We start from the raw sequence: 56899 nt of genomic DNA, 5'->3' as shown, positions 1-56899 counted from the left end.
CCTGGGAAGTGCCAAATATGTGGAGTTTCTGACGCTGGCCGACAAGGCCACCATGCCCGGTGTGGGTTCGCGCGTGCTGGACTGGCCTTATACCGAGGGCCTGCGGCTGGACGAAGCCATGCACCCGTTGACCCTGCTGACTTTTGGCATGTACGGCGAGGTGCTACCGAAACAAAATGGTGCGCCGGTGCGCATTGTGGTGCCGTGGAAATATGGCTTCAAGAGCGCCAAGAGCATTGTCAAGATTCGCTTCACCGACAAAGAGCCTCCCACTGCCTGGAACAAGGCCGCCATCCAGGAGTACGGGTTTTATTCCAACGTGAATCCCCAGGTGGACCACCCGCGCTGGAGCCAAGCCACTGAGCGCCGTATTGGCGAAGATGGTCTTTTCGCCCGCAGGCGCAAGACTCTGATGTTCAATGGATACGAGGCACAAGTGGGGCAGCTGTATGCCGGCATGGACCTCAAAAAGTTCTATTGACGACCTACCGTTCTGAGCAGACGGTGCTGCTGCGTGCCGCTATTTCCATGAAAAAATTGTTGATGCACCCCGCTGCCAAACCCCTGGTCTTTGGGCTGGCGCTGCTGCCCCTGGCCTGGCTGGTCTTTGCCGCCGCCACGGACGCGCTGGGTGCCAACCCGGCCGAGGCCTTGATTCGCGCGCTGGGCGATTGGACGTTACGCATGCTGTGCCTAGTGCTGGCGGTAACGCCTTTGCGGGTGATGACCGCAACGCCTGCGCTGGCGCGTTTTCGCCGCATGCTGGGTCTATTTGTCTTTTTTTACGCGGCAATGCACCTGTTGGCGTATGCCTGGTTTGACATGGGTCTGGACGGTGCCGAGATTGTGCGCGATGTCATCAAGCGTCCCTTCATCCTCGTCGGCATGTTGGCGGGGGTGTTGTTGACGCTGCTAGCGGCAACCTCGTTCAACCGTGCTATCCGATGGCTCGGCGGCGCCCGTTGGCGGGCGCTGCACCGCGCGGTGTACGCCGTGGCGGGGCTGGCGATTCTGCATTTCTACTGGATGCGGGCCGGCAAGAACAACTTTGCCGAGGTCTGGTTGTACGGCGCCATTCTGGCTGTTCTGCTGGGCTGGCGGCTCTGGCGCCGCGTATGCCAGCGCGAAAAATCCACGCGCATTGGCGGAGCCGTTGCAGCGGATTGATGCTATTTAAAATATAGCTGTTAACGCTTGATGGTAAAGCGTTAGAGCCTTATTTTAGTAGTATTTCATTGTGGAAGGTGTCGGCCGCGGTCTCACGCTGCCGGATCAGTTGGGCCTGGTCGCCGTCCACCAGCACCTCGGCCGCACGCCCCCGGGTGTTGTAGTTGCTGGACATGGACATGCAGTACGCCCCTGCCGACAGCACAGCCAGCCGGTCACCCGCCTGCACGGCCAGGCTGCGGTCGCGGCCGATCCAGTCGCCGCTCTCGCAGACCGGCCCCACTACGTCGTAGATCTGCTCGGCATCGCTGGAAGCTTGTACCGGTACGATGGCGTGGAAAGCCTGGTACATGGCCGGGCGGGGTAGATCGTTCATGGCGGCATCAACGATGCAGAAGTTCTTTTCTTCGCCAGGTTTGAGATACAGCACTTCGGTGACGCATATACCTGCATTGCCGACCAGCGAGCGACCGGGTTCGATCATGAACTGGCGGTCACCAAAGCCGCGCGCGTCGATTCGGGAGAACAACTGCTGCCACAGCGCATCGGCAGCAGGAGGTGTGTCGCCGTTGTAGTTGATCCCCAGTCCGCCGCCAAAATCAATGTGGTGGATGGGAATGCCTGCTGCCTCGATCTGCTCCACCAGATCGAGCATGCGCTCGGTGGCATCGAGGTAAGGTGTGACTTCTGTGATCTGCGAGCCGATATGGAAATCAATGCCCACCACGCGCAGGCCCGGCAGGGCCGCCGCGCGCTGGTACGTAGCGAGGGTGCGTTCATGGGCCACGCCAAATTTGTTGCCCTTGAGGCCGGTGGAAATATAGGGGTGCGTTTTGGGATCGATATTCGGATTCACGCGGATGCTGACCGGTGCCGTCGTGCCCGCCGCCACAGCCACTTCGCTCAGCACTTCCAGCTCGGCTTCGCTCTCCACGTTGAAGCACAGAATACCGGCCTGCAGGGCCTGCCGCATCTCGTGCCGCGTTTTGCCCACGCCAGAGAAAATCACCTTGCCGGGGTCTCCGCCTGCAGCGATGACCCGTTCCAGTTCACCGCCCGAGACGATGTCGAATCCGCAGCCCTGGCGAGCAAAAAACTGCAGCAACGCCAACGAAGAATTGGCCTTCATCGCATAGCAAATATGCAGCTTGCGCCCGGCAAAGCCGCGCTGGTAGGCCGATAGTGCATCACGCATCGAAGCGGTTGAATAGATGAACAGCGGTGTGCCGTACTGCGCAGCAAGCTCGCTGGCGCGCAGCCCCTCGACGCACAGTGCGTTGTCACGGTAGGCAATATGGGGAGCGCCGGGCAGGGCCTTGGAAGTCATGGTGTGGCAGTCGAAGCAGGGGTGGAAGGGTGTGGTGCAGCGGGGTCGGCAGAGCTGGGTACCAGTGTTTGCGGCAGGGTGGCGCGCTGGCGTGCTGCTGCGTCGGTCGGCAGAAACAGCGGACCACGCTGACCACAGGCACTCAGGCTTGCCACGCTGGCAGCAAGGATTAAGGCACTGACTAGAATTTGTATCGCTCTCAACATATTGAAATTGTAATGACCGACCTTGAATTCATGGACTGTGCCGAGCTTTTATTGCAGGCGGTAGAGCAATGCTGCGACCGGATCAACGATGAGACGGACGCCGATATCGACAACCAGCGCTCTGGCGGCATGATCACTCTGATGTTCAGCAACCGCAGCCAAATCATCATCAATCTGCAAAGGCCCTTGCACGAAGTCTGGATGGCCGCGCAGTCCGGGGGCTACCACTACCGTTTTGACGGCAGCGCATGGCGGGACACCAAGGGAGGCAATGAGTTCTTTGCCCAGCTGCGCAGCGATGCTGCGGCGCAATCAGGGTTGCAACTGGACTTCAGAGGGTAATGCGCCAGGCGCATTCAGGCGCACTACGTTCTCCTGATATTGGATTCAATTGCGAAACAGGTCGAGGATGCGACTGCGCTCCTCCGGAGCAGGGCCCTCGGGTCGCGGTGCCGCGCTGGCGCTTTCCATTCCTAGGCTGGACACGCCCGCGTTGCGCGCATATTCCTCATAAAACCACTCTCCACCGACGTTAACGACGCCAGCTGGCACTGTGGGCTCCATCACAGGAACGCCCTTGAGCGCTTTTTCCATGAAGCTGATCCATACCGGTAGACTGAGTCCGCCGCCGGTTTCACGGCTGCCCAGGTTGCGGGGTGTGTCGTAACCAATCCAGGTGACGGCGGCAATCGTGGGCTGGAACCCTGCAAACCAGGCATCCCAGGAATCGTTGGTCGTGCCGGTTTTGCCATACAAATCGGGCCGCTTGAGCGTGGCCTGTGCGCGGGCCGCAGTACCGGAGCGGGCCACTTCCTGTAGCAGGCTGTCCATGATGAAAGCATTGCGCGGTTCAATCGCGCGAACTTGGTCTTGCGTCGCAGGTGGCTCGATCTCCGAGAGAACCCTGCCTTTGTGATCGGTGACGCGTGAGATCAGCCAGGGATTGACGCGATATCCGCCATTGGCAAAAACCGAGTAACCCACGACAAGCTGCATCGGGGTGACCGAGCCCGCTCCCAGTGCCATCGTGAGATAGGCGGGATGCTTTTCGGCATCAAAGCCAAATTTTGTGATCCATTCTTGGGCATTGCGGGCCCCCACGGCCTGGAGCACGCGGATCGAGACCATGTTTTTCGACCGGGCCAGCGCAGACCGCATGGTCATGGGACCTTCAAACTTGCCGTCATAGTTCTTGGGCTCCCAAGGCTTTCCGCCAGTGACCCCGGCATCAAAAAAGAGAGGGCCGTCGTTGATGACGGTGGCCGGCGTAAAGCCCTTTTCCAGCGCAGCCGAATAGATAAAAGGCTTGAAGCTTGAGCCAGGTTGGCGCCATGCCTGGGTGACATGGTTGAATTTGTTTTTGTCAAAATCAAAGCCGCCCACCAACGCCTTGAGTGCGCCTGTGCGGGGATCGATGGCGACAAAAGCGCCTTCGACTTCGGGTAATTGTGTGGCTTCCCAGGTGTCCTTGGGAGTTTTGACCACCCGAATGACAGCGCCACGGCGTATCTTGATGTTGGGTGGTGCTTTGTCGCTCAACCCGGATTGCACGGGTTTGAGGCCCTCCCCCGTGATTTCGATGGTGTCGCCGTTGGGGCGCATGGCAACAATTTTGCGTGCTCCAGCTTCCAGCACCATGGCCGACAGGACGTCGCCGTTGTCTGGATGGTCGGCCAGAATATCGTCAATGGTTTCTTCCAGCTCCTGCGGGGTGTTGGGAAGTGTGACGAATTTTTCGGGGCCGCGATAGTGCTGTCGGCGCTCGTAGTTCATGATGCCTTGGCGCAAGGCACGATAGGCGACCTCCTGTTCACCCGCGTTCAGGGTGGTATAGACGTTGAGGCCGCGCGTGTAGGCCTCATTACCATATTGCGCAAAAATCAGCTGGCGCGCCATTTCAGCCACAAACTCGGCATGGACACGGGTGCTGTCCGAGCCCGTGCGGATCTTGACGTGCTCGGTGCGCGCGGCGGATGCCTCTTCAGGGGTGATGAAGCGGTTTTCCTCCATGCGGTCGATGATGTGGAGCTGTCGTGCCCGGGCCCGCTTCGGATTACTGATGGGGTTGTAGGCTGATGGGGCTTTGGGCAACCCGGCCAGCATGGCTGCTTCTGCAATTGTTACAGCTTTGAGTGGCTTGCCAAAATAGGTTTCTGATGCAGCCGCAAAGCCGTAGGCCCGATTTCCCAGAAAAATCTGATTCATATAAATCTCAAGAATCTGATCCTTGGTCAGGAAATGCTCTAATTTAAAAGTTAGTAATATTTCGTAAATTTTTCGAGTAAATGTTTTTTCCGAAGAAAGATACACGTTGCGCGCCACCTGCATGGTGATGGTGGATGCGCCCTGGCTTTTCATCTTTCCCAGATTGGCCAAGCCTGCGCGCAGCATGCCTTTGTAATCTACGCCGCCATGCTGAAAGAAGCGCGTGTCTTCAATGGCAAGAACGGCGTCCTTCATCACCTTGGGGATTTCGCCGATGGGCGTCAGGTTGCGCCGCTCTTCACCAAACTCACCCAGCAAGGCGCCTTCTGCGGAGTAGACCCTCAAAGGGAGCTTCGGCCGGTAGTCTGCCAGGTCGGAGATGTCGGGTAGATTAGGGTAGGCCATGGCCAGCGCCACGGCAATCACAAAGGCAAGGGACAGTGCGCCAGCGGCTGCCAGGCCCAGCATCCAGAGCGTCAAGCGGATCATCCATCGGAGCCATACCGGTCGCTTTGAGGATGTTGAAGGAGTCGCAGTGTTTGCGGATTTTGTCGTGGCGGGGGGCGGCATATCGCTCCGGATTGAAATGACAGGCCATTATAAAAATGCGCTGTGGCATTTTTCGGGGGATGACAAAAAGCAGTCCCCAAATGGGTGTGCACTGGGCGTGCTGATGGGCCCCGAGGGGTTGTAGTGTGGCGTCAAACGTCTGCTTTTGACAACGGTTCAAATGTGCAACGGCCGGAAAACTCTTTGCTGGAGAAGTATCTTACTGATAGCATTCATGTGAAATGTTAAGTTATGTTGTGTCTGATTGACAATTTTTAGGGGGCCATCTTGATCTCTGCGGGATCTCTGTTCAGTCGCCAGTCCGCGCCACTGCTGGGCATCGACATCAGCTCCTCCAGCGTCAAGCTGGTGGAGTTAGGGCGTGACAAGGCGGGTGGCCTGGTCCTGGAGCGGTGCGCCATCGAGCCACTGGAGCGTGGTTGGATTACGGATGGCAACATCGAGAAGTTCGATGAAGTCGCCGAAGCCCTGCGCAGGGTGGTGAAGAAAAGCGGCACACGCACGAAAAATGTGGCGCTGGCCTTGCCGCCTTCTGCCGTGATTACCAAAAAAATCACATTGCCCGCAGGCATGTCCGACCAAGAGTTGGAGGTGCAGGTGGAATCCGAAGCCAACCAGTACATCCCCTTTTCCCTGGATGAGGTCAGTCTGGATTTCTGTGTGATTGGCCCCAGCAAGAACGCGCCTGGAGACGTTGAGGTCCTGATCGCTGCATCACGCCGCGAAAAAGTGCAGGATCGACAGGGCTTGGCTGAAGCGGCTGGGCTCAAAGCTGCAATCATCGATATTGAATCCCATGCGTCACGTCTGGCGGCGAGCCGACTGATGGAGGCCTTCCCCAACAAGGGTGTGGACACGATGGTGGCCTTGTTCGAAGTCGGGGCGCTGACGACCAGCATGCAGGTCATTCGCAACGACGAAGTCCTGTACGACCGAGACCAGGCTTTTGGTGGTGCGCAGTTGTCCCAGCTCATCGTGCGGCAGTACGGTTTTTCAGCGGAAGAGGCAGAAAGCAAAAAACGCAGTGGAGATTTGCCTGACGATTACTCGTCAGCAGTGTTGCGCCCCTTTGTGGAGAGCCTGTCCCAGGAAATTGGCCGTGCATTGCAGTTTTTCTTCACAAGTACTCCCCACAACCGGGTAGATCACATCATGCTTGCCGGTGGATCGGCTCCCTTGCCAGGGCTGACTGATGCGGTTACGCAACACACGGGGTTCCCGTGCAGCGTCGTCAATCCCTTTGATGGCATGGAAATTGGAAGTTCAGTCCGCATGAAAAAAATGGTACGTGAGGCGCCTTCCTACCTCACCTCATGCGGACTTGCGATGCGGAGGTTCCTGCAGTGATTCTTATCAACCTGCTCCCCCATCGGGAGGCTGCACGCAAGCGCCGTCGGGAAAATTTCCAAGCGACGATGCTGGCATCGGCCTTGATCGGTCTCATGATTGCCGGGGCCATTTATTGGTGGTTCCAGATGCAAATCGAGGAACAACAAGGTAAAAACCAGTTTCTTCAAAGTGAAATCAAGCTTCTGGAAGGCCAGATTAAGGAAATCGCGACCATTGAAGAAGAAATTGCCGCGCTTCGTGCTCGCCAAAAGGCGGTAGAAGATCTGCAATCTGATCGCAACCTGCCTGTGCACTTGCTCAGCGAGTTGGTTCAGCAACTGCCCGATGGCGTGTATATCACTGCACTCAAGCAGACGAACCAGTCGGTGGCGTTGCAAGGGATGGCGCAGTCAAACGAGCGTGTCTCTGAGATGCTGCGCAATCTTTCCAACAATACGCCTTGGCTTTCCAAGCCAGAGCTCGTGGAAATCGTGGCCGCCAATGTGGCATTGACGCCGCGCGACCAGCGCCGCGTATCCGCCTTTAATCTGCGCTTTCAGTTAATGCGTTCCAGTGAGGCGCAAAAGGCCATGGAAGCCGCGAGTGTGGCGGGGAAATAAGCGATGGCAAAGAAACAAGCTTCAAATATCGATATGGCGCAGTTGCAGGAGCAATTGGCGCGCCAGTTCAAAAATCTGGACACCAAAGACCCTTCGCTCTGGCCACCTTTGCCGCGCTATTTGCTGTGCATTTTCTTGGCGGTAGGCGTAGCAGTTGCATTATGGTTTGTCAAACTCACAGACTATGAGATGGAACTGGAAAGTGAGCGCGCGACTGAACAGACATTGCGGCAGGACTACCAGAAGAAGCTGCAGAAAGCAGTCAGTCTTGATCTCTTGAAGAAGCAGCGTGAGCAGGTGCAGCAGTATGTGATCCAACTGGAAAAACAACTGCCCAGCAAAGCTGAAATGGCAGCACTGCTGTCTGATATCAACCAGGCTGGTCTGGGGCGCAGCTTACAGTTTGAGCTGTTTCGGCCCGGGCAGATCGTGGTGCGGGAGTATTACGCTGAGTTGCCGATTGCCGTGCGAGTCACTGGCAAATACCACGATATGGGGGCATTTGCAGCCGATATTGCCAATTTGTCGCGCATTGTGACGTTGAATGACATCTCCATTGGCGTGCCGGCGAAAGACAAAGTAAGTGGAAACCTGACCATGGATGCGACAGCGCGCACTTTCCGCTATCTTGATCCGGAAGAAGTGCAGGCACAACGAGATGGAAAAGCAGGAGCGAAAAAATGAAATTCCTGCCGATTGCATTCATCGCGCTGTGTGTGAGTTCGTTATTGGGTTGTGGTTCATCAGGTGAAGATGAGCTTCGCCAATGGATGTCCGACGAACGGGCGCAGGCGAGGCCGCGCGTCACGCCGATCGCAGAACCCAAGCAATTCAATCCGCAGCCCTATACCGCCGATGCGGGAATGGAGCCGTTCAATTCGCTTAAATTGACCCAGGCTTTGCGGCGCGAATCTTCGCAGGTGGCATCGAATGCAGCGCTGATCGCGCCTGAAATGGCACGCCGAAAAGAACCGCTGGAAGCCTTTCCGCTCGATGTCATGGCCATGGTGGGCAGTTTGAACAAGACGAGCAAGCCGACGGCTTTGTTGAAGGTGGACAATCTTTTGTACCAAGTGCAGGTGGGCAACTATCTTGGACAGAACTATGGGCGGATCACTGCCATTACGGAAACGGCCATCCAGATTCGCGAAATTGTGCAGGACGCTACGGGTGACTGGATAGAGCGCGCCACATCGCTGGAACTGCAGGAGGAGGCGAAGAAATGAAGCAAAAGACCATGAAAATTATCAATCGTGCAGCAGTTGTGGCCGTTGCCACATGTCTGGCGTCATTCGCCTGGGCTGAGGGGGCTATCGAATCTGTTACAGGCAGCATGCAGGCGGGTGCCGAAGTCGTCCGGATTGAGATGTCCGAACCGTTAGGTGCCGTTCCCACCGGTTTCACCACGCAGTCGCCAGCACGGATCGCGCTCGATTTTCCCGGTGCCAGTAACGCCATGGGCCGTTCCATGGTGGAAGTCAATCAGGGTAATTTGAAGTCGGTCAATGTGGTGCAGGCAGGAGGGCGGTCGCGTGTCGTGCTCAACCTCAAGCAGGCGACTTCTTATCGGGCCGAACTCCAGGGCAAAGCGCTGCTGATTCAGCTGGACCCGGTTGCGTCGTCTGCGTCGGGTGCCAGTCAGCCTAAACCGTCCACTGTCTTTGCGGAAGCTGGTACCAACGATATCCTTCCTATCAAGGATGTCGATTTTCGCCGTGGTCCAGATGGTTCTGGCCGAATTGTCATAGGCTTGGCCAGCAGCCAGGTGGGGGTCGATTTGCGACAGGTAGGCAAAGGATTGACGGTTGATTTCACCCGTTCTTCGCTACCAGAAGGTTTGCGCCGCCGCCTGGATGTTGCTGATTTCGGGACTCCAGTGCAGATGGTGACGACCACTGAACAAGGCGACCATGTCCGCATGGTCATTGAGCCTGTTGGTGACTGGGAGCACAGTGCGTACCAGAGCGATAACCAATTTGTGATCGAAGTCCGTCAGAAGAAAGTGGATCTCAACAAGTTGAGCCAAGGGCCTGGCTATAGCAATGAAAAACTTTCATTAAATTTTCAGAGTATCGAGCTTCGCTCTCTTCTGGCTGTTTTTGCAGACTTTACCAATATCAATATCGTCACCTCCGATACCGTGACGGGTGCCATGACGCTGCGTCTGCAGGATGTGCCGTGGGATCAGGCACTGCAAATCATCATGGAAGCCAAGGGGCTGGGGATGCGTAAGACGGGCAATGTGCTCTGGATTGCGCCCAAGGACGAGATTGACGATCGTACAAAGAAGGATTTCGAAGCGGCGGCTGCTATTCAGAAATTGGAGCCTTTGCGTACGCAGGCGTTCCAGATGAACTATGCCAAAGCGGTAGATATGGTTGTTCAGCTAACTACCAGTGCAGGTGGAGCGACCAGTGGTGGCACCTCTAACCGATTCTTGTCCGAACGAGGCAGTGCCATCGCCGAGCCGCGTACCAATCAACTGTTTGTGACCGACACTGCAACCAAGCTTGAAGAGGTGCGCCAACTACTCGCCAAACTGGATGTGGCGGTTCGGCAGGTCATGATTGAGGCGCGCATCGTGGAGGCGTCTGATACCTTCGGCCGGTCCCTCGGGGTTCGGTTAGGCGCAACTGATTTGCGGGCCAACCGTGGTGGTGATGGCGGATACAACCTCGGTGGAGGAAACCGAGTGGCAGTCGGCACGAGTTACAGCAATGCTGTCGCGTCGACCAGCGCAGGTGGGGCGGTGAATACCTTGGGTAATTTTGTCAACCTGCCTGCACAAGCCCAAGGTGGATACGATCCGACGAGTTTTGCTATTTCGATCTTCAACTCGGCTGCGAACCGCTTCCTGAATCTGGAAATTTCTGCCATGGAGGCAGATGGCAAAGGCAAGATTGTGTCCAGCCCCCGGGTTGTCACTGCCGATCAGACCAAGGCATCTATTGAGCAAGGTACTGAGTTTCCATACCCTGTCACTGCACCCAATGGTGGCACGATCATCGCATTCAAGAAGGCCGTTTTGAAACTGGAAGTTTTGCCTCAGATTACCCCAGAGGGAAATATCATCTTGGATCTGGATGTGAATAAAGACAGTCCAGGTGAGGTTTTGAATAACGTTCGTGCAATCAATACGAAAAGAATTAAGACGCAGGTATTGGTTGAAAATGGTGGTACCGTTGTGATTGGTGGAATTTTTGAATTGTTCGAAGATGAAACTGAAGCGAAAGTTCCTTTCTTGGGCGATATTCCAGGCGTAGGAAATCTCTTTAAAACACGCACAAAACAGGCAAACAAGCAAGAAATGCTGATCTTTATCACCCCCAAGGTGATCACGGATAAATCAGCTTCTCGATAAATTGATATAGAAGAGGACAGAAAATGCAAAAGATTTTCAAATTTATAGCGACGGCATCGGTTGCCGTGCTGACGGCCTGCGGGGGCGGTGGCGGTAGCCCAGGGGATAGTAGTTTGCCTTATTCGATTTCAGTGAAGGCAGCCAAAACTCAATTGCCTCTGAATATTGCGAATGAAAGAGCTGGTATTGGAGCGTATTCGCCCTTCACGACCACGCTCTACGTCGAGGCACGTGAAGGCAGTGCTCCAATTCCCGGAGGGAAGGAAATTTTTGGCTGCAATGTCGCTGGTGGCCTGGAGTCTGGTGCTTTGTATTATCTTGATGGTAAAGATGAGCACATGGTTGAAGTCGACGATGGAATGGGCGGAAAAATTAAAGTCCCAGGCGCTTATCGCAACATCGTGCTGGATTCCAACTCGGGCGGAAATTCGTTCCATTTCCATGCAGGGGATAAGGCAGGGACTGCCCGCATTGTCTGCACGGTCACTAACCCAGCAGATAAGCTGGTTTCCAGCGCGAGTGTCGATATTGTGGTGGGTGCGGCAACCGGCAAGCCAGCCAGCGTGACTGGAACAGCCCAGGCTCCTGGCTATCTGGGTACGAGTACCAATACATTTAACCTGCCTAAAAGCGTCGCCATCAGTGCAAAGGTGATGGATGATGCGAATCAACCGGCTCCTGATCCAGTTGCTGCCAATCTGCAGGTCAGCATTCGCCCATTCGGCGCATCTGCGGGATCGCGCCTGTTGCAGGGAGGCCAGTCGGGAAGCACGATTCAGGTCAAGACCATTGGGGGCGAGGGACTGTTCGCGATCTCCAGCGGGCCAAGCGCAGGCGTCATTCTGCTGGAACTGACTTCGGATCGTTTCGACAACGACGTAAGCAACGGTATCCAGGATCCCGTGATGCAACTCATGGCCATCGGTGTGCACAAGGCCATCAGAACGGTTCCGCTGGCGATTACGGACACAGAAATAACGGTCACCAATGGCATGGCGTTCTCGTATGCATTGACCGCACAGGGCGGCGTGCCACCCTACATGTGGACTAGCAGCGGGTTGCCAACGGGCCTCAATTTGAGCGCTGACGGCGTGATTTCCGGTACACCCACAGCATCGAAGGGTACCTACAACGTGGTCGTGACTGTGACCGATTACACCGATGTCCCGTTGACCAAGAACGTGAAGATCAAGGTAGAAGGTGATCTTGCTATTGACGGCTGCGATAGCGACGTCAGCAAGCCCTGCGCGTTGCCTGGAGGAAAGGTGGGCGAACAATATTCACACACCCTCTCGTTCTCGATTGGCGACCCAGCGATTCCGGTAGTATGGACGGTCACGGGGAACTTGCCTCCCGGACTGGCACTGGCTGCCGACGGTACTATCTCAGGCACGCCGACCGCTAAGGGCACCTTCACTTTCATCGTTACCGCCACACGGGGCAGTCTGGTCGTGAGGCGCCAAGTCACCATCGTTGTCGGTTGATTTGGTCTTCACAGATCATAGGCACTCTGTCCGGGCAGCACAGGGTATTGAGAAATACAATTCCTGTCTGTCCTGAGTCTTGAGAAAAAGCCCCTTGGATGCATCCAAGGGGCTTTTTTTTGGTACCGTTGTTTTGTGACCCGCACCCATATTTATCAACCATCGATGCAAGAAACCGAGAATAAATACGAAATGCCTGAATCCCTCTCAGACCGAGGGACGCACAAGCTGGAAATCGATCTGGGGGATCGCAGCTATGAAATCCAGATCGCTGCGTCTTGCCTTTCAACGCTGTACCAGCATTCGGCGCTACCCCGCGCACCGTGTGCACTGGTCGTCACCAACACGACCGTGTGGCCATTGCATGGTGCTGCGCTCGTACAGTCTCTCAAACAGTGTTACCCCGTCGTCCATGTCGTCCAACTCCCCGACGGTGAAGAACACAAAACCTGGCAAACCCTGAACTTGATATTTGACGCACTGCTGGAGAACGGTTGCGATCGCAAAACAGTGCTCTTTGCGCTGGGCGGAGGTGTTGTGGGTGACATGACTGGATTTGCTGCAGCGTGCTACATGCGCGGCGTGCCCTTTGTCCAGGTACCTACAACTTTGCTGGCGCAGGTGGATTCCTCTGTGGGAGGGAAGACGGCCATTAACCACCCGCTGGGCAAGAATATGATCGGTGCTTTCTACCAACCTCTGCTGGTGGTTTGCGATCTCTCCACCCTCGACACGTTGCCGCAGCGCGAACTGTCCGCTGGGTTGGCTGAAGTCATCAAATATGGGCCGATTGCCGACATGGCTCTCATGGAGTGGCTCGAATCGTCCATGGATGCCTTGCTGGCCCGTGACCGTGATGCGCTTGCGCATGCGGTGCGCCGCAGCTGCGAGATCAAGGCCTGGGTCGTGGGGCAGGATGAGCGGGAGGCGGGTCTACGGGCGATTTTGAATTTTGGCCACACTTTTGGCCATGCCATTGAAGCCGGCATGGGATACGGAGCATGGCTGCATGGTGAGGGTGTTGGGGCCGGTATGGTGATGGCTATTGAGCTGTCCCATCGGCTGGGTTTGGTGGATGCCGCCTACGTGCAGCGGTTGCGCGCATTGGTGCAACGGGCTGGTCTGCCGCTGCGCGGCCCGGTCCTGGATGCCGCCGACAATGCGGGGCGTTACCTGGAATTGATGCGCGTCGATAAAAAGGCCGAAGCCGGGGAAATTCGTTTTGTGTTGATCGAAGGCCCAGGGCGCGCCGTAGTACGCGCAGCGCCCGATGCGCTGGTGCGCGAAGTCATCGATGCCTGCTGTCTTTGATGCACAATCAAATTGATAGCTGGTAGCGCTTATAGAATAAGCGTCAGGTGCCAATTTGACTACATTTTCTTCATTGCAAGTTTATGCGTGCGATCCAGCCCGTACGCGGGGACGGCGCTACGCTGAAGTGCCTGCTCCCACGCGCACCGAATACCAACGCGACCGGGACCGTATTGTGCACTCGACGGCTTTCCGCCGCTTGGTTTACAAGACGCAGGTCTTCCTGAACCATGAAGGGGATCTGTTCCGTACGCGGTTAACACATTCGCTGGAGGTGGCGCAGCTTGGGCGGTCCATAGCGCGATCGTTGGGCATCAATGAAGATCTGGTGGAGGCCATCTCGCTGGCACACGACCTGGGGCATACGCCGTTTGGGCATGCCGGGCAGGATGCGCTCAATGCCTGCATGGCCGACTACGGGGGGTTTGAGCACAACCTGCAGAGTCTGCGTGTTGTCGATTTGCTGGAGCGGCGCTATCCACAGTTTGATGGGCTCAATCTCAGCTTTGAAACGCGAGAGGGCATTCTCAAGCATTGCTCGCGCGCGAATGCCCAGGCGCTGGAGACGGCAGAGCCCGGCGGAGTGGGGCAGCGGTTCCTGGTACGCCAGCAGCCCAGCCTTGAAGCGCAGCTGTGCAACCTGGCAGACGAAATTGCCTACAACGCCCATGACATCGATGATGGTGTGCGCTCCGGTTTGTTGACGATGGAGCAACTGCGTGACGTCCCCTTGTTTGACCGATACCGCGCCGAGGCCTTGTCTGAATACCCTGGGTTAGATACACCCTCGGGCCAACGGCGCTTGCTCTACGACGCCATCCGGCGCATGCTCAGTGCCCAGGTCTACGATGTGATCAACACCACACAAGCCGCATTGGCGCAGTCCGCGCCCTCCAGTGTTGAGGCGGTGCGCACCATGCCTACGATCGTGGGTTTTGGCGACGGCATGCGGGTGCTGTCGCAAGAACTCAAAAGCTTTCTGCTCAGCCGTCTTTACCGCCATGAACAGGTGGTTCAGACCATGGGCAACGCCAGCCAGATTGTTCGTGATCTCTTTACGACCTATATGGCTTCTCCGCCGGAGATGAAACCGTCTTTTGCTGAGTGGGCTAACGGTGCAGCAGAGCCTTCTGTCCGAGCGCGGGTGGTGGCCGACTTTATCGCCGGCATGACCGACCGCTATGCGGTCCGGGAGCACGAGCGCTTGACAGGACAACGTTTGCTCGATTGAGCACGCCTGCGCGGCGTACCGCCTGGAGCCATCGGCAGAGTCTGCTATCGTGCCCCAACGCTCGCTGACCTTTCCTGTCCCCGCAACGCCATGACTGCATCGCCCCACATATTTTCAGAGTCTCCTTTGCCCGATGCGGCGATCGTGTGGCAGGACACCGTGCGCTGGTTGGAGCGCGCTGTGATCGGCCTGAACCTGTGTCCCTTTGCCAAGGGTGTGCATGGCAAAGGGCAGATCCATTATGTTGTTAGTAGCGCCACGGAGGGGGCGCAGTTGCTACAAGAGCTTGGCGATGAACTGAAGGCCCTTGCCGAGATTTCACCCGAAGAGCGCGACACCACGCTACTCATGGCGCCAGCCTGCTTTCCTGATTTTCTCGACTTCAACGATTTTCTGGAGTTGGCCGACCAACTGCTGAACGCACTGGACCTGGAGGGCATCTTGCAGATTGCATCGTTCCATCCCGCGTTCCAGTTTGGAGGCACAACCGTGGACGACGTGACCAACTGCACCAATCGAGCACCTTACCCCACCTTGCACCTGCTGCGCGAAGACAGCATCGACCGGGCTGTGGCGGCGTTTCCAGAGGCCGAAACCATCTACGAGCGCAACATGAAGGTGCTGGAGGAAATGGGCGCAGAGGGCTGGCAGGCGCTGGATGTAGGGGCGCGCTGCCCCGTGGCACACGCCGAATCGCCACAGAAAGGCAATACATGAAGCCGCTGCGTGGAAAAGACCGTGCTCCCGTCTCAGTCGCTGCCGTGGAGATCCCAGAACTGCGCCCTGGCCAGTCGGTGGAACTGCTCAAAGAGCTGCATATCCTCACGCGCGATGGCCGCCTGAACCAGGATTCACGCCGCAAGCTCAAGCAGGTCTCGCACCTTTTCCAGTTCATCGAACCGTTGCTGGAAGAGTTCAGCGCCCAGGGCCATGCCCCCCTGCTTGCCGACCATGGGGCCGGCAAGTCTTACCTGGGCTTCATTCTGTACGACCTGTACTTCAAGGCGCTGGGGCGCGGCCACATCTACGGCATCGAAACCCGCGCCGATCTGGTGGAAAAATCCCGCGCCTTGGCCGACCGGCTGGGTTTTGGTCGCATGTCTTTTCTGAATCTGTCGGTGGCCGAATCGACCGACGCGACCGAGTTGCCCGATCGCATCGACATCGTGACCGCGCTCCACGCCTGTGACACAGCGACCGACGACGCCATTGCCTTTGGCCTGCAAAAGCAGGCTCGCGCCATGGTCATCGTGCCGTGTTGCCAGGCCGAAGTGGCCTCATTTTTGCGCAAGGACAAGGCCTTGCAATTGGGCCGTACGCCGTTGGCTGAATTGTGGCGCCATCCATTGCACACCCGGGAGCTGGGGAGCCAGATCACCAATGTGCTGCGCTGCCTGTACCTGGAGGCCAGCGGCTACCAGGTCACGGTGACAGAACTGGTGGGCTGGGAGCACAGCATGAAGAACGAACTCATCATCGCAAAATACAACGGGCAGAAAAAACGCAGTGCTGCCGAGCGCTTGCGGTCCATCTTGCGAGAGTTCGGACTGGAACAGGCGATGGGAGCGCGCTTCGGACTGGAGCCGCTGCTGGAGGTTCCCGCAGGTGATCTGCCTACCGGAGCGTCATCAGGTTCTTGACTTTGCGCACACCCGGTGTGCGCTGGGCAATCGCCTGGGCTCGCGCTCGCTCTTGGGTGTTGTGCGCTTCGCCCAGCAATTCGGCTTCGCCCTCTTTTACGTTCACAGTCACCGTCTGGCGTAAAGCGATTTGCTTATCGGCCAGGATCATGTGCCGCACGCGCGCTGCGGTGTCTGCATCCATGGCAGCGATGCGGTTGCGCTGATGGTTTGTATAAGCGTAATTCCCGTTGCTGGTACAAGCCGCCAAACTCGCAACGGAAAGAAAGATAGCCAAACTGGTGGTTCGTCGTGCGTTCATGGTGCTGCCTCTCAGAGTTACATGGATTGGATCACACACTTTGAAGCGCTTCGCAGAATAAAATTGGGGTCAGACTCTGAAATAGCGCTGCTTTCAGGCCCACTCCATGCTGTTGCGCCGTCCTTGGTCGTCCTTGTCTTCTACCCACCCTGCTGAGTGATTTCGTTTATGGCCCGCCTTCCTCGCCTGACCCTCCCTGGCTACCCCCACCACATCATCCAGCGCGGCAACAACCGCCAGGTGATTTTTGTCGATGCGCAGGATTTCGAAGCCATGCTGCGGCTGCTGGCAGAGAATGCAAAAAAGTTCGGTGTCGCGGTGCACGCCTATGTGCTCATGGACAACCATTTCCACCTTCTTGCTACGCCAGCCACCGTGGAGGCGCTGCCGCTGATGATGCAGGCGGTGGGCCGCAGCTATGTGCGCTACTTCAATCAACGCCATGGCCGCAGCGGCACCCTGTGGGAAGGGCGCTACCGCTCTACGTTGATCGAGACAGAGCGCTACCTCCTGGCCTGCATGGTCTACATCGACCTGAACCCGGTGCGCGCCGGCAGGGTGCTGCAGCCGACCGATTGGCGCTGGTCCAGCCATGCGCACCACCTGGGTTTGCGCCCCGATAGCCTGGTCACGTCGCATACGCTGTACTGGGCGCTGGGCAATACACCGTTTGCGCGTGAAGCGGCCTACGCTGAACTCGTACAGGCCGGCATCAGCGCGGGCCAGCAAGCGCAGTTGACCGATGCAGCGTTGCGTGGCTGGGCATTGGGCGAGCCGGATTTTGTGGGCGAGATACAAAAAAAATCGACCCGCCGCGTGACGAAATCAAAACCAGGGCGGCCACCCACGGGAAAAAACAATGAAGAAAAACGGGTTTAAATCCCGTGTACAAAACGTTGTAAGCTATTGTTTTTGATAAGTCCCCAATTTAGTATTTTTGAATAAGTGATCTGATTAATTGGAATCCGACCCCATTTATTCTTCTTGCGTGCAGATGCTGCAATGCACTAATCTTCACTTCCCTGCGCAATGAATGAGGAAAGTGCCATGACCACGGCCGCCGAGATAGAGCATCTGAAGCAACACGGTTTGTATTCGACCGCCAACGAGCACGACGCCTGCGGCCTCGGCTTTGTGGCGCACATCAAGGGCGTCAAGCGGCACGACATCGTGACGCAGGCGCTCAAGATCCTGGAAAACATCGATCACCGCGGCGCCGTAGGCGCCGACAAGCTCATGGGCGATGGGGCAGGCATCCTGATCCAGATCCCGGATGCCCTGTACCGTGAGGAGATGGCCGCGCAGGGCGTGGCACTGCCCCCCGCTGGCGAATACGGCGTGGGCATGATCTTCTTGCCCAAGGAGCACGCCAGCCGCCTGGCCTGCCAGCAGGAGATGGAGCGCGCCATCAAGGCCGAAGGCCAGGTGCTGCTCGGCTGGCGCGATGTGCCGGTCAACCGCGACATGCCCATGTCACCCACCGTGCGCGCCAAGGAGCCCATCCTGCGCCAGGTGTTCATCGGCCGGGGCAGCGACGTGATCGTGCAGGACGCGCTCGAGCGCAAGCTCTACGTGATCCGCAAGACGGCCAGTGCTGCCATCCAGGCGCTCAAACTCAAGCACAGCAAAGAGTATTACGTGCCCAGCATGAGCAGCCGCACCGTGGTCTACAAGGGCCTGCTGCTGGCCGACCAGGTGGGTGTGTATTTCAAGGACCTGGAGGATGAGCGCTGTGTGTCGGCCATTGGCCTGGTGCACCAGCGCTTTTCCACCAACACCTTCCCCGAGTGGCCGCTGGCCCACCCCTACCGCTATGTGGCGCATAACGGCGAGATCAACACCGTCAAGGGCAACTACAACTGGATGAAGGCGCGCGAAGGCGTCATGTCGTCCCCCGTGCTGGCGGCCGACCTGCAAAAGCTCTATCCGATCAGCTTTGCCGACCAGTCCGACACGGCCACCTTCGACAACTGCCTTGAATTGCTGACCATGGCCGGCTACCCCATCAGCCAGGCCGTGATGATGATGATTCCCGAACCCTGGGAGCAGCACACCACCATGGACGAGCGCCGCCGCGCTTTCTATGAATACCATGCCGCTATGTTGGAGCCCTGGGACGGGCCTGCTTCCATCGTCTTCACCGACGGCCGCCAGATCGGCGCCACGCTCGACCGCAATGGCCTGCGTCCCTCGCGTTACTGTGTCACCGATGATGATCTGGTGATCCTGGCGTCCGAGTCGGGCGTGCTGCCCGTGCCCGAAAACCGCATCGTGCGCAAATGGCGCCTGCAGCCGGGCAAGATGCTGCTCATCGACCTGGAACAGGGCCGCATGATCGACGACCAGGAGTTGAAGGCCAACATCGTCAACACCAAGCCCTACAAGCAGTGGATCGAGAACCTGCGCATCAAGCTCGACAACATTGACGCGGGTCCCCAGGTGGCGACCACTCAGGCAGCCGAACTGCCGCTGCTCGACCGCCAACAGGCCTTCGGCTATACGCAAGAAGACATCAAGTTCCTGATGGCGCCCATGGCCCGCAATGGCGAGGAAGGCATTGGCTCCATGGGCAACGACAGCCCACTGGCCGTGCTCTCGGGCCGCAACAAGCCGCTCTACAACTATTTCAAACAGCTTTTTGCCCAGGTGACCAACCCGCCGATCGACCCGATCCGCGAGGCCATCGTGATGTCGCTCAACAGCTTCATCGGCCCCAAGCCCAACCTGCTGGACATCAACCAGGTGAACCCGCCCATGCGGCTGGAAGTGAGCCAGCCGGTGCTCAACTTTGCCGACATCGCCAAGCTGCGCGATATCGCAAAACACACCCAGGGCAAGTTCCGCAGCGCCACCATCGACATCACCTACCCGCTGTCCTGGGGCCGCGAAGGTGTCGAGGCCAAGCTCGCCTCGCTGTGCGCGCAGGCGGTCGATGAAATCCGTGGCGGTGCCAATATTCTCATCATCAGCGACCGCGGAGTAGGTGCCACGCAGGTGGCCATTCCTGCGCTGCTGGCGCTCTCCAGCATCCACCAGCACCTGGTGCGCGAAGGGCTGCGCACTACGGCGGGCCTGGTAGTCGAAACGGGTACTGCGCGCGAGGTGCACCACTTTGCCGTGCTCGCCGGCTACGGCGCCGAGGCCGTGCACCCCTATCTGGCCATGGAAACCCTGGCCGATATGCACAAGGACCTGGGCGGCGATCTGTCCGCCGACAAGGCCATCACCAACTACGTCAAAGCCGTCGGCAAAGGGCTGTCCAAAATCATGTCCAAAATGGGCGTGAGCACTTACATGAGCTACTGCGGCGCCCAGCTGTTCGAGGCCATCGGCCTGAGCAGCGACACCGTCGGCAAGTACTTCACCGGCACCGCCAGCCGGGTCGAAGGCATTGGCGTGTTTGAAATCGCCGAAGAAGCGATCCGCATGCACAAGGACGCCTTTGGCGGTGACCCGGTGCTGGCCCACATGCTCGATACCGGCGGGGAGTACGCCTGGCGCACACGCGGTGAGGAGCACATGTGGACGCCCGACACCATCGCCAAGCTGCAACATGCCACGCGTGCCAACAACTGGAGCACCTACAAGGAATACGCCCAGCTGGTCAACGACCAAAGCAAGCGCCACATGACCCTGCGTGGCCTGTTCGAGTTCCAGTTCGATCCCGCCAAGGCTGTCCCGCTGGACGAGGTCGAACCCGCCAAGGACATCGTCAAGCGCTTTGCCACGGGCGCCATGTCGCTGGGCTCGATTTCTACCGAAGCCCATGCCACCCTGGCCGTGGCCATGAACCGCATCGGCGGCAAGAGCAACACGGGCGAGGGCGGTGAGGATGCCGCGCGCTACCGCAATGAACTCAAGGGCATCCCGATCAAGCAGGGCGACAGCCTCAAGAGCGTGATCGGTCCCGAGAACGTCGAGGTCGACCTGCCTTTGCTGGACGGTGACTCGCTGCGCAGCCGCATCAAGCAAGTCGCCTCGGGGCGTTTTGGCGTCACGGCCGAATACCTCAGCAGCGCCGACCAGATCCAGATCAAGATGGCCCAGGGCGCCAAGCCGGGCGAGGGCGGCCAGCTGCCCGGCGGCAAGGTGTCCAACTACATCGGCAAGCTGCGCCACAGCGTGCCTGGCGTGGGCTTGATCTCGCCCCCGCCGCACCATGACATTTATTCCATTGAAGACTTGGCGCAGCTCATCCACGACCTGAAAAACGTGGCGCCGCACGCCAGCATCAGTGTCAAGCTGGTGTCCGAAGTGGGTGTGGGCACCATTGCGGCGGGCGTGGCCAAGTGCAAGAGCGACCACGTGGTGATCGCCGGCCACGATGGCGGCACGGGCGCATCGCCCTGGTCGTCCATCAAGCACGCCGGCGGTCCGTGGGAAATCGGCCTGGCCGAAACCCAGCAGACCCTGGTGCTCAACCGCCTGCGCGGGCGCATCCGTGTGCAGGCCGACGGGCAGATGAAAACCGGCCGCGATGTGGCGATTGGTGCGCTGCTCGGTGCCGACGAGTTTGGCTTTGCCACGGCGCCGCTGGTGGTCGAGGGCTGCATCATGATGCGCAAATGCCACCTCAACACCTGCCCCGTGGGCGTGGCCACGCAAGACCCGGTGCTGCGCGCCAAGTTCTCGGGCAAGCCCGAGCATGTCGTCAACTACTTCTTCTTCGTGGCCGAAGAAGTGCGCCAGATCATGGCGCAACTGGGCGTGCGCAAGTTTGACGACCTGATTGGCCGCACCGACCTGCTCGATATGCGCAAGGGCCTGGAGCACTGGAAGGCCCGTGGCCTCGATTTCGGCCGCCTGTTCGCCCAACCCATCGTGCCCGCCGACGTACCGCGCTTCCATGTTCAAGTCCAAGACCACGACATTGAGCACACGCTGGACCGCAAGCTCATCGAGCGCAGCCAGCCCGCCATCGAAAAGGGCGAGCGTGTGCAGTTCATCGAAGTGGTGCGCAACGTGAATCGCTCGGTCGGCGCCATGCTCTCGGGTGCAGTCACCCGCCTGCACCCTGAGGGCTTGCCCGACGACAACATCCGCATCCAGCTCGAAGGCACGGGCGGCCAGTCGTTTGGCGCTTTCTTGTGCCGTGGCATCACGCTGTACCTGATTGGCGACGCCAACGACTACACGGGCAAGGGCCTGTCGGGCGGCCGCGTGATCGTGCGCCCGAGCATCGACTTTCGGGGCGATGCTGCGCGCAACACCATCGTGGGCAACACCGTCATGTACGGCGCCACCAGCGGCGAAGCCTACTTCAGCGGCGTGGCCGGCGAGCGCTTTGCTGTGCGCCTGTCGGGAGCCACTGCGGTGGTGGAAGGCACGGGCGACCATGGCTGCGAATACATGACCGGCGGCACCGTGGTGGTGCTGGGCCAGACCGGCCGCAACTTCGCGGCGGGCATGAGCGGCGGCGTGGCCTATGTGTACGACGAGGACGGCCAGTTCGACACCCGTTGCAACCTGTCCATGGTCACGCTCGAACGCATCCTGCCCAGTGACGAGCAAATGGCCACCACGCCGCGTGCCACCTGGCACCGCGACCAGACCGACGAAGCCCAGCTCAAGAAAATGCTGGAAGACCACAACCGCTGGACCGGCAGCAAGCGTGCGCGCGAACTGCTCGACCACTGGGCCGCATCGCGCAGCAAGTTCGTCAAGGTGTTCCCCACCGAATACAAGCGCGCCCTGTCTGAAATATATGAAAGAAAAGTGCTTGAAGAGTCCGCTACACCAGCGGTAGAAGCTACAGAAAAAGTAGCAAAAGTGGCCCCTTGAGGCCACTCGCTGCCAGCACATCATTCAGAAGGACACAGACATGGGAAAGACCACAGGCTTCATGGAATACGGGCGCATCGAAGAGGGCTACAAAGGTGTGCCCGAGCGCCTCAAGAACTACCGCGAATTTGTCATTGGCCTGGACGACGCCCAGGCCCGCGTGCAGGCTGCGCGCTGCATGGACTGCGGCACGCCGTTCTGCAGCAATGGCTGCCCGGTGAACAACATCATTCCGGACTTCAACGACCTGGTGTACCAGGCCGACTGGAAGAGCGCGTTCGCCGTACTCAATTCGACCAACAACTTCCCCGAGTTCACCGGCCGCATCTGCCCCGCACCCTGTGAGGCGGCCTGCGTGCTCAACGTGAACGACGATGCCGTGGGCATCAAGAGCATCGAGCACGCCATCATCGACCGCGCCTGGGAGCATGGCTGGGTGCAGCCGCAGGTGCCCAAGCACAAGACGGGCCGCAAAGTGGCCGTGGTGGGCTCTGGTCCTGCCGGCATGGCTGCGGCCCAGCAGCTGGCGCGCGCCGGGCATGACGTCACGCTGTTCGAGAAGAACGACCGCGTGGGTGGCCTGCTGCGCTATGGCATTCCCGACTTCAAGATGGAGAAGACGCACATCGACCGGCGCGTCCAGCAGATGCAGGCCGAGGGCGTCACGGTGCGCACGGGCGTTTTTGTGGGCGCCGCCAAGGATGGCCTGGGCAAAGGCTCCAAGGTGACCAACTGGGCCAAGGAGACCATCAGCCCCGAGCAGTTGAAGCAAGACTTTGACGCCGTGCTGCTGACCGGCGGCGCCGAGCAGTCACGTGACCTGCCCGTGCCGGGCCGCGACCTCGACGGCATCCACTTCGCCATGGAGTTTTTGCCGCAGCAGAACAAGGTCAACGCGGGCGACAAGCTCAAGGGCCAGATCCGAGCCGATGGCAAACACGTCATCGTGATCGGCGGCGGCGACACCGGCAGCGACTGCGTGGGCACCAGCAACCGCCACGGTGCGGCCAGCGTGACCCAGTTCGAAGTCATGCCCATGCCTCCTGAGGTAGAGAACCGCCCACTCACCTGGCCCTACTGGCCGCTCAAGCTGCGCACCAGCTCCAGCCACCAGGAAGGCTGCGTGCGTGAATTCGCCATCTCCACCAAGGAGTTCACGGGCGAAAAGGGCAAGGTCAAGGGATTGACCACCGTGCAGGTCGAGTTCAAGGATGGCAAGCTGGTCGAAATAGAGGGCACCGAAAAGCATTACCAGGCCGACTTGGTGCTGCTGGCCATGGGCTTTGTCAGCCCTGTGGCGCCCGTGCTCGATGCGTTCGGCATTGAGAAGGATGCCCGTGGCAATGCGCGCGCCAGCACCGACGAAGGCGGCTACGCCACCAACGTGCCCGGAGTATTTGCTGCGGGAGACATCCGCCGGGGGCAATCGCTGGTGGTGTGGGCGATCCGGGAAGGCCGTCAAGCGGCGCGCTCGGTGGACCAGTTCTTGATGGGATCGAGCGAACTGCCTCGCTGATGCCCCTCGGGAGGAGGGCTTCGCACATCGTGCCAGCCCCCGCTGCTATGCTGCGGCGCCATGTTCCACTGCCTGCTGCGCCTGATCTCTATTGACCGACCCACGGGTCTCCGTCTTCGGTGGGAGCTGGTGGCGCCCTGGCGCTGTGCGTGGTGGGTGGGTCTGGCGCTGGGGCCCTCCCTGGCCTGGGCCCTGCCCACGTTTGACGAAGTACGCCGGGGCTTCCAGTCGTCTGAAACCGTACTGCTATCGCGTGAGGGCGAGGTGCTGCAGCGTGTGCGCACCGATGCCCAGGTGCGGCGCGGGGCCTGGGTGCCGTTGGCCGATGTGTCGCCCGCGCTGCGCACCGCCATGGTGCTGTCGGAAGACAAGCGCTTTTATGCGCACAGCGGTGTGGACTGGCGCGCCGCCACAGCCGCCGCCTGGGGCAATTTGTGGAACCAGCGCACGCGCGGCGCCAGCACCCTGACCATGCAACTGGCGGGCCTGCTTGACAGCCCCGACATGGCCGACCTGCGCCAGCGGCCCGGCGGGCGCAGCGTGGCGCAAAAGCTCGGCCAGACCGTGGCCGCGCAGGTGCTGGACCGGCGCTGGCGCAAAGACCAGATTTTGGAGGCCTACCTCAACCTCGTGCCGTTTCGGGGCGAGCTGGTGGGTATTGATGCACTCAGCCGCTCCCTGTTCGGCAAAGCCGCGCACGGGCTGGACGACCGCGAGGCCGCCGTGGCCGCCGCGCTGGTGCGCGGCCCCAATGCCGCGCCGGCCGTCGTCACCCAACGCGCCTGCGGTGTGCTGCGCGACATGCAGGGCAAGGCGCCAGGGCTGCGGGTCGATTGCGATGCGCTTGACCTGTTTGTCAGCGCCGCCCTGCAGCGGCGCGGCTGGGCCGCCAGCGAAGGCGTGGCGCCGCATTTTGCGCGGCGGGCGCTGGCGCAGGCAGAGGGCGGGGCGGCGCCGCCAGCGCGCATCACCACCACGCTGCGCGCGCCCTTGCAGCGCTTTGCCGTGCAAACGCTGGAACAGCACCTGCGCGAGTTGCAGGGCCGCCAGGTGGAAGACGGTGCCATTGTGGTGCTCGACAACGCCACGGGCGAGGTGCTGGCCTGGGTGGGTTCGTCGGGCCTGCTCAGCCAGGCCGCCGAGGTCGATGGCGTGCTGGCGCTGCGCCAGCCGGGCTCCACCCTCAAGCCTTTTTTGTATGCACAGGCGATTGATCAGCGGCGGCTGACCGCCGCCTCGCTCATCGAGGACTCTTCTGCCCACATTGCCACGGCGGGGGGGCTCTACATTCCGCAAAACTACGATCGCCAGTTCAAGGGCTGGGTGTCGGTGCGCACGGCGCTGGCGTCCTCGCTCAATGTGCCGGCGGTGCGCACCCTGGTCATGGTCTCGCCCGATGCGTTCTTTCGGCAACTGGTGGCGCTGGGCCTGCCGCTGCGCGAGAGCGGGGGCTATTTTGGCTACAGCCTGGCCCTGGGCAGCAGCGAGGTGCCCCTGCTGCACCTGACCAACGCCTACCGCGCCCTGGCCAATGGGGGGCGTTACAGCCCGGTGGCTCCGCCGGTGCTGCCCGTGCGCAAGGTGGTACCAGCCTTGCGGCCGGTGCTGGGCACTCAGGCGGCGTTCATCGTGGGCGACATCCTGTCCGACGGCAACGCCCGGGCGCGCACCTTCGGCACCGACAGCGTGCTGGCCACGCGCTTCTGGAGCGCCGTCAAAACCGGCACCAGCAAGGACATGCGCGACAACTGGGCCGTGGGCTGGTCTGCACGCTACACCGTGGGCGTGTGGGTGGGCAACGCCAGCGGCGCGGCCATGCACGATGTGAGCGGCAGCAGCGGCGCGGCCCCGGTCTGGGCGGCCGTGATGGCCTACCTGCACGCGCACACGCCCAGCCGCGCGCCCGCACCGCCGCGCACCCTGGTGCGCACCGCCGTGCGCTTTGGGCCCGCCCCTGGCAGCCCCCTGCCGCTGGAGGCGGCGCGCAGCGAATGGTTCGTACCGGGCACGCAGCAAGGCATTTTTGCTATGGATATCGTAGCTGGTGGCGCTTTATCTACGGTCGTTAAAGGCCAAAAACACTTAAAAAACAGGGGGCAGCCCGCAACCACTGCAGGCGGGGCGGCACCTCTTTCTGCGGTGCACATTGCCACACCGGTGTCGGGCACCATCATCGCGCTCGACCCCGATATTCCCCCGCTGCGCCAGCGCCTGCAGTTCGAGGCGGGCGGCCCTGCGGCGGGCATGCCGCTGCGCTGGCGCATGGATGGCAAGCCCGTAGGCCGGGGCGTGCAATGGGCCTGGCTGCCGTGGCCGGGCCGCCATGTGGTGCAGCTGACCGATGCGCGGGGCACGGTGCTCGATGAGGTGCGCATCGAGGTGCGTGGCGCGGGGGTCGCAAGGCGCTGACGCCACCCGCACGCCTGTTCATTGGTAATCAAATGTTTGCTTGCACCTACAATGCACAAGCAGCCCTCCATGAAGTCCATGCGCCATTTTTTTTCCCAACGCCTGATCTGGCTGGCACTGTTGCTGAGCATGGGCATTGGCGCCATGGTGGCGCGCACGATCTGGACGATGCGGTCGGATGAATGGGATTTTGCCGCGCGCACCAACAGCAATCTGGTGACAGCGCTGGAGCAATCCATTGGCTGGACGCTGCGCGTGATGGACCAATCATTGCTGGATGTGACATCCAAGCTGGAGCAGCCCGGCATCATGGAGCTGCCGCACGAACTGCGCCACCAGTTGCTGTTTGACCGTCCGTTGCGTGTTGTGGGCCTGATGGATGTCTATGTCATCGACAGCCGGGGCGACATCATCATGGATTCAAGCTCGTTGCAGGCCCGAAAGGCCAACTACGCCGACCGTGATTACTTTCTGACACTCATGGCGGGCACAAAGAAGGGCCTTGTCATCGGCCGTCCCGTCATGGGCCGCGTCACGCAATCCTGGATGCTGCCAATGGCGCGGTCCTACCGGGGGGACGACGGGCAGGTGGCCGGGGTGGTGGTCAGCTCCATTAGTCTGAGCTATTTCAATGAGCTCTTTTCCTCTTTGAACCTGGGGCCCAGCAGCGGCGTCAACCTCATTCTCGACAACGGCATCATCGTGAGCCGCTACCCCTATGGCGATGCCGACGTAGGAAAGTCCTTGGCGGGCACGGAGAATATGCGCCGTATTCTGGCGGGCCGTACGGGCAGTTTCATGGGAGTGGCAAGCCTTGACAAGGTTGAGCGCTTTTATAGTTTCCGGCATGTGGGGCCGTACCCCCTGGTGGTCAATGTCGCCCAGTCGACCCAGGCCATGCTGGCCCACTGGCGGACGAATGCCCTGCAGTTGGCTGTGTTTGCCCTGGTGCTCATGGCCAGTTGCGTGGGCTTGGCCATTCTGTTTACCCGCGAACTGGCCCAGCGCCAGCAAGTGGCCGGCCGCCTGCAGCAGGCCGAGCATTACCTGCACACCATTCTGGACAACCTGCCTTCCATGATCAGCTACTGGGACGTCGATCAACGCAACCGCTTTGTCAACAAAACCAGCAGCGCCCTGTATGGCCGCACGCCCGAGGAACTGCGTGGCCTCACGGCCCGGGAAGTGCTGGGAGAGAAGGACTATGCCTTCGTGAGACCTTATGTAGAGCAGGCATTGCAAGGCCATCCGCAGTTGTTTGAACGGACCGTTACCGACGCCTCGGGACAGTTGCGGCACACCGTCATTTCCCATACCCCCGACCGCGATGGCGACCACGGCCCGGTGCGTGGCATTTTTGTGCAGATGACCGACATCACCGAGCGCAAACGCATGGAAGACGAACTGTTCCAGGAAAAGGAACTGATGCGCCTGACGCTGCACTCCATTGGCGATGCCGTGATCTGCACCGATGCCCAGGGCCTTGTCACCTACCTCAACCCGGTGGCGCGGCGCATGACGGGTTGGCAGGCCTTTGATGCCGCCGGGCGCGATGTGGACGAGGTCGCCCCCTTGTACCTGTCCAACGGCCAGCAAACCCAGCCCAGCCCCTTGCGCGTGGCGCTGGCCACACAAGCCGCCTGCGGTCCCACGCGCGGCGTGGTGCTGCGCCGCAAGGATGGCCAGCGCTTTGATGTGGAAGAATCGGCCAGCCCCATCATCGACCGCCAACGCCAGCTGACCGGTGCGGTGATGGTGCTGCACGACGTGACCGAAACCATGGCCATGGCCGAGCGCATGGCACGTCTGGCGCAGTACGACCCCCTGACCGATCTGCCCAACCGTGTGCTGTTGCAGGACCGCGCCCAGCACGCTCTGGCCGTGGCCCGCCGCGACGGCAAGGGTCTGGCGGTGATGTACCTGGATCTGGACGGCTTCAAGCAGGTCAACGACACCCTGGGCCACGACGCTGGCGACCAGTTGCTGGTGGAGTTTGCCCGCCGCCTGACGGCCGCCATGCGCCAGTCCGATACCGTGTGCCGTCAGGGGGGCGATGAATTTGTGGTGCTGCTGCCTGCCCTGGCCACCCCGGCGCAGATCCGCACGGTAGTGCGCAAGGTGCTGGCGGTTGCGCAGCAACCGTTTGTGTTGCAGGGGCAAGAGCTGCACATCGGCGTGAGCGGGGGCCTGGCCCTGTTTCCCCAGCATGGCGACAGCTACGATGTGCTGGCGCGCCACGCTGACACCGCCATGTACGCCGCCAAGCGAGCGGGGCGCATGCAGGTGCGCTGCTACGCGGGGCAGGGCGCCGAGCCCGAGTACGTGGACCCGGGCGATGTGCAGGACAGCGTGCCATCAGACCTTTGATTGCTATTGAAAATAGAGCTGTTAACGCTTGATGGGTAAGCGTTGGAGGCTATTTTGCCCTGTGTTTTGCAATCCACTCCAGAGGCGCAGCCGAGCCGGTTTTGAATTTGTTGCATGGCCACGCAAATTATTTTGATGGTCGCAGCCGGGCGCTGTGGCTAACATCCCGGCACACTTTCCCCCGAAACCCTCCGAGGAGCGCCGCGTGTCCGACCTGTCCACCATCACCTGCATCGAAGACCTGCACCGCGTCTACCAGCGCCGCGTGCCACGCATGTTCTATGACTACTGCGACTCGGGTTCGTGGACAGAAAGCACCTACCGCGCCAACGAAGACGACTTCCAAAAAATCAAGCTGCGCCAGCGCGTGGCCGTGAACATGACGGGCCGCACCACGCGCACCACCATGGTGGGCCAGGACGTGGCCATGCCCGTGGCGCTCGCGCCCACGGGCCTGACCGGCATGCAGCATGCCGACGGCGAAATCTTGGCCGCGCGTGCGGCGCGTGATTTTGGCGTGCCCTTCACACTCTCGACCATGAGCATCTGCTCCATCGAAGACGTGGCCGAGCATGCCGGCCCGGGTTTCTGGTTCCAGCTGTATGTGATGCGCGACCGCGATTACATCGAGCGCCTGATCGACCGCGCCAAGGCCGCCGGCTGCTCGGCGCTGCAGCTCACGCTCGATCTGCAAATCCTCGGCCAGCGCCACAAAGACATCAAGAACGGCCTGTCGTCGCCCCCCAAGCCCACGTTGTCCAACCTCATCAACCTGGCGACCAAGCCGCGCTGGTGCCTGGGCATGCTGGGCACCAAACGCCGCAGCTTCGGCAACATCGTCGGCCATGCCAAGGGCGTGGGCGACATGTCTTCGCTGGCGTCGTGGACGGCCGAGCAGTTTGACCCCGAGCTGAACTGGGGCGATGTGGAGTGGATCAAAAAGCGCTGGGGCGGCAAGCTGATCATCAAGGGCATCATGGACGCCGAAGACGCCCGCCTGGCTGCCAACAGTGGGGTTGATGCGCTGATCGTCAGCAACCACGGCGGGCGCCAGCTCGACGGCGCACCCTCGTCGATTACTGCGCTGCCTTCCATCGCGCAGGCGGTGGGCAAGGACATCGAGGTGTGGATGGACGGCGGCATCCGCAGCGGCCAGGACGTGCTCAAGGCCCGCGCCCTGGGTGCGCAGGGCACCCTGATCGGCCGTGCCTTCCTCTATGGCCTGGGGGCTTACGGGGAGCTGGGCGTGACGCGGGCGCTGGAGATCATCCGCAAGGAACTCGACCTCACCATGGCGTTTTGCGGCCGCACCGACATCAACACCGTGGACGAGAGCATCCTGCTGCCGGGCACCTACCCGCGGTAGCCCTGGCCTGCCATCGGGGCCATCTGCACCCGGCAGGGTGCGCCAGGGGCTGCATCGCCCTTCATCAGCAGCCTTGGCATTCCTTCGACACAATGCAGGGAGCGTTCGGCCCCGCGCTGGCAGATCCACCTGCGCAGGGCATCCCCCCCCAACGCATGCGTGCCGCAAATAACAAGGAAACCCCCGATGAACCGCACACCTCTTTTTCTGCTGGCGGCCCTGGCCCTGGCCAGTCCGCTGGCGCAGGCCGACACCGGCAAACTGCTGCTCACGGGCGGCGTCAGCAGCATCACGGGCACGGCCGGGGGCGGCATCACGCCCTGGGCCGTGATCGGCAGCAACGCCACCGAGGGCGAGTGGGGCGCCAGCGCCTTCACCACCCGTGCCGTCACGCAGGACTACGCGCTGACCAGCTATGGCGCGGCGCTGGCCTGGAACGAGCGCGTCGAGCTGTCGGTGGCGCGGCAGGACTTTGATGCCGGGGCGGCCGTGGCCCTCAACAGCATTGCCCCATTTGGCGTGCAGCCCGGCCAGCACATCCGCATGGACGTGCTCGGTGTCAAGCTGCGCGTGGCGGGCGACGCCGTGCTCGACGCAGACACCTGGATGCCCCAGATTGCCGTGGGCCTGGAGCACAAGCGCGTGTGGCCGGGCTCGCTGCAGTCGGTGTTTGATTTTGTGGGGGCCGACACGCAATCCACGGATTTTTACGTCAGCGCCACCAAGCTGGTGCTGGACAAAGGCCTGTTGCTGAATGCCACGCTGCGCTCCACGCGCGCCAACCAGAATGGTCTGCTGGGTTTTGGGGCGGGGGCGCCAGGGCGCAACAGCCGCAGCCTGCAACCCGAGTTTTCGGTGGCCTGGCTGCTGCGGCGCGACCTGGCCATTGGAGCCGAAGTACGCTTCAAGCCCGACAACCTGCAGGCCACGGGCCGCGCGGCCGGTTTGGGTTCCGCACTTCGCGAAGACGCCTGGAAAGACATTTTCATCGCCTGGGCGCCTACCAAGAACCTCTCGCTCACCCTCGCCTGGGCAGACTTGGGCCGTGTGGTGCCGGGTATCACCAACGGACGCCGCCAGAGCGGTGCCTACCTCTCAGCCCAGGTCGCTTTCTGAACCCGCTGCAGAACATTGCCATGAAAAACACCACTGCCCTGTCTTGCGCCCTGTTGCTGGCGAGTGCCAGCCTGACGGGCGTGCACGCCCAAACCCCTGCTGCGGCGTCCCCGTCGATTGCCGCTGCGCCCCTGGCCCCAGCCCCAGCCGGTCTGTATGCCGCGCTGGGCGAGAAGGCCGGCATCGTGCGCCTGGTCGATGATTTTGTCGAACGTCTGGTGCGCCACCCACGCATTGGCAGCCAGTTCAAAGACACCAAGCCCGCTGCGCTCAAGGAAAGCCTGGTGAACCAGTTCTGCCAACTCAGTGGCGGGCCCTGCGTGTACGACGGCCCCGAGATGGGCGAACTGCATGCCGATATGGACATCAACAAGGGAGACTTCAACGCCCTGGTCGAAACCCTGCAACGTGCCATGGATGCCCAAGGCATTGCCTTCACCCAGCAAAACCGCCTGCTGGCGCTGCTGGCGCCCATGCACCGCGACATCATCACGGTGCACTGACATGCTGCGCAAAACTCTGTTTTTGATAGCTGCTTGCGCAGTAGCAGCAAGCGTTAACGCCGGAAATGTGCAAGTCCAAGTGCTGGACAAAGAAGGCCGCCCGGTGCCTGATGCCGTGGTGGTGGTCTATCCCAGCACCCCGGCAGCACCGGTGGCCAGCAATGCCACCATCGGGCAGCAGCGCATGCGTTTCGTGCCCCTGGTCACCGTGGTGGCCCCTGGGAGCCGGGTACGTTTCACCAACCTCGATCGCTGGGACCACCATATCCGGGGAACGGCAGCGGTGAACAATGTCCCTGGCGCGCCTTCAGGCACGAACTTCGAGATGCGCCTGGCCGGTGCCACAGCCGACGCCACGGGTGGTGAGGCCGATGTGGTCGTACAGGAGCCAGGCGCCGTGCTGCTGGGCTGCCACTTGCATGGTTCGATGCGCGGCCATTTGTTCGTCACCGATTCGGCCTATACCCTCAAGACCGATGCCGACGGGATTGCCCGCTTCGACCAGATTCCCGAAGGAGCTGCGCAACTGCGCGTCTGGCATCCTGAGCAACTGGTGGACTTGCCGCGCCGTGCGCTGCAGATCGGCGCTGCACCGGTGCTTGAAAGCGTGCCGCTGAGCGTGGTGCCCCGGCGGCGCCGGTCCTGACCGCGCGGGGCAAGCACCACGCACATTGGCGACAATGGCAGGGTGCCCCTTCCCGCTGTATCGCCCTCTTCTGAAAACCCCGGGCAGCCTCTGCGCCGCATCGCCCACCTCGACATGGATGCATTTTTTGCATCTGTCGAGTTGCTGCGCTATCCGCAACTCAAGGGCTTGCCGGTGGTGATCGGCGGCGGGCGGCGCGCGGTCGACGAGTTGCTGCTGCAAAGCCCGGACGGCGCCGGTCTGCGCGAGCCGCATTTCATCCCGGTGGCTGATTTCCCGCGACTCAAAGACTATGTGGGCCGGGGCGTCATCACCACAGCGACCTATGCGGCGCGCCAGTTTGGCGTGGGCTCGGCCATGGGCATGATGAAAGCCGCCCGGCTGTGCCCGCAGGCCATCGTGCTGCCGGTGGATTTTGACGAAATACGCAAATATTCGCGGCTTTTCAAGAGCACTATCACCGAGATCGCCCCCGTCATGCAGGACCGGGGGGTGGACGAGGTGTACATCGATTTCACCGATGTGCCCGGCGGCCAGCGCGAAGGCGGGCGCGTGCTGGCCCGCCTTATCCAGAAGGGCATTTTTGAACGCACCGGGCTGACCTGCTCCATCGGCGTGGCGCCCAACCGCCTGCTGGCCAAGATGGCCAGCGAGTTCAACAAGCCCAACGGCATTTCCATCGTTTACGAGACCGACCTGCAGACGCTGATCTGGCCGCTCAACGTGCGCAAGGTCAACGGCATTGGCCCCAAGGCGGGTGCAAAGCTGGCGGCGCTGGGCGTGCAGACCATTGGCGATCTGGCCGCGCAGGACCCGCAGTGGTTGATTGCGCAGTTTGGCAAATCTACCGGGGCGTGGCTGCACCGCGCGGCCTGGGGCCAGGACGACAGCCCCGTGGTGACCGAGAGTGAGCCCGTGAGCATGAGCCGCGAGACGACCTTCGAGCGCGACCTGCACGCCGTACGCGACCGTGCCGAGCTGGGGCGCATCTTCACCGACCTGTGCCAGCGCGTGGCGGCCGATCTGCAGCGCAAGGGTTATGCGGGAAAAACCATTGGCATCAAGCTGCGCTACGACGACTTTCGCAGCGTGACCCGCGACCAGACTATTGCCGAACCCACGCAGGACGCCGTCACCATTCGCCGCGCGGCGGGTTTGTGCCTCAAGCGTGTACCGCTGGAGCGGCGCTTGCGGCTGCTGGGCGTGCGGGTGGGAGGGCTGGTGCGACTGGACGAGGAAACTGCCACAAACCCTGCAGAGGTCTCCACGTCGCCGGGCCCCAGGACGGCAGATTTGTTTTAGGTCAAGAAAATGTGTTGCATGACGCCAGTCAAGTGGTACTGATAACGCAATATTCTGCGGAATATGTGACCATCTGTTTCCTCTGCTTGCAGATAAAAAGAGCGTAGCAATACACGGTGCGGGTGCGTTGGAGGGGTGCCTCTGGAGTGGCTGGTGCTGGTGTCTTTCATTTTTCACGAGTCTTGAATCTATGCGCGTCAACCTGCCCGTCACCTCCCACGAATACGACTACCCAGGCGAAGAGCTTCTGATGTCGACGACTGACGCCAAGGGTGTGATGACGCACTGCAATGCCGCCTTTGCGCGTGTCAGCGGTTACTCCATGGAGGAGTTGATGGGCCAGCCGCACAGCCTGATCCGCCACCCCGACATGCCGCCCGAGGCCTACAAGGATCTGTGGGCCACCATCGGCCGGGGCCGCAACTGGACCGGCATCGTGAAGAACCGGCGCAAGAACGGCGACTTCTACTGGGTGCGCGCCAATGTCACCCCCATGATGGTGGCCGGCAAGCCGCGCAGCTACATGTCGGTGCGTGTCAAGCCCACGCGCGACGAGGTGCGCGCCGCCGAGGCCTTGTACGCCCAGATCCGCGAGGAACGGGAGCGCGGGGCCAGCAGTTTCTGGCTGCATGCCGGGCGCGTGCGCCGTCCCGGCTTGCGCAACCAACTGGGAAAGCTGCAGCGTTTCGGCCTCACGCAGCGCCTCGTTGCGCTGCTGCTTCCCATTCTGGTGGCCGCGCTCGCGCCGGGCCTGTTGGGTTGGGCGGGCCCCGAGGTGATGATCGGCCAGGCCGTGGTGCTGCTGGCGCTGTCCGCGTTCATGCTGTGGCGGTTTCAGTGCATTGTTGCCGCGCCGCTGGCCGACGCCGAGCAGTTGATGACCGAGATCGCCGGGTGTGATCTGGCCCAGCCACAAAGCCCCGTGGAAGGCAACAGCCCCGTGGAGCGGCTGCTGGAGCGCCTGCAGCGCATCCACCTCAATTTGCGCGCCGTGGTGGGCGATGCGCGCCAGGAAATCAGGGCCTTCGGCTCCATTTCGTCTGGCATTGCGCAGGGCGCGCAAGACCTGTCCGAGCGCACCGAATCGCAGGCCAGCAGCCTGGAGGAAACAGCGGCCTCGATGGAAGAATTGTCCAGCACGGTGCGCCAATCGGCGGAAACCACGCAGCAGGTGCAAAAAGAAAGTGAGCGCAGTGCCGAGCTGGCGCGCAGTGGCGGCGAAGCCGTAGCCCAGGTGGGTACGGTGGTGCAGGCCATTGCGCAGTCGTCGGGCAAGATGGGCCAGATCATTTCTACCATCGAGGGCATCGCCTTCCAGACCAACATTCTCGCGCTCAATGCCGCCGTCGAAGCTGCACGTGCTGGCGAGCAGGGCCGGGGTTTCGCCGTGGTGGCCAGCGAAGTGCGGGCGCTGGCGCAGCGCAGCGCCACCGCGGCCGGTGAAATCCGTGGGCTGATTGGCGAATCCAGCGCGCACATCGAGCGGGGCGCCGGGCAGATGCAGTCGGCCGGCAAAACCATTGCCGAGGTGGTGCAGTCGGTGGCCTATGTCAATACCCTGATGGGCCAGATCAGCATTGCCACGCGTGAGCAGGCCCAGGGTATTGCGCAGGTGAACGAGGCCGTGATCGAGCTGGACCGTGTCACGCAGCAAAACGCTGCGCTGGTCGAAGAATCCGCCGCTTCGGCCCGCGCCATGAGCGACAACGCAGGAGTGCTGGGCCGCACGCTCGACGTGTTCAAGGTGTAGCTGGCGGTTGGACTATTGCCGCGCCGTGCGCACGTTGGGTGGCGGCGCCATGGGGTGGCTGGTGCGCCAGGGGTTGATGTCCAGCCCGCCCCGGCGGGTGTAGCGCGCATACACCTCCAGCTTGATGGGTTTGCAGCGCGTCCAGAGGTCCATGAAGATGCGCTCCACGCATTGTTCGTGGAACTCGTTGTGGTTGCGAAAGCTCACGATGTACTGCAGCAGCCCTTCCTGCTCGATTTGCGGGCCGGTGTAGGCAATGCGCACGCTGCCCCAGTCGGGCTGGCCGGTGACCAGGCAGTTGCTCTTGAGCAGGTGGCTGACCAGCACCTCGCTCACGGGCGCCTCGTCGAAAGCGGCGCGCAGCAGTTGCGGTGCCGGCTGGTAGTGCTTGCATTCCAGGTCGAGGCGATCCAGGTTCAGGCCATCGAGTTCGTGGATTGGCTCACGGTCAAACAATTCGGGCAGCAGGACCCGCACGCCCAGGCTGGCCGACTGCGGGGCGCCGCGCCACGCGGCCTCGGTGAGGTCGGCGCGCAGGCGTGCCTGCACGGCCTCAACGCCGGAAAAGCGGGTGTTGTTGAAACTGTTGAGGTACAGCTTGAACGATTTGCTCTCGATGATGTTCGGCGTTTCGCAGGGCACGGTAATGTGTGCCAGCGCCACCTGGGGCTTGCCGCGTTCGTTGAGCCATGACAGCTCAAACGCGGTCCACAGGTCGGCACCCATGAAAGGCGGGTTGCCCGTGATACCGATCTCGGCCCGCTTGCCTGCGCGCGGCAGGGGGAACAGCAGCGAGGCGTCGTACTGGTCGATATAGGCGGACGCCTTGCCCAGGGGAGATTGGTCTGCAGAGGACATGTGTACTATCAAAAAAATAGCTAGTAGCGCTTTACTGGTAAGCGTTTGAGCCGTATTTTAGTCAAATTTTCTTTCGCGCAGCCATTGCGTGGCCACCCATTTTTCACCTGTGACCACAGGCGCGCCACCATGCAAGGTGCGGCTGCTGGGGTGGGGCTGGTCGTAGCGGAAGAATACGGCATGGCCGCGCAGCGGGGCCACCTCCAGGCCAAGGTCGGGGAAGGTGGTGGCGCCGCCCTCGTCGGGCGTGTTCAGGTAGATCAACAGCGTGGCCAGGCGCTGGCCGCCGCGCTGCAACAGGGTGCTGGTGCCGGGTTCGGCCGGATCGAAGTAGTCGTAATGCGGCCGGTACTCGGCGCCCGGGCCGTAGCGCAGCACTTGCAGGCCTTCGCAGTTTGCGGCGGGCCAGCCCAGCAGGCGCGACAGGCGCTCCTCGATGTGCTGCACCAGCGGGGTTTCGGCCCGCTGGAAGAACATGCCGTCGCTGGTGCGGTGGGCGTTGCGCTCTTCGCCGCCGGTGTGCTGCTGCACCGTGAGCGAGCGCGCCATGTGGGGGCGCGCGGCGTCGATCAGGGCGGTGCATTCGCTCGCGCTGAGCAGGTTTGCCAGCACCACCAACGGCGGTTTGTCGATCGCCAGCAAGCGCTGCACGCTGTGCCCGTTCAGGTCGATGCGATGCGGGCCGCTGTGCAGCCCTTGGCCTGGCAGAGGGCGGGTTTCGGGAAAGGACAATGAGGTCGGCGTAACAGCTGGGACCATAGCGCTAACCCCACTCAGACCCGTCGGCGGAACACCAGACGATCGGGGCTGGACGCGCCGATGTCATGGGCGTAGCCCTCGGCGGCAAAGTCTTCGAGCTGGCGGGGGGTGGCGGCGCGCTGCGTAATGGCATGGCGTGCCATCAGGCCGCGCGCACGCTTGGCGTGGAAGCTGATGATTTTCCAGGTGCCGTTTTTCCAGTCCTCGAACACGCATTCGACCACCCGGGCGCGCAGCTGCTTGCGGTCCACCGACTTGAAATATTCTTGCGATGCCAGGTTGAGCACCACGGGTGCCTCTTCGTCCTGCTGGCAGGCGTTGAGATGCTGGGCAATGCGCGGCCCCCAGAATTGGTAGAGCGTCTGGCCTGCCGGGGTGGCCAGTCGTGTGCCCATTTCCAGCCGGTAGGGCTGCATCCAGTCGAGCGGACGCAGCACGCCATACAGGCCACTGAGAATGGCCAGGTGCTGCTGCGCCCAGGCCAGGTCTTCAGCGGCCAGCGTGCGCGCATCCAAACCTTCGTACACATCGCCATTGAAGGCCAGCAGCGCCTGGCGCGCATTGCGGGCGCTGAACCGGCTAGACCAAGCCTGATAACGCGCGACGTTCAGCGCGGCCAGCGGGTCGCTGATCTTCATCAACGAGGCAATGTCTTGTGGGGATTTCTGTCGCAGGATCTCGATGAGCTGCTGGGATTGCGCAACGAACTGCGGCCGCGTGTGCGGCAGGTCGGCGGGGACGGGGGTGTCGTAGTCGAGCGATTTGGCGGGGGACAGCAAAATCATCATGGCGTGCGGGTCTCCAAAAAGCCACTGGCCCCAAGCGGGGCCAGTGGTCCATCAATCGGCACAGTCGCTGGTGGGCGTCCGTGCCGGTCCTCAGGCGCTTGGCGGCTGATCGAACGGCAGCTGCATGTCGCGCAGGTCGCGGCGGGTTTCCACCAGCACCAGCGGGCCGTCGTCTAGCACCACGGCCGGTGGACGCACGCGGGGCACGTGGATGGGGCGTGGTTCGGCGGCAATGGCGGCCTGGATGGCGGCGACCTTGTCAGCGTCTGACTGCACCCACTGCAGGCCGGAGCCCTGGGCCACTTGCTGCATTTCATCGATCGGCAGCACGAAGGGCGCGACGACCGGCAGGGCGCCATTGCTGGCGGTCACTGGTGCTGCAGCCGGTGCTGCGACCGGTGCCGCAGGAGGAGCCACGGGTGCTGCCATCACGGGGGCTGGTGCTGGCATGGCCGGTGCAGGTGCTGCCACCGCAGGGGCTGCGGCCACTGGTGCCGGTGCCTGGGTTGGTGCTGGTTCAGCGGCCTGGGGTGCTGTGGCTGCGGGTGCAAAGTAACTGCGGCGGCTGTTGTCCGAGGGAGCTGCTTGAACCGGCTGGCCGGGCAACTCGAAGTCCATCATGCCTTCCGCTGCGGGTGCTGGCGGCGCTTCCTGTCCATCACGGCGCGGCTCGCCACGTTCGCCACGCTGGCGGTCACGGCCATAACGGTCGCGCGAGCGGCGGGTGCGGGTCTCGCCAGTGTCGGCCTGCGCCGCTGCGGAGGGCATGTCATTGCCTGTCAGGTCCAGGTCGGGCAGCAGTGCCAGTGGAGCGGTATCGGCAAAATCCGCCGGTGCGTTGCTGGGCTGGCTTTCCTGGGCGCGGGGCTGGCGTTCACGGCCTTCACTGCGGGGCTGGCGCTCGCGGCCTTCACCACGGGGCTGGCGCTCGCGGCCACCATTGCCGTTGCGGGGCGCGCGATCACCGCGTGCCTCGTTGCGGTTTTCGCTGTCTGCCGCGTCCGGGCCTTGGGGGGCTGTCTGCGTTGGAGCGTCGGCTGCGGGGCGTGCTTCGGCACCGTCGCGGCGGCCACGGCCACCTTCGCGGTTGCCGTCGCGGGGCGGACGACCACCACCCTCGGTGGAGCGTGCTTCCGATGGACGCTCGCTGCGTTCACCGCGGCGGCCACGGCCGTCGGCAGCGCCATCACGGCCACTGGCTTCGCGGTTGCCATCGCGGCTATTCACGTCGCGGTTGCCATCACGGCTGCCGTTGCGTTCGCCACGGCGGCCTCGGCTATCACCGCCACGTCCATCACGGCGCGGCTCGCGGGCTGGGGTTTCTGCGGCGGGTGCTGGGGTCGGTGCGGGGGCTGCGGCAGGGGGGTCGCCCATACCGAACAAGCCCTTGAGCCAGGCAAAGAAGCCCTGCTCCTGGGGGGCCACCGGGGCACGTGCCGGAGCCGGCTGGGGTGCAGCAGCGGCTTGCCGCTGGGGTGCGCGCGGAGCGCGGGCCTCGGCCTGTGCTTCGGTGCGGGGCGCGGCCTGTGGTGCCGGGGCGTCGGGCAGCACGCCCTTGATCACCGGGGTTTGCTTGTTGGTCGGCTCCTGCGAGCGGCGTGTCACGGCGGTGGGGTCTTCCACTTCTTCGGCGAGCGTGTAGCTGGCCTGCACATGGTCCAGGCGTGGGTCGTCGTGCTTGAGGCGTTCGAGCTTGTAGTTGGGTGTTTCCAGTGCCTTGTTGGGTACCATCAGCACGGCCACGCGCTGCTTGAGCTCGATCTTGGCGATCTCGGTGCGCTTTTCGTTCAGCAGGAACGAAGCCACTTCCACCGGCACCTGGCAGTGCACGGCGGCGGTGTTGTCCTTCATCGATTCTTCTTGAATGATGCGCAGGATCTGCAGCGCCGACGATTCGGTGTCGCGGATATGGCCCGAGCCACCGCAGCGCGGGCAGGGGATGGAGGAACCTTCGCTCAATGCGGGCTTGAGGCGCTGGCGGCTCATTTCCATGAGGCCGAACTTGCTGATGGTGCCGAACTGCACGCGGGCGCGGTCCTGGCGCAGGGCGTCGCGCAGGCGGCTCTCCACCTCGCGGCGGTTCTTGCTCTCCTCCATGTCGATGAAGTCGATCACGATCAGGCCGCCCAGGTCGCGCAGGCGCATCTGGCGGGCCACTTCGTCGGCGGCTTCCAGGTTGGTGCGGGTGGCGGTTTCCTCGATGTCGCCGCCCTTGATGGCGCGGGCCGAGTTCACGTCCACGCTGACCAGCGCTTCGGTGTGGTCGATCACGATGGCGCCGCCCGAGGGCAGTTGCACGGTGCGGGCGTAGGCCGACTCGATCTGGTGCTCGATCTGGAAGCGCGAGAACAGGGCAGCGTCGTCGCGATAGCGCTTGACGCGGGCGGCATGCTCGGGCATGACGTGCGCCATGAACTGCTGCGCCTGTTCGTAGATGTCGTCGGTATCTATGAGGATGTCACCGATGTCGTTGTTGAAGTAGTCGCGGATGGCGCGGATGACGAGGCTCGATTCCTGGTAAATCAGGAAAGCGCCTTTGCCGCCCTGGGCAGCGCCGTCGATGGCGTTCCACAATTTCAGCAGGTAGTTCAGGTCCCACTGCAGCTCGGGCGCGCTGCGGCCGATACCGGCGGTGCGCGCAATGATGGACATGCCGTTGGGGTATTCCAGCTGGTCCATCGCCTCCTTGAGTTCGGCGCGGTCCTCACCCTCGATGCGGCGGCTTACGCCACCGCCACGCGGGTTGTTGGGCATCAGCACCACATAGCGGCCGGCCAGGCTCACGAAGGTGGTGAGGGCGGCGCCCTTGTTGCCACGTTCTTCTTTTTCCACCTGGACCAGCAGTTCCTGGCCTTCCTTGATGACGTCGTTGATGCGTGCCTGGTTGGGCGAGACGCCGGCGGCGAAATACTGGCGGGCAATTTCCTTGAACGGCAAGAAACCGTGGCGGTCTTCACCGTAGTCGACAAAGCAGGCCTCCAGCGAAGGCTCGACGCGCGTGACAACGGCCTTGTAGATGTTGCCCTTGCGCTGCTCGCGCCCTTCGATTTCGATTTCGTAGTCGAGGAGTTTTTGTCCATCGACGATGGCCAGGCGCCGTTCTTCAGGCTGCGTGGCGTTGATCAGCATCCGCTTCATGATGCATTTCCTTTTGTGTGTGCCGGGCGCCGACGGTCTGGCAGCAAACATGCTGCGCGGGCTGTCGGCGCGCGTGATTCCATACTGACAACAGGCCCTCAAGGGGCCAACAATGCCTGGACTGACGCTTTGGAACGAAGGGAATTGCCGGGAATGCTGCAACGCCCCGCACAGCTGCTAGCTCTGCGGGGGCGGCAAGGGCGCGTGGATGGGGGCGAGCCTGGAATAGTGCAGGTTTGCTATAAATTGAATAGCTAGTTGCGCAGGCAGGGTGGGCTCTGGGGTGTAATTTTTTGCCCACAGCAGCGGCAGACGCCACCGCCAGAGGGACAAAAATCGCATGACCAGTACCAACATGTTCGCTTCGATCCTCTGGCACGCTGGGCCCGGGTGGGGCAGCCTGCCAGACAGGGGATTCCGTATCAGTGTTCCAATGTGTCAGCCTCCCGTGCGGTGCACCGGCCATGTCAGGCAACTGGCCTGTCATCTGCATGTGCAACGCCCGCTGGCATCGACCTGCCTGCGCGGGGTGAGCGGCCGTGTGGACTAAACTCCAGACGAATCAACTACTTACAAAACACTGCGCAGGTGAAACACATTATAGAGGCCAAACCGGCTTCGCACCGTCCCAAGGCGCCAGAGCCCCTGCCCGCGCGCATGGCACCCGCCGTCCGCATGCTGGACGTGGACGCTGACTCCGCGGGCCAGCGGCTGGATAATTTTTTGATGCGCCACCTCAAGGGCGTGCCCAAGACGCATGTCTACCGCATCATTCGCAGCGGCGAGGTGCGCATCAACAAGGGGCGCGCCACGGCCGATACGCGCGTGCAGGCAGGGGATCAGGTGCGCCTGCCACCCGTGCGCGTGTCTGAAAAAATGGCCGAGAAGGCTGAACGCCCCGCGCCAGCGCGGGAGTTTCCTTTGTTGCTCGAAGATGAGCACCTCATCGCCCTCGACAAACCCGCCGGCACAGCGGTGCACGGTGGCAGCGGCGTGAGTTTTGGTGTGATCGAACAAATGCGCCAGGCGCGGTCCCAGGCCAAGTTTCTGGAGCTGGTGCACCGGCTCGACCGCGAAACCTCGGGCATCCTGCTGGTGGCCAAGAAACGCAGCGCACTCACGCACCTGCAGGACCAGTTCCGCGAGCGGGAGACCGGTAAGACCTACCTGGCGCTGGTGATCGGCACGTGGCCCGCGAACAAGAAGGTGATCGATACACCGCTGCACAAATACCTGCAGCCCGATGGCGAGCGGCGTGTGCGCACCACCACGGTGGATGATCCCGATGGCATGCGTTCCATCACGCTGGTGAAGCTGCGCACTAGCCTGCCCGCACGGCCTGACCAGGATTTGCCCGCGTTTTCGCTGCTGGAGGTCACCATCAAGACCGGGCGCACCCACCAGATTCGCGTGCATCTGGCCAGCCAGGGCCATCCGATTGCCGGGGACGAGAAATATGGCGACTTCGATCTCAACCGCCGTTTGCCCCGCCACGGCCTCAAGCGCATGTTTCTGCATGCCTGGAGGCTGCAGTTCACCCACCCTGCCAGCGGCGAGCGCATCGAACTGCTGGCGCCCCTGCCACCCGACCTGGCCTGTTTTGTTCCCTCTATCCCATGAGCCCTATTGCCCGTCCGCGCCGTTTTGACCTGATCGCCTTCGATTGGGATGGCACCTTGTTCGACTCCACCGCCATCATCGTGCGCAGCATCCAGTCTGCCGTGCGCGATGTCGGGGGCACCGTACCCAGCGACAGTGACGCCGCCTATGTGATTGGCATGGCATTGAACCAGGCCCTGGCCCATGCCGCACCCGATGTGCCGCCCGAAAAATACGGCGATCTCAATCTGCGCTACCGCTACCACTACGCCCGCCACCAGGACGACCTGAGCCTGTTCCATGGCGTGTTGCCTTTGCTGGGTGCGCTGCGCGAACGCGGGCACCTGCTGACCGTCGCCACGGGCAAGAGCCGCCGCGGCCTGGACGAGGCCTTGCACAGCGTGCAGCTTCGCGGGGTGTTCGATGGCTCGCGCACGGCCGACGAAACGGCGGGCAAGCCCCATCCGCTGATGCTGCATGAGCTGATGGGTGAGTTCGATGTGGCGCCCGAGCGCGTGCTCATGATTGGCGACACCACGCACGACTTGCAGATGGCGCGCAACGCCGGGTGTGCCAGCCTGGGCGTGAGCTACGGCGCGCATGCGCCCGATGCCTTTGGCGCGCTGGGCCCCCTGTACATCGCACAATCGGTGGCCGACCTGCACGACTGGTTGGCCCGTGAGGGCTGATTTCGACAGTTGACAATGCCATGATGCCGAACATTTCCGACACCATTCCCCTGTGCCCCAGTGCCGATCTGCAGGACGGCGGCATGGCCGTGCCCTTCGATGTGGTGTACGCAGGCGAAACCTGCCGCGCCTTTGCTGTCCGATTCCAAGGGGCTGTTCATGCCTACCTGAACCGCTGCGCACATGTGCCCATGGAAATGGATTACCAGGAAAACCGCTTCTTCGACGACAGTGGTCGCTGGCTGTTGTGCGCCACCCATGGCGCAACCTACGCCCCCGACACGGGCACCTGCGTTGCAGGTCCCTGTCGCGGTGGGCTGGTGAAGATCGTCCTCACCGAAAGCGATGGCATGGTGCACTGGCATACTGCGAGCCACATCCAGCCCATCAAGTTCTGATATGACCGAGTCCCACCAGCTTCCTCCGAATGGATCTGAGCAAAAAAACGCTGCAACGCCCGATCTGTGGGCGCAGGCAGCTACTGATACAGGAGCAAAAAATGCAGACGCTCAGGCGCCGGGCTGGGAGCGCTCCGTCTTGGAGAAGCTCGCTTTTGCCGCACTGAACGAGCAGCGAGCGGCGCGGCGCTGGCGTATTTTTTGGCGCTTGTGCTGGCTGGCATTCTTTGGAGCCCTCGCGTGGGCGCTGATGTCGAGCAATATGGCGACCTCGTCGAGCAAGAGCGCGCCGCACACGGCGGTGGTCGATATCAAGGGCGAAATCGCCTCTGGCGCCGACGCCAGCGCCGAATATGTGGTCGCCGCCCTGCGCAGCGCCTTCGAAGACGACGGCTCCAAGGCGGTGGTGCTGCTCATCAATTCGCCCGGCGGAAGCCCCGTGCAGGCGGGCATGATCAACGACGAAATCGTGCGTCTCAAGGCCAAGCATGGCAAGCCCGTGTATGCCGTGGTCGAGGAGACCTGTGCCTCGGCCGCCTATTACATTGCTGCCGCGGCCGACGACATCTATGTGGACAAGGCCAGCATTGTGGGCAGCATCGGCGTGCTCATGGACGGCTTCGGGTTCACCGGCACCATGGAGAAACTGGGTGTGGAGCGCCGTCTGCTGACGGCGGGCGAAAACAAGGGTTTTCTCGACCCCTTCAGTCCGCAAACCGAAAAACAGCGCGCCTATGCGCTGGCCATGCTCGACCAGATCCACCAGCAATTCATCGCCGTAGTGAAGGCAGGCCGGGGCGACCGGCTCAAGAGCACGCCCGACACCTTCAGCGGCCTGTTCTGGACGGGCCAGCAGGCCATCGAGTTGGGCCTGGCAGACCAGCTGGGCAACCTTGACTATGTGGCGCGTGAGATCGTCAAGGCCGAGGACATCATCGACTACACGCGCCATGAAAACGTGGCCGAACGCTTGGCCAAGCGTTTTGGTGCAGCCATCGGCGCCGGGGCCGTGCAGGCCGCCCGTTCGTTCATGCCGCAGTTGCGCTGAAGTCCAGAGACGCATGGCCGGGCAGGCCCGGTAAATCACCGACAATGCAGCCATGAACTGGCTCAACGAAGTGAAATGGGACGCACAGGGGCTGGTCCCCGTGATTGCGCAGGAAAAAGGCACGGGCGACGTGCTCATGTTTGCCTGGATGAACCGCGAGGCGCTGCAAAAAACCGCAGAGCTGGGCCGGGCTGTGTATTTCAGTCGGTCGCGCGGCAAGCTGTGGTTCAAGGGCGAGGAGTCCGGCCACGTGCAGACCGTGCACGAAATTCGCGTCGACTGCGACCAGGATGTGGTGCTATTGCAGGTGACGCAGCAGGGCCACGAGCCTGGCATCGCCTGCCACACCGGGCGGCACAGCTGTTTTTTCCGTGTTTTGCAGGGCGACGCCTGGCAGAGCGTCGATCCGGTCTTGAAAGACCCGCAATCCATCTACAAATAAGTGCCATGTCCTCTTCTGATACCTCGACTCCCTTTACCGAAGGCGCACTGGCACGCCTGGCCAGCGTTATCGAGAGCCGCAAGCCAGTCCATGGCGGAGATCCTGAAAAAAGCTACGTGTCCCGCCTGCTGCACAAGGGGCCGGACGCCTTCCTGAAAAAAATCGGCGAGGAAGCCACCGAGGTGGTGATGGCCGCCAAGGATGTAGACCATGGAGCCGACCCCGCAAAAATCGTCTACGAGGTGGCTGACCTGTGGTTTCACACCATGATCGCGCTGGCGCACTATGGGCTGAGTCCTGCCGACGTGGTGGCCGAACTGGAGCGCCGAGAGGGCACCAGCGGTATCGAGGAAAAAGCCTTGCGCAAGGCCGTTGCGCGTGCCGCGCAGGAGGCTCCCCATGAGTGACATCATTGACGTGCAGGCCAGTGACGAACGTGCCGAGGGTCTCAAGGCCTGGGGCTGGGTCAGTTATGTGCTGCACCTGATCGTGGCGGTGGGAGCGGTCATTCCAGGGGCCCAACCGGGGGCGGCACTGCTCATCATTGCGCTGGTCATCGATCTTGTCAAAAAAGGCGATGCCCAGGGCACCTGGCAGGCCAGCCATTTTTCGTGGCGCATCCGTACCGTGCTGTGGGCGGGGGTGCTGTATTTGGTGACATCGCCACTGTGGCTGTTGTTCATCTTTCCGGGCTGGATTGCCTGGGGCTTGATCTCGATCTGGTTCCTGTACCGCATTGTGCGCGGCATGGTTGCCATGAACAAAGACCAGGCGCTGGATGCCTAAGCCGCGCAAACCGCAGCAGCGGTTGAACCTGGCGCTGCAGGGTGGGGGCTCGCACGGTGCACTGACCTGGGGCGTGCTCGATGCCCTGCTGGAAGACGGCGGGCTTGATTTTGAAGGCATCAGCGGCACCAGCGCAGGCGCCATGAATGCTGTGGCCATGGCGCATGGCTTTGCGCATGCCGCCCAGGAGTTTTCTGACCCACAGGAAGCACGCCAGGCAGGGGCCGCGCTGGCGCGGGCCACGCTGGCGCGCTTGTGGGAAGGTGTGGGAGCCATGGGCAGCCTGGTGTGGGGCGTGCCCCAGGCGCAGGCGTTGCCGGGCCTGTCGATGATGACCCCGTGGCTCGCTCCGGCGCAGGCCAATCCGTTCGACTTCAATCCTCTGCGCCGCCTGCTGGAGCGCGAAATCGATTTCGAACGGTTGTCCCAGCCCCGCAAGGATGGGTTGCAGGTTTTTGTCTGTGCCACCAACGTGCGCACCGGGCGCGGCGAGATTTTTTCGGGAGCACGGCTCTCGGCCGATGCGGTGATGGCATCGGCTTGCCTGCCCATGGTTTTCAAGGCGGTCGAGATCGAGGGGGAGCTTTACTGGGACGGTGGTTACTCTGGCAATCCCGCCCTGCACCCTTTGATCTACCAAACCGAGAGCAGCGACATCTTGCTGGTGCAGATCAACCCGATCGAGCACCTGGGCATACCCGACACCGTGCCCGAGATCATGGACCGCATGAACGAGGTCACCTTTAACGCCAGCCTGCTGGCCGAGTTGCGCGCTATTGAATTTGTGAGCCGCCTGCTGGCCCAGGGCAAGCTTGACCCCCAGCGCTACAAGGATGTGCGCATGCACCGCATCGATGGTGGCGCCTTGCTGGCAGATAAGGGATCGGCCAGCAAGGCGCGCGCCGACCTGGGCTTCTTGCGCCAGTTGTTCGAATTGGGCCGCACCGCGGGCCAACAGTGGCTGGCCGCGCACCGGCAAGACCTTGGGGTGCGCGCAAGCCTTAACCTCGCGCACAATGCATGACCTTTTGAATCGCCAGCCCCTTTTTTTTGACCATGCACGACCCGAACTGCCTCTTCTGCAAAATCATCGCGGGCCAGATTCCGTCCCGCAAGGTGTACGAGGACGAGGAAATTTTTGCTTTCCACGACATCCATCCTTGGGCTCCCGTGCATTTTTTGATGGTGCCCCGGATGCACATTCCCTCCATGGCACAGGTGCAGCCGGAACACGCAGGCCTGCTGGGCCGCATGATGGCGCTGGCGCCCCGCCTCGCCCTGGAGCAGGGCTGCAGGCCTTACCCGGACGGGGGATTCCGCACCGTGGTCAACACCGGTATGGAAGGTGGACAGGAAGTGCACCACCTGCACATGCATGTCTTGGGCGGCCCGCGCCCTTGGCTTAAAGGCTAGACAGGTGATTGCAAGGGTAATGGGAACCGCGTTGTCACGCGACCCGTCTAAAATGAACCGCATTCGTTAGGAGATATTTCATGGGCACTTTTTCCATATGGCACTGGCTGATCGTGCTGCTGATCGTCGTCATGGTGTTTGGCACCAAGAAGCTCAAGAACATGGGCTCGGATCTCGGTGGCGCCGTCAAGGGTTTCAAGGATGGCATGAAGGACGGCGGTGCGGCGGCTGATGATGCGGCTACCAAGTCTCCCGCCGGGCAGGTGGGCAACCAGGCCAGCGCCGACAAGACTACCATCGACGTTGAAGCCAAGCAAAAGAGCTGAGACCGGACGCGGCAGACTCCATGATTGACATCGGCCTCTCCAAAATGGCGCTGATCGGCGTGGTGGCGCTCGTCGTCATCGGGCCGGAGAAGTTGCCGCGCGTGGCGCGCACCGTGGGCACTTTGCTGGGCAAAGCGCAGCGCTACGTGGCCGACGTCAAATCGGAGGTCAACCGTTCCATGGAGCTCGATGAGCTCAAGAAGATGAAGGAAACGGTAGAAAACGCAGCCCGCGACGTCGAACAATCGGTTCACACCGCCGCCAGCGATTTCGAAAAGGACTGGGCCGAAGCGACGGGCGAGACCAGTGCCGCCCTGGAGGGCAGCGCCACCGTGGTGCCCGCCTACCACCACCCGGGAAAAAACTGGCGTCTCAAGCGCGGCGCCATGCCGCAGTGGTACAAGGCGCGCGCGGGTGTCCGTACCAAGGCCCTGTCGGGCGCGGCGCGCGTGGCGCGCTACCGGCCACAGAAATTCCATTGACGCCGCGCCACGGGGCGCTGCAAGGCCGGACGTGAAGTCCGCACTATTCCCACATGTCCGAAACACCATCCAAAGAAGACGAGCTGGCAGGTACCGAGCAGCCGTTTGTGCAGCACCTGATGGAGCTGCGCGATCGCCTGGTCAAAGCCATGCTGGCTGTGGGCGTTGTGGCCGCCGTGCTGTTTTTCTACCCTGGGCCCGGCGCCCTCTATGACCTGCTGGCCGCGCCGCTGGTCGCACATTTGCCCAAAGGCGCCACGCTGATCGCCACCTCGGTGATCTCACCGTTCATGGTGCCACTCAAGATTTTGCTGATGTCGGCCTTTCTGGTCGCGTTGCCCGTGGTGCTCTGGCAGGCCTGGGGCTTTGTAGCGCCCGGCCTGTATACGCATGAAAAACGCCTGGTGTTGCCCCTGGTGGTGTCCAGCACGCTGCTATTTTTTATCGGCGTAGCGTTCTGTTATTTCTTTGTTTTTGGGCAAGTGTTCAGCTTCATCCAAAGCTTTGCTCCCAAAAGCATCACGGCTGCGCCCGATATCGAGGCTTATTTGAGCTTCGTGATGACCATGTTCATCGCCTTTGGTCTGGCGTTCGAAGTGCCCATTGTCGTGATCGTGCTGGCACGTATGGGTCTGGTGAGCGTGGAGAAGCTCAAGGCTTTTCGCGGCTATTTCATCGTGCTGGCCTTCATCATCGCTGCGGTCGTCACGCCGCCCGATGTGGTGTCGCAGCTGGCGCTGGCCATTCCCATGATCTTGCTTTACGAAATGGGCATCTGGGCCGCGCAGATCTTCATCCGGCACACCCAGGCGCCCGAAGAGGCCGAAGAAAAGGCCTCCTAGGAGCGCGTGAGGTCACCGCGGTTGTGCGCGCTGCTGGCGTGGCCGCACGCCGGGGACCAGGTCCAGCTCCAGCACCTTGTCGCCGCGCTGCACCTGAAAAACGGCTTTCTCGCCGGGCCGCAAGGCTGCCACACCAGAAAGCAGGCCGGGCACGCTACTGATCGGTTTGCCTGCCACTTGCAGGATCACGTCGCCGGGCCGTATGCCCCCCGCGCCAGCCGGGCCATCCTGCAGCACGCCGGTGATGATGACACCCTCGGTGGCCTTGATGCCAAAGGTCTCTGCCAGTTCGGGCGAGAGTTCGCTGGGCTCCACCCCAATCCAGCCGCGCGTGACCTGGCCGTCACGCACGATGCCGTCGAGCACCATTTTGGCGGTGGATACCGGAATGGCGAACCCGATACCCAGGCTGCCACCAGAACGCGAATAAATGGCGGTGTTGATGCCCAGCAGGTTGCCATACACGTCCACGAGCGCCCCGCCCGAATTGCCCGGATTGATGGCCGCGTCGGTCTGGATGAAATTCTCGAAGGTGTTGATGCCCAGCTGGCTGCGCCCCAGTGCGCTCACGATACCGCTGGTCACCGTTTGCCCCACGCCGAACGGGTTGCCGATGGCGAGCACCTGATCGCCCACGGCGAGCTGGTCGGAGTTGCCCAGAACGATGACGGGCAGCTTGTCCAGTTCGATTTTCAGGATGGCCAGATCCGTCTCCGGGTCGGTGCCGATGGTGCGTGCGCGTGCGCGGCGGCTGTCAGAGAGGGTCACGTCGATCTCGTCCGCGCCTTCAACCACATGGTTGTTGGTCAGGATGTAGCCGTCCTGGCTGATGATGACACCGCTGCCCAGGCCCGCCTGGGCCTGGCGGCCCTGCTCGCCAAAGAAGAACTGGAACCAGGGGTCGTCACTGCGCGGGTCACGCACCGCAGCCTTGCTGGTGTTGATGCTCACCACGGCGGGCGAGGCCTTGCGTGCTGCGGCGCTCAGGCTGCCAGGAGCCGGAATGTCGGGGTTGCCGGGGGGGGCTTCGATCAGGGAAATACCTGCGCCCGAGCGGGTGGCGCCGCGGCGAATCCAGTCGGGCTGGAGCGTTGCCACGACAAAATAGGCCGCGACCAACACCGTCACGGTTTGCGAAAACAGCAGCCAGATGCGTTTCATGGAGGTCAGTGAAAAGTAGGTGCGCTATTGTCGCGCAAGCGCCTGCGCTCGTCCCGCAGGACAATAGCCGCATGAGCATTTCCCGAGACACCCTGCGCCAAGCGCTGGACGCGCTGCTGCAACCCGAGCGCTTCAAGGACTATGGCCCCAACGGCCTGCAGGTCGAAGGCAAGAGCGAGATCGCCCGCATCGTTAGCGGCGTCACTGCCAGCCGTGCGCTGATCGACGCCGCCATTGCGCAGCAGGCCGACGCCCTTTTTGTGCACCATGGCCTGTTCTGGCGCGGCCAGGATGGGCGCGTCACGGGCTGGATGAAGCAGCGCCTGCAACGGCTGCTGGCCCACGACATTAACCTGTTTGCCTACCACCTGCCGCTCGATGCACATCCTGAGCTGGGCAACAACGCACAGCTAGGGCAGCACATGGGCTGGATGAGCGACGCACGATTTGGCGAGCAAGAGCTTGGCTGCCTGGCTCCCGTCCGCTACGCCAGCCCGCAGGCCCTGGCACAGCACGTGGGTCAGGTTTTGGGCCGCAGCGCCACGCTGGTTGCGCCAACGGAAGACCGCCCGGTGGCGCGCGTTGCCTGGTGTTCTGGTGGCGCACAAAGCTATTTTGAAGCGGCGATTGCCGCCGGTGCCGATGCCTTTGTGACCGGGGAGATTTCGGAGCCACAGGCCCATTTGGCGCGCGAAACGGGGGTGGCCTACATTGCCGCTGGCCACCATGCCACTGAGCGTTACGGCGCACCGGCCGTAGCCGCCCGCATGGCAGCGCAATGGGGGCTGGAGCATGTGTTCATCGATATTGACAATCCGGCGTGAACCATCGAAGCATTCGGTGTTCATATATTTATTTGCTATTAAAATTATAGCTAATAGCGCTTATTGGTAAAGCGTTAGAGCCTATTTTCATTCAAATTTCTTCATGCAAGCACTCGCCATCACCCAGGGAGATTCGGCCGGTATCGGCCCAGAGATCATTGCCAAAGCCTTCCGCGATGCGCCGCAGCACATGCAGGGGTGTTTTGTGGTGGGCGAGCTGGACACCTTGCGCCGCGCCGCGCAGTGCATCGCCGGGCCGGGGCGGCCCAGCCTGCCCGTGGCACTGATAGCGAGCCCGGAAGAAGCGCTGGCCACGCCGCCACGTTGCATGCCGGTGCTGGTGCTGCCAGGGCTGCCGGGGCCTGCGCCTTTTGGTGTCCTGTCGGCTGACGCGGGCCGCGCAGCCGCGCAATGCGTGGTCTGGGCAGCGCGTGCCGCGTTGCGGGGCGAAGTGGCAGGTTTGGTGACGGCGCCGCTGCACAAGGAGTCGCTCCATGCGGCGGGCGTGCACTTTCCGGGCCACACCGAACTGCTGCAGGCAGAGGCGGCCACCCATCGGGGGGTTGCGCTGGCCGATATGCCTGTGCGCATGATGCTGGCCAGTGACGAATTGCGCACTGTGCTTGTCAGTATCCACATGTCCATGCGTGCGGCACTGGATGCGGTCACTTTCGAGAATATTCTGCAAACATTGCATATCACCCACGAAGCCCTCTCGCGCAGTCTGCACCGCCCTCCCCGCATCGCCGTGGCGGGGCTGAATCCGCATGCGGGGGAGGGGGGGCTGTTCGGGCGGGAGGAAATCGAAGTCATTGCACCGGCCATTGAAGCGGCCCGCGCCCAGGGGCTGGATGTGACCGGACCGCTGGCGCCGGACACCGTGTTTATGCGGGCACGCCATACACAGGCCCAGCCTGGTGAGTTTGATGTGGTGCTGGCCATGTACCACGACCAGGGGCTGATTCCGGTGAAGTACCTGGGGGTGGATAAAGGCGTGAACGTCACCCTCGGACTGCCGCTGGTGCGCACCAGCCCTGACCATGGCACGGCCTTCGATATTGCCGGGCAGGGCGTGGCGGACGCCTCCAGTCTGATAGAGGCTGTGCGTATGGCGCGCAGCCTCGGTCCAGCGACGTAGCCCGAATCAGCGCTTCAGGCTGTCACGAATTTCACGCAGCAGCACGATGTCTTCGGCTGGAGCAGCGGGAGCGGCCGGCGCTTCTGCCGGGGCTTCGCGCTTGAGGCGGTTGATCTGCTTGATCATCATGAAAATGATGAACGCCAGGATGAAGAAGTTGACTGCCACGGTAATGAAGCTGCCATAGGCAAATATCGGCACGCCCGTCTTCTTCACCGCTTCGAGCGTCATGGCCGTGCCCTCGGGCACCGCGCCCAGCGCGATGAACATGTTCGAGAAATCGAGCTTGCCGAACACCAGCCCGACCACCGGCATGATGAGGTCAGCGACGACCGAGTCCACGATCTTGCCAAAGGCGCCCCCGATGATCACGCCGACTGCGAGGTCAATGACGTTGCCCTTGACGGCAAATTCGCGAAATTCCTGAGCCATACCCATATAAATCTCCTGAAAATTGAACAATGCGCAGAGTATCTGCCAATCGGGCGCAGAGCGTGGCCGAACGCCTTCAAGCCGATCAAATGCGCTTCTACCCCTGAAATGTCAAAAGCCGAACTTTTCACTCCGCTACAATTTGAGGCTGTCTTTCCAATCTAGCGATGTAAATCGAGGACCCCCATGAGTGACACTCCAATCGACTCCAGCAAACGGACGTGGCTGATCGCGACCGGCTGCGCGGGCGCTGTGGGCGGCGTGGCAACCGCCGTGCCTTTCGTGAGTACTTTCCAGCCATCCGAAAAGGCCAAGGCCGCCGGCGCTGCAGTCGAGGTGGATATTTCCGAGCTCAAGCCCGGTGAGCGCGTCACCGTCGAGTGGCGCGGCAAGCCCGTCTGGATCATCAAGCGCACCCCCGAGCAATTGGCCGAGTTGCCCAAGCTGGACTCCCAACTGGCCGACCCCGATTCCAAGCGCAAGCCCGACGAGTTCACGCCAGCGTACGCACGCAATGGCCACCGCTCCATCAAGCCCGAAATCCTCGTGGCCGTGGGTATCTGCCCGCACCTGGGCTGCTCGCCCACCGAAAAATTTGCCATGGGCGCCCAGCCCTCACTGCCCGACGACTGGAAGGGCGGTTTTCTGTGCCCCTGCCATGGTTCCACCTTCGACATGGCTGGCCGTGTTTACAAGAACAAGCCGTCGCCGGACAACCTTGAGGTGCCACCGCACATGTACATGTCCGATACGCGCCTGCTCATCGGCGACGACAAGAAAGCCTAAGGAAAGACACCATGGCTGAATTCAAGGAAATTTCTCCCAACGCATCGGCGGGCGCCAAGCTCACCAACTGGTTTGAAAACCGGTTTCCGACGGCATTTGACGCCTACCGCGTCCACATGTCGGAGTACTACGCTCCGAAGAACTTCAACTTCTGGTACATCTTCGGTTCGCTGGCCCTGTTGGTGCTGGTGATCCAGATCGTGACCGGCATTTTCCTGGTGATGCACTACAAGCCCGATGCCGCTCTGGCATTCGCTTCGGTCGAGTACATCATGCGCGACGTGCCATGGGGCTGGCTGATCCGCTACATGCACTCCACGGGTGCATCGGCGTTCTTCATCGTCGTCTATCTGCACATGTTCCGCGGCCTGCTGTACGGCAGTTACCGCAAACCCCGCGAGTTGGTCTGGATTTTCGGCTGCGCCATTTTCCTCGCGCTCATGGCCGAGGCCTTCATGGGCTACCTGCTGCCCTGGGGTCAGATGTCGTACTGGGGCGCCCAGGTCATTGTGAACCTGTTCTCTGCCATCCCGTTTATCGGCCCCGACCTGGCCCTGCTGATCCGTGGCGACTTCGTGGTGGGTGATGCCACTCTCAACCGCTTCTTCAGCTTCCACGTCATTGCCGTGCCCCTGGTGTTGCTGGGTTTGGTAGTGGCCCACTTGCTGGCCCTGCACGACGTCGGTTCCAACAACCCTGACGGCATCGAAATCAAGGGCCCCAAGGCGCCCAAGGATGCCAAGGGCCATCCGCTGGACGGCATTCCTTTCCATCCCTACTACACGGTGCACGACATCCTGGGTGTTTGCCTGTTCTTGATGGCTTTCACGGCAGTGATCTTCTTTGCGCCTGAGGCTGGTGGCTATTTCCTCGAGTACAACAACTTCATTCCGGCTGACCCATTGGTCACGCCAGCGCACATCGCACCGGTCTGGTACTTCACGCCGTTCTACTCGATGCTGCGTGCCATCACCACCGAAATGATGTACGCCCTGATCGCCTGTGTGGTGCTGGGCGCTCTGTTCGGTGTGGCCAAGGGCCGCATGCCTGCCATCTTCAAGGGTGCCATCCTGGTGGTCGCAGCGGTGGCCGTGGCGCTGATGCTCTCGATTGATGCCAAGTTCTGGGGCGTGGTGGTGATGGGTGGTGCCGTGATCATCCTGTTCTTCCTGCCTTGGCTCGATTGCAGCCCGGTCAAGTCGATCCGCTACCGTCCAAGCTGGCACAAATACGTGTATGCCGTGTTTGTCGTCAATTTCGTGATCCTGGCTTACCTGGGTGTGCAGGCGCCGTCGGCCATTGGCGAGCGCGTGTCACAGGTCGGAACACTGTTCTATTTTGGCTTTTTCCTGTTGATGCCCTGGTGGAGTCGCCTGGGCGAACCCAAGCCAGTGCCTGACCGTGTCACGTTTGCAGCGCATTGAGTCGGAGCCGGACATTATGAAAAAAATTCTTCTTTCGTTTATCGCCGCGCTCGGCTTGGTGGCTGGCGCAGCGCACGCTGCCGGCGGCGGCATGGCTTGGGACAAGGCGCCCAGCAAGAGCAACGACCTTGCTGCATTGCAAAACGGCGCCAAACTGTTCGTCAACTACTGCGTGGGTTGTCACTCGGCAGCCTTCATGCGTTACAACCGCCTCAAGGACATCGGCCTGACCGAGCAGCAGATCAAGGACAACCTGCTGTTCACCACCGACAAGATCGGTGAGACCATGAAAGCCAACATTGATCCCAAGCAGGCCAAGGCCTGGTTTGGCGCCAATCCACCCGACCTGACTGTGATCGCACGCTCGCGTGCGGGCGCTGGCGGTTCGGGTTCGGACTACCTGTACACCTTCTTGCGCACTTTCTACCCCGACGACACCAAGGCCACCGGCTGGAATAATCTGTTGTTCCCTAACGTGGGCATGCCGCACGCGCTGTGGCAACTGCAGGGCGAGCGCCGTCCGGTGTTTGAGGAAGTGCAAAGCCACGGCCAGACCACCCACGTGTTCAAGAGCTGGGAGCAGGTTGCTCCAGGTCAGATGAGCGCGCAGGAATACGACCAGGCCGTTGGCGATCTGGTAGGTTACCTGCAGTGGATGGGTGAGCCCGCCCAGAACACCCGGGTGCGCATTGGGGTGTGGGTGCTGATCTTCCTGGCCGTTACCACGGTTTTCGCCTGGAAACTCAACGCGGCTTTCTGGAAAGACGTCAAGTAAAGTTCACCTTGTCATGCCGCGCCCTCGGGCGCGGCCCTGTTTTTCTAGAGTGGGCGCTTCGTGCGTTCCACTCTTTTGGTTTTTAGGAGTCTCTTGCCATGATGGTGCTTTATTCAGGTACGACCTGCCCCTTCTCCCACCGCTGCCGGTTTGTTTTGTTTGAGAAAGGCATGGACTTCGAAATCCGCGACGTCGATCTCTACAACAAGCCCGAAGACATCAATGTCATGAACCCGTACGGCCAGGTTCCGATCCTGGTCGAGCGCGACCTGATCCTGTACGAGTCGAACATCATCAACGAGTACATCGACGAGCGTTTTCCGCACCCGCAACTGATGCCCGGTGACCCGGTCGACCGCGCCCGTGTGCGTCTGTTCCTGCTCAATTTCGAGAAGGAGCTGTTTGTTCACGTGAACACGCTCGAATCGCGTGCCAGCAAGGGCAACGAGAAGGCGCTGGAAAAGGCGCGTTCGCATATCCGTGATCGCCTCACCCAGCTGGCCCCGGTGTTTTTGAAGAACAAATACATGCTGGGCGACAACTTCTCTATGCTTGACGTTGCTATTGCGCCCTTGCTCTGGCGCCTGGACTACTACGGCATCGACCTCAGCAAGAACGCTGCGCCGCTGCTCAAGTATGCTGAACGCATCTTCTCGCGTCCCGCCTACATCGAGGCGCTCACGCCCTCGGAAAAGGTCATGCGCAAATAAGGCGCAGTACGTTACCCTTCCTTTACGCACGCAGGCCCATGAACGCACCGGAATCCACCACCACACGCCCCTACCTCATTCGGGCATTGCACGAATGGTGCACCGACAACGGGTTCACGCCCTATGTCGCTGTGCGGGTGGATGATTCTGTGCAGGTGCCGCGTGAGTATGTGAACGACGGTGAAATCGTGCTGAACGTCGGCTTTGATGCCACCAGCAGCCTGCAACTGGGCAACGATTACATCGAATTCAAGGCACGTTTTGGTGGGAAATCTCGCGACATCCTCGTTCCCGTGGGGCGTGTGGTTGCCATCTATGCCCGTGAAAACGGCCAAGGCATGGCATTTCCGCCACCTGTGGATCTTCTCCCCGAAGGCACAGTCCTGGATCGAGCAGAAGTGGAACAGGCCTTGCCAGAGTCAGCTGCGGCAGATGCTGTGCGGGTGGTGCAACTCGTCTCCACCGATCCTGCGCCGGAAGACGGTGACAAACCACGGCCCCCCACCACCCCAGGGGCTGCGCGTCCGGCCTTGAAACGAGTCAAGTAATACCCCCTGAACCGCAGCCGGGGGG

The 56899-nt window shown here is 61.6% G+C and carries 52 protein-coding genes and 1 pseudogene (1 of these 53 cut by a window edge); 43 read left to right on the top strand and 10 right to left on the bottom strand.

Going from position 1 to position 56899, the window contains the following annotated elements:
• Nucleotides 1-481, top strand: the 3' end of a protein-coding gene (gene msrP / locus ACYVOC_RS02800) for a protein-methionine-sulfoxide reductase catalytic subunit MsrP (protein WP_461160810.1). 515 nt of this gene lie to the left of the window's left edge; the window shows 481 of its 996 coding nt (coding positions 516-996); its start codon lies beyond the left edge, outside the window; the stop codon is at nt 479-481.
• A gap of 47 nt (nt 482-528) precedes the next feature.
• Nucleotides 529-1167, top strand: a complete 639-nt coding sequence (locus tag ACYVOC_RS02795; protein WP_116006135.1) for a protein-methionine-sulfoxide reductase heme-binding subunit MsrQ — start codon at nt 529-531, stop codon at nt 1165-1167.
• A gap of 49 nt (nt 1168-1216) precedes the next feature.
• Here the strand turns inward: ACYVOC_RS02795 and lysA are convergent, their stop codons facing one another.
• Together lysA and lptM are read right to left on the bottom strand one after the other, a co-directional pair.
• A complete protein-coding gene (gene lysA, locus ACYVOC_RS02790) occupies nt 1217-2494 on the bottom strand; it encodes a diaminopimelate decarboxylase (protein ID WP_461160809.1) in 1278 nt (425 codons plus the stop codon).
• Nucleotides 2491-2700 (bottom strand): LPS translocon maturation chaperone LptM, encoded by a 210-nt coding sequence (lptM, locus tag ACYVOC_RS02785; protein WP_461160808.1) that lies wholly within the window; start codon nt 2698-2700, stop codon nt 2491-2493. The genes lysA and lptM overlap by 4 nt, the downstream gene beginning before the upstream one ends.
• A gap of 12 nt (nt 2701-2712) precedes the next feature.
• Between lptM and cyaY the strand changes: the two genes are divergently transcribed.
• Nucleotides 2713-3042, top strand: a complete 330-nt coding sequence (gene cyaY / locus ACYVOC_RS02780) for an iron donor protein CyaY (RefSeq protein ID WP_116004780.1) — start codon at nt 2713-2715, stop codon at nt 3040-3042.
• 45 nt (nt 3043-3087) lie between these two features.
• Here the strand turns inward: cyaY and ACYVOC_RS02775 are convergent, their stop codons facing one another.
• Entirely contained in the window at nt 3088-5475 is a 2388-nt protein-coding gene (locus ACYVOC_RS02775) for a penicillin-binding protein 1A (RefSeq protein ID WP_461160807.1), read from the bottom strand.
• A gap of 267 nt (nt 5476-5742) precedes the next feature.
• Here ACYVOC_RS02775 and ACYVOC_RS02770 point away from each other — a divergent pair, with 267 nt between their 5' ends.
• The 10 genes from ACYVOC_RS02770 (at nt 5743) to ACYVOC_RS02725 (ending at nt 16451) form a co-directional block, all read left to right on the top strand.
• Nucleotides 5743-6822 (top strand): pilus assembly protein PilM, encoded by a 1080-nt coding sequence (locus tag ACYVOC_RS02770; RefSeq protein ID WP_461160806.1) that lies wholly within the window; start codon nt 5743-5745, stop codon nt 6820-6822.
• Nucleotides 6819-7424 (top strand): PilN domain-containing protein, encoded by a 606-nt coding sequence (locus ACYVOC_RS02765; protein ID WP_461160805.1) that lies wholly within the window; start codon nt 6819-6821, stop codon nt 7422-7424. Before ACYVOC_RS02770 ends, ACYVOC_RS02765 begins: the two co-directional genes overlap by 4 nt.
• A gap of 3 nt (nt 7425-7427) precedes the next feature.
• Complete coding sequence (locus ACYVOC_RS02760) at nt 7428-8108, top strand: type IV pilus inner membrane component PilO (RefSeq protein WP_461160804.1); 681 nt, start codon at nt 7428-7430, stop codon at nt 8106-8108.
• A complete protein-coding gene (locus tag ACYVOC_RS02755) occupies nt 8105-8650 on the top strand; it encodes a pilus assembly protein PilP (protein WP_461160803.1) in 546 nt (181 codons plus the stop codon). Before ACYVOC_RS02760 ends, ACYVOC_RS02755 begins: the two co-directional genes overlap by 4 nt.
• Nucleotides 8647-10785 (top strand): type IV pilus secretin PilQ, encoded by a 2139-nt coding sequence (gene pilQ, locus ACYVOC_RS02750; RefSeq protein WP_461160802.1) that lies wholly within the window; start codon nt 8647-8649, stop codon nt 10783-10785. Before ACYVOC_RS02755 ends, pilQ begins: the two co-directional genes overlap by 4 nt.
• A 23-nt stretch (nt 10786-10808) precedes the next feature.
• On the top strand, nt 10809-12269 hold the full coding sequence (locus ACYVOC_RS02745) for a putative Ig domain-containing protein (RefSeq protein WP_461160801.1): 1461 nt from the start codon (nt 10809-10811) through the stop codon (nt 12267-12269).
• Between the two features lie 192 nt (nt 12270-12461).
• Nucleotides 12462-13580, top strand: a complete 1119-nt coding sequence (aroB, locus tag ACYVOC_RS02740) for a 3-dehydroquinate synthase (RefSeq protein WP_461160800.1) — start codon at nt 12462-12464, stop codon at nt 13578-13580.
• A gap of 55 nt (nt 13581-13635) precedes the next feature.
• The gene (locus ACYVOC_RS02735) at nt 13636-14811 is read left to right on the top strand and encodes a deoxyguanosinetriphosphate triphosphohydrolase (RefSeq protein ID WP_461160799.1); all 1176 of its coding nucleotides are present in this window, start codon (nt 13636-13638) and stop codon (nt 14809-14811) included.
• A gap of 90 nt (nt 14812-14901) precedes the next feature.
• On the top strand, nt 14902-15528 hold the full coding sequence (locus ACYVOC_RS02730) for a DUF1415 domain-containing protein (RefSeq protein ID WP_461160798.1): 627 nt from the start codon (nt 14902-14904) through the stop codon (nt 15526-15528).
• A complete protein-coding gene (locus ACYVOC_RS02725; protein ID WP_461160797.1) occupies nt 15525-16451 on the top strand; it encodes a class I SAM-dependent methyltransferase in 927 nt (308 codons plus the stop codon). The genes ACYVOC_RS02730 and ACYVOC_RS02725 overlap by 4 nt, the downstream gene beginning before the upstream one ends.
• Here the strand turns inward: ACYVOC_RS02725 and ACYVOC_RS02720 are convergent.
• The gene (locus tag ACYVOC_RS02720) at nt 16426-16752 is read right to left on the bottom strand and encodes a BON domain-containing protein (RefSeq protein WP_461160796.1); all 327 of its coding nucleotides are present in this window, start codon (nt 16750-16752) and stop codon (nt 16426-16428) included. The genes ACYVOC_RS02725 and ACYVOC_RS02720 overlap by 26 nt on opposite strands.
• Nucleotides 16753-16920: 168 nt before the next feature.
• Between ACYVOC_RS02720 and ACYVOC_RS02715 the strand changes: the two genes are divergently transcribed.
• From ACYVOC_RS02715 to ACYVOC_RS02665, 11 genes are all read left to right on the top strand, one after another.
• Entirely contained in the window at nt 16921-17631 is a 711-nt protein-coding gene (locus ACYVOC_RS02715; protein WP_461160795.1) for a transposase, read from the top strand.
• 168 nt (nt 17632-17799) lie between these two features.
• Nucleotides 17800-22533: a glutamate synthase-related protein gene (locus ACYVOC_RS02710; RefSeq protein WP_461160794.1), complete on the top strand. Its 4734-nt coding sequence runs from the start codon at nt 17800-17802 to the stop codon at nt 22531-22533.
• A 40-nt stretch (nt 22534-22573) separates the two neighbouring features.
• The gene (locus ACYVOC_RS02705) at nt 22574-24049 is read left to right on the top strand and encodes a glutamate synthase subunit beta (protein WP_461160793.1); all 1476 of its coding nucleotides are present in this window, start codon (nt 22574-22576) and stop codon (nt 24047-24049) included.
• 60 nt (nt 24050-24109) lie between these two features.
• On the top strand, nt 24110-26458 hold the full coding sequence (gene pbpC, locus ACYVOC_RS02700; protein WP_461160792.1) for a penicillin-binding protein 1C: 2349 nt from the start codon (nt 24110-24112) through the stop codon (nt 26456-26458).
• A 69-nt stretch (nt 26459-26527) separates the two neighbouring features.
• Complete coding sequence (locus ACYVOC_RS02695; RefSeq protein WP_461160791.1) at nt 26528-28825, top strand: sensor domain-containing diguanylate cyclase; 2298 nt, start codon at nt 26528-26530, stop codon at nt 28823-28825.
• A gap of 205 nt (nt 28826-29030) precedes the next feature.
• Nucleotides 29031-30191, top strand: coding sequence for an alpha-hydroxy acid oxidase (locus ACYVOC_RS02690; protein ID WP_461160790.1), 1161 nt, complete (start codon nt 29031-29033; stop codon nt 30189-30191).
• A gap of 186 nt (nt 30192-30377) precedes the next feature.
• Nucleotides 30378-31307: a DUF3034 family protein gene (locus ACYVOC_RS02685; protein ID WP_461160789.1), complete on the top strand. Its 930-nt coding sequence runs from the start codon at nt 30378-30380 to the stop codon at nt 31305-31307.
• A gap of 20 nt (nt 31308-31327) precedes the next feature.
• Nucleotides 31328-31810, top strand: a complete 483-nt coding sequence (locus ACYVOC_RS02680) for a group I truncated hemoglobin (protein ID WP_116004763.1) — start codon at nt 31328-31330, stop codon at nt 31808-31810.
• A gap of 1 nt (nt 31811) precedes the next feature.
• Nucleotides 31812-32456: a cupredoxin domain-containing protein gene (locus tag ACYVOC_RS02675; RefSeq protein WP_461160788.1), complete on the top strand. Its 645-nt coding sequence runs from the start codon at nt 31812-31814 to the stop codon at nt 32454-32456.
• Between the two features lie 114 nt (nt 32457-32570).
• Nucleotides 32571-33758 (top strand): Y-family DNA polymerase, encoded by a 1188-nt coding sequence (locus ACYVOC_RS02670; RefSeq protein WP_461160787.1) that lies wholly within the window; start codon nt 32571-32573, stop codon nt 33756-33758.
• A gap of 190 nt (nt 33759-33948) precedes the next feature.
• A complete protein-coding gene (locus tag ACYVOC_RS02665; protein WP_461160786.1) occupies nt 33949-35508 on the top strand; it encodes a methyl-accepting chemotaxis protein in 1560 nt (519 codons plus the stop codon).
• A 12-nt stretch (nt 35509-35520) separates the two neighbouring features.
• Here the strand turns inward: ACYVOC_RS02665 and queF are convergent, their stop codons facing one another.
• From queF to ACYVOC_RS02645, 4 genes and pseudogenes are all read right to left on the bottom strand, one after another.
• The gene (gene queF / locus ACYVOC_RS02660) at nt 35521-36366 is read right to left on the bottom strand and encodes an NADPH-dependent 7-cyano-7-deazaguanine reductase QueF (RefSeq protein WP_461160785.1); all 846 of its coding nucleotides are present in this window, start codon (nt 36364-36366) and stop codon (nt 35521-35523) included.
• Nucleotides 36367-36423: 57 nt separating this feature from the next.
• Nucleotides 36424-36975, bottom strand: a pseudogene (locus ACYVOC_RS02655) (2OG-Fe(II) oxygenase); the annotation flags it as partial.
• 164 nt (nt 36976-37139) lie between these two features.
• Nucleotides 37140-37913 (bottom strand): peroxide stress protein YaaA, encoded by a 774-nt coding sequence (gene yaaA, locus ACYVOC_RS02650; protein ID WP_461160784.1) that lies wholly within the window; start codon nt 37911-37913, stop codon nt 37140-37142.
• 90 nt (nt 37914-38003) lie between these two features.
• Complete coding sequence (locus tag ACYVOC_RS02645; protein WP_461160783.1) at nt 38004-41051, bottom strand: Rne/Rng family ribonuclease; 3048 nt, start codon at nt 41049-41051, stop codon at nt 38004-38006.
• A 588-nt stretch (nt 41052-41639) separates the two neighbouring features.
• Here ACYVOC_RS02645 and ACYVOC_RS02640 point away from each other — a divergent pair.
• From ACYVOC_RS02640 to tatC, 12 genes are all read left to right on the top strand, one after another.
• Nucleotides 41640-42671 carry an RluA family pseudouridine synthase gene (locus ACYVOC_RS02640; protein WP_461160782.1) on the top strand — a complete coding sequence of 344 codons (1032 nt, stop codon included), beginning with the start codon at nt 41640-41642 and terminating at the stop codon, nt 42669-42671.
• A complete protein-coding gene (locus ACYVOC_RS02635; protein WP_116004755.1) occupies nt 42668-43339 on the top strand; it encodes an HAD family hydrolase in 672 nt (223 codons plus the stop codon). Before ACYVOC_RS02640 ends, ACYVOC_RS02635 begins: the two co-directional genes overlap by 4 nt.
• 23 nt (nt 43340-43362) lie before the next feature.
• Nucleotides 43363-43737 carry a Rieske (2Fe-2S) protein gene (locus tag ACYVOC_RS02630; RefSeq protein WP_461160871.1) on the top strand — a complete coding sequence of 125 codons (375 nt, stop codon included), beginning with the start codon at nt 43363-43365 and terminating at the stop codon, nt 43735-43737.
• Nucleotide 43738: 1 nt separating this feature from the next.
• The gene (locus ACYVOC_RS02625) at nt 43739-44785 is read left to right on the top strand and encodes a S49 family peptidase (RefSeq protein WP_116004754.1); all 1047 of its coding nucleotides are present in this window, start codon (nt 43739-43741) and stop codon (nt 44783-44785) included.
• A 52-nt stretch (nt 44786-44837) separates the two neighbouring features.
• Complete coding sequence (hisI, locus tag ACYVOC_RS02620) at nt 44838-45227, top strand: phosphoribosyl-AMP cyclohydrolase (protein ID WP_116004753.1); 390 nt, start codon at nt 44838-44840, stop codon at nt 45225-45227.
• A gap of 5 nt (nt 45228-45232) precedes the next feature.
• The gene (locus ACYVOC_RS02615; RefSeq protein WP_116004752.1) at nt 45233-45634 is read left to right on the top strand and encodes a phosphoribosyl-ATP diphosphatase; all 402 of its coding nucleotides are present in this window, start codon (nt 45233-45235) and stop codon (nt 45632-45634) included.
• A complete protein-coding gene (locus ACYVOC_RS02610) occupies nt 45627-46013 on the top strand; it encodes a DUF4870 family protein (RefSeq protein ID WP_116004751.1) in 387 nt (128 codons plus the stop codon). Before ACYVOC_RS02615 ends, ACYVOC_RS02610 begins: the two co-directional genes overlap by 8 nt.
• A complete protein-coding gene (locus ACYVOC_RS02605; RefSeq protein ID WP_116004750.1) occupies nt 46006-47037 on the top strand; it encodes a patatin-like phospholipase family protein in 1032 nt (343 codons plus the stop codon). Before ACYVOC_RS02610 ends, ACYVOC_RS02605 begins: the two co-directional genes overlap by 8 nt.
• 32 nt (nt 47038-47069) lie before the next feature.
• A complete protein-coding gene (locus ACYVOC_RS02600; RefSeq protein ID WP_116004749.1) occupies nt 47070-47426 on the top strand; it encodes a histidine triad nucleotide-binding protein in 357 nt (118 codons plus the stop codon).
• 80 nt (nt 47427-47506) lie between these two features.
• A complete protein-coding gene (tatA, locus tag ACYVOC_RS02595; RefSeq protein ID WP_116004748.1) occupies nt 47507-47752 on the top strand; it encodes a Sec-independent protein translocase subunit TatA in 246 nt (81 codons plus the stop codon).
• 20 nt (nt 47753-47772) lie between these two features.
• The gene (tatB, locus tag ACYVOC_RS02590; RefSeq protein ID WP_116004747.1) at nt 47773-48234 is read left to right on the top strand and encodes a Sec-independent protein translocase protein TatB; all 462 of its coding nucleotides are present in this window, start codon (nt 47773-47775) and stop codon (nt 48232-48234) included.
• Between the two features lie 53 nt (nt 48235-48287).
• On the top strand, nt 48288-49076 hold the full coding sequence (gene tatC / locus ACYVOC_RS02585) for a twin-arginine translocase subunit TatC (protein WP_461160781.1): 789 nt from the start codon (nt 48288-48290) through the stop codon (nt 49074-49076).
• Nucleotides 49077-49088: 12 nt separating this feature from the next.
• Here the strand turns inward: tatC and ACYVOC_RS02580 are convergent, their stop codons facing one another.
• The gene (locus ACYVOC_RS02580; protein ID WP_116004745.1) at nt 49089-50237 is read right to left on the bottom strand and encodes a trypsin-like peptidase domain-containing protein; all 1149 of its coding nucleotides are present in this window, start codon (nt 50235-50237) and stop codon (nt 49089-49091) included.
• Between the two features lie 71 nt (nt 50238-50308).
• On the opposite strand from ACYVOC_RS02580, the gene ACYVOC_RS02575 reads away from it, so the two are divergent.
• Together ACYVOC_RS02575 and pdxA are read left to right on the top strand one after the other, a co-directional pair.
• Nucleotides 50309-51061: a Nif3-like dinuclear metal center hexameric protein gene (locus tag ACYVOC_RS02575; RefSeq protein ID WP_116004744.1), complete on the top strand. Its 753-nt coding sequence runs from the start codon at nt 50309-50311 to the stop codon at nt 51059-51061.
• Between the two features lie 103 nt (nt 51062-51164).
• Nucleotides 51165-52199 carry a 4-hydroxythreonine-4-phosphate dehydrogenase PdxA gene (gene pdxA, locus ACYVOC_RS02570; RefSeq protein WP_461160780.1) on the top strand — a complete coding sequence of 345 codons (1035 nt, stop codon included), beginning with the start codon at nt 51165-51167 and terminating at the stop codon, nt 52197-52199.
• Between the two features lie 6 nt (nt 52200-52205).
• Here the strand turns inward: pdxA and mscL are convergent, their stop codons facing one another.
• Nucleotides 52206-52637: a large conductance mechanosensitive channel protein MscL gene (mscL, locus tag ACYVOC_RS02565; RefSeq protein ID WP_461160779.1), complete on the bottom strand. Its 432-nt coding sequence runs from the start codon at nt 52635-52637 to the stop codon at nt 52206-52208.
• 180 nt (nt 52638-52817) lie between these two features.
• Between mscL and petA the strand changes: the two genes are divergently transcribed.
• From petA to ACYVOC_RS02540, 5 genes are all read left to right on the top strand, one after another.
• Nucleotides 52818-53417, top strand: a complete 600-nt coding sequence (gene petA / locus ACYVOC_RS02560; RefSeq protein WP_116004741.1) for a ubiquinol-cytochrome c reductase iron-sulfur subunit — start codon at nt 52818-52820, stop codon at nt 53415-53417.
• A gap of 11 nt (nt 53418-53428) precedes the next feature.
• Nucleotides 53429-54841, top strand: a complete 1413-nt coding sequence (locus ACYVOC_RS02555; RefSeq protein WP_116004740.1) for a cytochrome b — start codon at nt 53429-53431, stop codon at nt 54839-54841.
• Between the two features lie 16 nt (nt 54842-54857).
• Nucleotides 54858-55616, top strand: a complete 759-nt coding sequence (locus ACYVOC_RS02550; protein WP_116004739.1) for a cytochrome c1 — start codon at nt 54858-54860, stop codon at nt 55614-55616.
• A 98-nt stretch (nt 55617-55714) separates the two neighbouring features.
• Nucleotides 55715-56326, top strand: a complete 612-nt coding sequence (locus ACYVOC_RS02545) for a glutathione S-transferase N-terminal domain-containing protein (RefSeq protein ID WP_116004738.1) — start codon at nt 55715-55717, stop codon at nt 56324-56326.
• Nucleotides 56327-56364: 38 nt separating this feature from the next.
• Nucleotides 56365-56874, top strand: a complete 510-nt coding sequence (locus ACYVOC_RS02540; protein ID WP_116004737.1) for a ClpXP protease specificity-enhancing factor — start codon at nt 56365-56367, stop codon at nt 56872-56874.
• Nucleotides 56875-56899 lie beyond the last annotated feature (25 nt).

The organism is Simplicispira piscis (genome assembly GCF_054783455.1).
The sequence above is the reverse complement of the archived record's forward strand: the minus strand, read 5'-3'. Positions and strand labels throughout refer to the sequence as shown.

Bases quoted from the DNA above. Each gene is read 5' to 3' on its own strand.
- mscL (WP_461160779.1), bottom strand. From the start codon at position 52,637: ATGGGTATGGCTCAGGAATTTCGCGAATTTGCCGTCAAGGGCAACGTC.
- ACYVOC_RS02675 (WP_461160788.1), top strand. From the start codon at position 31,812: ATGCTGCGCAAAACTCTGTTTTTGATAGCTGCTTGCGCAGTAGCAGCA.
- ACYVOC_RS02630 (WP_461160871.1), top strand. From the start codon at position 43,363: ATGCCGAACATTTCCGACACCATTCCCCTGTGCCCCAGTGCCGATCTG.
- ACYVOC_RS02545 (WP_116004738.1), top strand. From the start codon at position 55,715: ATGATGGTGCTTTATTCAGGTACGACCTGCCCCTTCTCCCACCGCTGC.
- ACYVOC_RS02705 (WP_461160793.1), top strand. From the start codon at position 22,574: ATGGGAAAGACCACAGGCTTCATGGAATACGGGCGCATCGAAGAGGGC.
- ACYVOC_RS02670 (WP_461160787.1), top strand. From the start codon at position 32,571: ATGGATGCATTTTTTGCATCTGTCGAGTTGCTGCGCTATCCGCAACTC.
- ACYVOC_RS02625 (WP_116004754.1), top strand. From the start codon at position 43,739: ATGACCGAGTCCCACCAGCTTCCTCCGAATGGATCTGAGCAAAAAAAC.
- queF (WP_461160785.1), bottom strand. From the start codon at position 36,366: ATGTCCTCTGCAGACCAATCTCCCCTGGGCAAGGCGTCCGCCTATATC.
- ACYVOC_RS02720 (WP_461160796.1), bottom strand. From the start codon at position 16,752: ATGAACGCACGACGAACCACCAGTTTGGCTATCTTTCTTTCCGTTGCG.
- ACYVOC_RS02580 (WP_116004745.1), bottom strand. From the start codon at position 50,237: ATGAAACGCATCTGGCTGCTGTTTTCGCAAACCGTGACGGTGTTGGTC.
- tatA (WP_116004748.1), top strand. From the start codon at position 47,507: ATGGGCACTTTTTCCATATGGCACTGGCTGATCGTGCTGCTGATCGTC.
- ACYVOC_RS02615 (WP_116004752.1), top strand. From the start codon at position 45,233: ATGTCCTCTTCTGATACCTCGACTCCCTTTACCGAAGGCGCACTGGCA.
- ACYVOC_RS02710 (WP_461160794.1), top strand. From the start codon at position 17,800: ATGACCACGGCCGCCGAGATAGAGCATCTGAAGCAACACGGTTTGTAT.
- ACYVOC_RS02550 (WP_116004739.1), top strand. From the start codon at position 54,858: ATGAAAAAAATTCTTCTTTCGTTTATCGCCGCGCTCGGCTTGGTGGCT.
- ACYVOC_RS02775 (WP_461160807.1), bottom strand. From the start codon at position 5,475: ATGCCGCCCCCCGCCACGACAAAATCCGCAAACACTGCGACTCCTTCA.
- ACYVOC_RS02695 (WP_461160791.1), top strand. From the start codon at position 26,528: ATGAAGTCCATGCGCCATTTTTTTTCCCAACGCCTGATCTGGCTGGCA.
- ACYVOC_RS02600 (WP_116004749.1), top strand. From the start codon at position 47,070: ATGCACGACCCGAACTGCCTCTTCTGCAAAATCATCGCGGGCCAGATT.
- tatC (WP_461160781.1), top strand. From the start codon at position 48,288: ATGTCCGAAACACCATCCAAAGAAGACGAGCTGGCAGGTACCGAGCAG.
- hisI (WP_116004753.1), top strand. From the start codon at position 44,838: ATGAACTGGCTCAACGAAGTGAAATGGGACGCACAGGGGCTGGTCCCC.
- ACYVOC_RS02645 (WP_461160783.1), bottom strand. From the start codon at position 41,051: ATGAAGCGGATGCTGATCAACGCCACGCAGCCTGAAGAACGGCGCCTG.
- ACYVOC_RS02575 (WP_116004744.1), top strand. From the start codon at position 50,309: ATGAGCATTTCCCGAGACACCCTGCGCCAAGCGCTGGACGCGCTGCTG.
- ACYVOC_RS02540 (WP_116004737.1), top strand. From the start codon at position 56,365: ATGAACGCACCGGAATCCACCACCACACGCCCCTACCTCATTCGGGCA.
- ACYVOC_RS02555 (WP_116004740.1), top strand. From the start codon at position 53,429: ATGGCTGAATTCAAGGAAATTTCTCCCAACGCATCGGCGGGCGCCAAG.
- aroB (WP_461160800.1), top strand. From the start codon at position 12,462: ATGCCTGAATCCCTCTCAGACCGAGGGACGCACAAGCTGGAAATCGAT.
- ACYVOC_RS02680 (WP_116004763.1), top strand. From the start codon at position 31,328: ATGAAAAACACCACTGCCCTGTCTTGCGCCCTGTTGCTGGCGAGTGCC.
- ACYVOC_RS02665 (WP_461160786.1), top strand. From the start codon at position 33,949: ATGCGCGTCAACCTGCCCGTCACCTCCCACGAATACGACTACCCAGGC.
- ACYVOC_RS02605 (WP_116004750.1), top strand. From the start codon at position 46,006: ATGCCTAAGCCGCGCAAACCGCAGCAGCGGTTGAACCTGGCGCTGCAG.
- ACYVOC_RS02755 (WP_461160803.1), top strand. From the start codon at position 8,105: ATGAAATTCCTGCCGATTGCATTCATCGCGCTGTGTGTGAGTTCGTTA.
- ACYVOC_RS02745 (WP_461160801.1), top strand. From the start codon at position 10,809: ATGCAAAAGATTTTCAAATTTATAGCGACGGCATCGGTTGCCGTGCTG.
- ACYVOC_RS02715 (WP_461160795.1), top strand. From the start codon at position 16,921: ATGGCCCGCCTTCCTCGCCTGACCCTCCCTGGCTACCCCCACCACATC.
- pbpC (WP_461160792.1), top strand. From the start codon at position 24,110: ATGTTCCACTGCCTGCTGCGCCTGATCTCTATTGACCGACCCACGGGT.
- ACYVOC_RS02760 (WP_461160804.1), top strand. From the start codon at position 7,428: ATGGCAAAGAAACAAGCTTCAAATATCGATATGGCGCAGTTGCAGGAG.
- tatB (WP_116004747.1), top strand. From the start codon at position 47,773: ATGATTGACATCGGCCTCTCCAAAATGGCGCTGATCGGCGTGGTGGCG.
- ACYVOC_RS02725 (WP_461160797.1), top strand. From the start codon at position 15,525: ATGAAGCCGCTGCGTGGAAAAGACCGTGCTCCCGTCTCAGTCGCTGCC.
- cyaY (WP_116004780.1), top strand. From the start codon at position 2,713: ATGACCGACCTTGAATTCATGGACTGTGCCGAGCTTTTATTGCAGGCG.
- yaaA (WP_461160784.1), bottom strand. From the start codon at position 37,913: ATGATGATTTTGCTGTCCCCCGCCAAATCGCTCGACTACGACACCCCC.
- ACYVOC_RS02635 (WP_116004755.1), top strand. From the start codon at position 42,668: ATGAGCCCTATTGCCCGTCCGCGCCGTTTTGACCTGATCGCCTTCGAT.
- lysA (WP_461160809.1), bottom strand. From the start codon at position 2,494: ATGACTTCCAAGGCCCTGCCCGGCGCTCCCCATATTGCCTACCGTGAC.
- ACYVOC_RS02610 (WP_116004751.1), top strand. From the start codon at position 45,627: ATGAGTGACATCATTGACGTGCAGGCCAGTGACGAACGTGCCGAGGGT.
- pilQ (WP_461160802.1), top strand. From the start codon at position 8,647: ATGAAGCAAAAGACCATGAAAATTATCAATCGTGCAGCAGTTGTGGCC.
- ACYVOC_RS02795 (WP_116006135.1), top strand. From the start codon at position 529: ATGAAAAAATTGTTGATGCACCCCGCTGCCAAACCCCTGGTCTTTGGG.
- pdxA (WP_461160780.1), top strand. From the start codon at position 51,165: ATGCAAGCACTCGCCATCACCCAGGGAGATTCGGCCGGTATCGGCCCA.
- petA (WP_116004741.1), top strand. From the start codon at position 52,818: ATGAGTGACACTCCAATCGACTCCAGCAAACGGACGTGGCTGATCGCG.
- lptM (WP_461160808.1), bottom strand. From the start codon at position 2,700: ATGTTGAGAGCGATACAAATTCTAGTCAGTGCCTTAATCCTTGCTGCC.
- ACYVOC_RS02730 (WP_461160798.1), top strand. From the start codon at position 14,902: ATGACTGCATCGCCCCACATATTTTCAGAGTCTCCTTTGCCCGATGCG.
- ACYVOC_RS02685 (WP_461160789.1), top strand. From the start codon at position 30,378: ATGAACCGCACACCTCTTTTTCTGCTGGCGGCCCTGGCCCTGGCCAGT.